Raw genomic sequence first — 55,759 nt, 5'->3', positions numbered from 1 at the left:
CCGAGACGTCGTTGGCCTGGGTTTCGATCACGGGCAGCGCAGTCAGCGAGCCCGCGCCCTTCTCGTCATTGAGCTTGGCGGCGCGCTCGAGCAGGCGCGAATGCAGATAGAACACGTCGCCCGGATAGGCTTCGCGGCCCGGCGGGCGGCGCAGCAAGAGCGACATCTGGCGATAAGCGACGGCCTGCTTTGACAAGTCGTCATAAATGATCACGGCATGCATGCCGTTGTCGCGGAAGTATTCACCCATTGTGCAGCCGGTGAACGGCGCGATGTACTGCATCGGCGCCGGATCGGAGGCGGTGGCCGCAACCACGATGGAATATTCCAGCGCGCCCTGCTCCTCCAGCACCTTCACGAACTGCGCGACGGTGGAGCGCTTCTGGCCGATCGCGACATAGACGCAGTAGAGCTTGATCTTCTCGTCGCCGGTCGCGTTCAGCGGCTTCTGGTTCAGGATGGCGTCGAGCGCGATCGCGGTCTTGCCGGTCTGGCGGTCGCCGATGATCAGCTCGCGCTGGCCGCGGCCGATCGGGATCAGGGCATCGATGGCCTTCAGGCCGGTCGCCATCGGCTCGTGCACCGACTTGCGCGGAATGATGCCGGGCGCCTTGACGTCGACGCGGCGGCGCTCGGTCGCTTGGATCGGCCCCTTGCCGTCGATCGGATTGCCGAGCGCGTCGACGACGCGGCCGAGCAGACCCTTACCGACCGGCGTGTCGACGATAGCGCGGGTGCGCTTCACCGTCTGGCCTTCCTTGATCTCGCGGTCGGCGCCGAAGATCACGATACCGACGTTGTCGTTTTCGAGATTGAGCGCCATGCCGCGAGTGCCGTTCTCAAACTCGACCATCTCGCCGGCCTGGACGTTGTCGAGGCCGTAGACGCGGGCGATACCGTCACCGACGGACAGCACCTGCCCGACTTCGGAAACCTCGGCTTCCTGGCCGAAATTCTTGATCTGATCTTTGAGGATCGCGGAAATTTCCGCGGCGCGGATGTCCATCAGCCTGCCTCTTTCATCGCGTGCTTAATCGAATTGAGTTTGGTGCGAAGCGAACTGTCGATCATGCGGCTGCCGAGCTTGACGACCAGGCCGCCGATGATCGCGGGATCGACTTTCACATTGAGGGCGACGTCCTTGCCGGTCACTGACTTCAGTGCCGATTTGAGCGCGTCGAGATTCTTTTCGCTCAGCGCCTCCGCTACCGTAACCTCGGCGCTGGCCTCACCCTTGAACTTGGCAACCAGCGCGCGGAAGGCGCGGATCACGTCGGCGACCGCGAACAGGCGGCGGTTGGTGGTGAGCACTTTGAGGAAATTGGCGGAGATGCCCGAAATGCCGGCCTGATTGAGCACGGCCGTGAGCGCCGAGAGCTGGACATCGGCCGAAAAGACCGGACTGCGCACGAGCCGCCTAAGGTCAGCACTCTGCTCGAGCATAGAGTTGAATTTGTCGAGATCGAGCAGGACTGTATCAATGGCCTTTTCATCGCGGGCCAATTCGAACAGGGCCGTTGCGTAACGGCCAGACACTCCCGAAACAGTCGGATCTTCAGCAGCCACAGACCTAGCTCTTTTAGCTGTCAAACTCGCAAGGGAAAAACCGTCGCCGCAAAACGCGGCGCCTAGCGATCCAAGCCCTTGGAATTCAAGCGGGACTTCGATTTTTTACCCGGCACGCGAGAGCACCGGGACCGTCAAAAATCGCGGCTTTGCTAACATAGCAGGGGCGCAGGTGCAACATGACTGGGCGGCCGCAAACGCGCTTGCTGCTCGTGCTTTAGCCGCAACTTCGCGGGCGAATTCTCTCACGCGAAATTTGGCAGATGCGCCGCCCTCGTCGGCCGCCCAAAATCAAAATGTCCGGGAGACATGACTCCCGTTTGTTCCTCAGCGCGGCGCATAGCCGCATGAGCTCAGCGCAAGGAACCGCCGCCGACGCTCGTTCGGCTTTAACTCGGCTTTTACTTGCCGCAGCGCGGCGATAACTCGCGACAACTGTATTCTCCAGTATTAGCAAGTATTGAAGAGGTTAATTGTTGGTTAACTGTCTATATTACGGAACCTTTGTTGATGATCTGAATCGGTCACGAGATATTTCAGGCTGAGATAAATCAGGTTTACTGCCCAATTCACGCCTCATTGACCCGTGAAACGGCGCCGTCTCCACAACGAGATGGGGGTACCACTTGCCACACGTGTGGCAATACTTCTGCTAAAGGGACTAATCTGAATGAAAGCACGGAATAAGTGGACGGCGGGGCGCATAACCCGCTCGCGGACGGCGCTTGCTGTCGTCGCTGCAACTCTTCTGGTCGGTGGAACCGCCACCGAGGCTTCGGCCAAATCCAGGCACCACTATCATCCTCGTCACCATCACACCCATCACGCCCTGAACATGTCGGGCAACTCCGCCCAGGAGTCCCGTGAGTCGATGACGCCGTCCTTCGGGGGTGGACGCGTGTTCACCGGCGTCGCGTCCTTCTACGGCAATGAGTCCGGCCGGCAGACCGCTTCCGGCCAGCGTTTTGACCAGAACGCGCTCACCTGTGCGCACCGCTCGCTGCCCTTCGGCACCAAGCTCCGCGTGACCCATGGCGGCCGCAGCGTCGTCGTCACCGTCAACGATCGTGGCCCGTTCGTTCGCGGCCGTATCCTCGACCTCTCGACCGCCGCAGCGCGCGCCGTCGGCCTGACCAGCGCCGGCGTCGGCCGCGTCACGGCCGAGGTCATCGGCTAAAAGCCGCGCAAGCTCCACCTCATTCAGCGCCATTGCGTACTGCGCCCTTAACAGGACGACAGAACTGGTAGCGCGCTGACACACGAAACCCGCCGTCGCCAATGACGGCGGGTTTTTACGTTTGGGTGTCCACACACAGCGTCATTCCGCGGGGCTCAAACGAACCGAATCCGGAATCTCGAGGTTCCCAGATGCACAATTGCGCATCTGAGGTTCGCCCGCTTCGCGCGCGCCCCGGAACGACGGTGCCTATAAGAAGCTCTGCGGATCGACGTCGACTTCGAGCTTGAGGTTGCCTGTGGTCTTGGGCGCGGCGCCCAGCCAATGCCGTAGATAATCCGAGAGATCGACATTGCGCGCCGACTTCAGCAGCAGGCGGAAACGGTAGCGTCCCTTGATCACCGCGAGCGGCGCCTCCGCCGGGCCGAGCAGCAGTACCCGTTCATCGCGCGGCGCGGCGGCCGCCAGTTTGCGCGCAAAGCCCTCGGCGGTCGGGCGATCGCCTCCCGAGATGATCAGGCTCGCAAGCCGGCCGAACGGCGGATAGAGCGTGCGCTCGCGCGCCTCGATTTCGCTGGCATAGAAGGCCTCGCGGTCGCAGGCGATCAGCGCCTTCATCACGGGATGCTCGGGCTGATGCGTCTGCAAGTAGCCGACGCCGCGGCCCTGGTCGCGCCCGGCACGGCCGATCACCTGGTTGAGCAATTGCCAGGTGCGCTCGGCGGCGCGCGGATCGCCATTGCCGAGACCAAGATCCGCATCGACCACGCCGACGAGATTGAGGCGCGGGAAATGATGGCCTTTCGCCACGAGCTGCGTGCCGATGATGATGTCGACGCGTCCTTCCGCGATCGCGTTGAGCTCGCTGCGCATGGTCTCGATCGAGGTGATCAGATCGCTCGACAGCACCATGGTGCGCGCATCGGGAAACAGGGATGCGGCCTCTTCCTGTAGCCGCTCGACACCGGGACCGATGGCAGCCAGCGATTCCTCCGCGGCGCAGTTCGGGCAGACGTGCGGGCGTGGCATCGAGAACCCGCAATGATGGCAGACGAGGCGCTGGCGAAAGCGGTGGTCGACCAGCCAGGCATCGCAGATGGTACAGGCGAAGCGGTGGCCGCAGGCGCGGCACAGCGTCAGCGGCGCATAGCCGCGGCGATTGAGGAACAAGAGCGCCTGTTCGCGCCGATCGATCGCATTCTGCACCTCTTGCGCCAGGCGCGGCGAGATGAAGCGACCGCGCTGCGGCGCTTCGCGTCGCAGGTCGATGGCCTCAATATGAGGCATGTGCGCCCCGCCGAAACGCTGCGGCAGCACCACGCGCTGGTAGCGGCCTTTGCGTGCGTTGACCTCGGTCTCGACCGAAGGCGTCGCCGACGCCAGCACGACCGGGATCTTGGCGATATGGCCACGTACCACCGCCATGTCGCGCGCATGATAATGCACGCCATCGTCCTGCTTGTAGGACTGGTCATGCTCCTCGTCGACCACGATCAGGCCGAGATCGGCATAGGGCAGAAATAGCGCCGAGCGCGCGCCGACCACGGCCGGCGCCTCGCCGCAAGCGATCGCCGCCCAATTGCGCTGCCTGGTGCGCGGGGTGAGCTCCGAATGCCACTCGATTGGCCGCACGCCAAAACGCTGCGCGAAGCGGTCGAGAAACTGGCCCGTGAGCGCGATCTCCGGCATCAGGATCAGCGATTGTTTTTTCCGGCGAATGACCTCGGCGACCGCCTCGAAATAGACTTCGGTCTTGCCAGACCCGGTGACGCCATCGAGCAGCGCGACGTGAAAGCTGCCGCTCGCGGCGAGCGCGCGCATGGTGTCGACCGCGGTGCGCTGCTGGCGCGAGAATTCAGGCTGCGCATGGGACGGATCGGGCGCGGGCGGCGGCGGCGCCGGCGGCAACGGCTCCGTGACCAGCGTGCCCTCATCCACCAGGCCGTCGATCACGCCGGTCGAGACGCCGGCCTCGTGCGCCGCCTCGCTCTTGCCGTGCAACAGGCCATCCGAAAGCACCGCGAGCAACCGCTTGCGCGCCGGCGTCAGCCGCTGTGGCGGCTGACCGACCAGCCGCACGCCGATGCGCACCCGCTCGGGTCCCAAATGCTCGCCCATCCGCAGGCACATGCGCAGCACCATGCCGCGCGAGGACAGCGTATAATTGGCGACCCAATCCACCAGCGAGCGCAGCTCCTGCTTGAGCGGCGGCACATCGAGCCTCTCGGCGACGTCCTTCAGGCGATTGTGCAGCCGCGGATCCGGATTGGCGTTTTCGCCCCAGACCACGGCGAGCACCTCGCGCGGACCGAGCGGCACGCCGACGACATCGCCAGCCTTCAGCTCCATGCCGCGCGGCACACGGTAGGAATAGGTCTGGTTCAAAGCGACCGGAACCAGCACATCGACGATGCGCGTCGATGTCGGGGAGGAAAAGCCGGTGCGGGGAGCGTGGTCCATCGGAAGAGGCAACTTAACGCCGGTTGGTTTTCTTAGCGAAGGCGAAAGGAAAGCGGTGCGATATAATCATGAGAATCACTGCGCCAATAGCCCATGGCCCGAACGCCACCTGCCACTGAGCCGATCGAGCTCGACTGTGCCGACGAGACCATCGCGCTGGAAATGGCGCGCTGGCTGTCGCATCTGCGCGCCGAGCGCAGGTTATCGCCGAAGACGCTGGAAGCCTATGGCCGCGACGTCCGCCAATGCCTCGCGTTTCTCTGTGAACATTGGGGCACGCGGGTGACGCTCACGCGCTTTGCGGTGATCGAGGCGACCGACGTGCGGGCCTTCATGGCGATGCGGCGAGCGGACGACATCGCCAGCCGCTCGCTGATGCGTGCCCTGGCGGGACTGCGCTCGTTCGGCCGTTTTCTCGAGCGCGAAGGCAAGGGCAAGCTCGGCGCATTGTCGGCGATCCGTGCGCCGAAAGTCGGCAAGAGCCTGCCGAAGCCGATCCACATCGCCGGCGCCAAGCGCCTGACCGATGCGGATGAGCGCGCGGGCGAGGAGCGCGAAACCTGGGTCCTGGTGCGCGACGCCGCCGTGATGGCGCTGCTCTACGGATCCGGCTTGCGTATTTCCGAAGCGCTGTCGTTGAAGCGGCGCGACGTGCCGCAGCCCGGCACGGGCGACGTTTTGACAGTCACCGGCAAGGGCAACAAGACGCGCATGGTCCCAGTGCTGCAGAATGTGCTGCAGTTGATCGCGGACTATGTCGCGATCTGCCCGCATGCGCTACCCGCGGAAGGGCCGATCTTCGTCGGCGCGCGCGGCGGGCCGCTCAATCCGCGCATCATTCAGCTCACCATGGCGCGACTGCGGGGCGCGCTCGGCCTACCCGACAGCGCGACCCCGCACGCGCTGCGGCATTCCTTTGCGACGCATCTACTATCACGCGGCGGCGACTTACGCGCGATCCAGGAATTGCTCGGCCATTCCTCGCTCTCGACCACGCAAATTTATACCGGCATCGATAGCGAGCGTTTGCTCGAAGTCTACCGCAGCGCGCATCCCCGTAGCTAAACGGCGCGTTCATCAAGCTGACACGCACCTGTCACGGGCAAGCGCGCCCAGTGCCCTCTTGCGCCGGCAGCGTGGTTCCGGCATTCGTGTTGCTCGTCCTATCCGGAGGGGAATCATGAGCGCGCACGAGAGCATGGAGCACGCCGAACACGCCGAGCACGCAGCCGGCGAAAACAAGAAGATCGCACTGCTGATCGCGATCATTGCGCTGTGCCTTGCACTAGCGGAGACGCTGGGCAAAGGCGCGCAGACAGAAGCCATAAGCAAGAACGTCGAGGCCTCCAATCTGTGGGCGTTTTTCCAGGCCAAGACGATTCGCCGCACCGTGGTTCAGACAGCCGCGGAGCAAACCAAGCTCGGGCTGGGCAGCGTAGCGGATGGCGCCGCCAACGCTGCGGCACAAAAGCAGATCGAGGACTGGCAGAAGACCGCGGCGCGGTACCGCTCCGAGCCGGAGACCGGCGAAGGGACCGAACAGCTATCGGAGCGCGCCAAGCACGCCGAAGAAGAGCGAAATCTCGCGACCGCCAAGTACCACCATTTCGAGCTCGGCTCCGCCGCCTTCCAGATCGCGATCGTGCTGGCATCCGCCACCATCATCACCGGCATCCTAGCGCTGGCCTGGGTCTCGGGTCTCTTGGCCGTCGTGGGAATCGCAATCACGGCGCTCGGCGTGTTCGAGCCGCATCTCTTGCCGCTGCATTGAGCCAAAGACTCGCTGTGTCACAGTCACACCGAGGAGCGCGTCTCGAAGTGCGACGGCCCGACTGCGACAACGGGTCGTTCATTCTTCAAGGCTCGCTTGCGCTTCCAGCGACAAACGGCTGAGCCGTTTGCGCGGGGATAACGGATCCGCTACCGCGCCTCGTGGACGCTCTTTCGGAAGCGCAGAATGAGCCGCAGCATTCGCGCCGTCCAGCGATCGCTATCGCCGCGTAAGACTGCGAGAATCTTCGCCTTCACCGGATCGACCAGCTCCTTACACTTGGCACGCAGCGCCAGCACGAACTGGTAGAGCTTTTCGAACCAGGCCATCTCCAAAAGCTTCGGCCGCGTCACGTCGAATATGAAAGCCGTGATACCGACGCCAAGGAATTTCGCGAACAGAATGGTCGTGAACGCGCTCATCCAATACTGATGCATGAGCAGCCACACCCCGATCATCTTCAGCGGAAACAGTGGGATCACCGGCACGACGAAGACGATCAGCGTCATCGCCGGCGACAGCGTATCGACGCGGTCGGTGAGCCATTGCTTGAAGGCGCTGAGCGGGATGGCGGCGACGATCCGGGCGACGATGGGTTCGAGATGATCCCACAGCCAGGCTTCGATCAAAAAGATGATCGCCAGCAGAATCCAGATGGGTTGCAGAAGGCGGCGCAGCATTCAATTCGTCCCGCCCGCTTCGCATCCGGGGCGTGAGCTACATATGGATGGCCCGTTTGCCGACCGCAAGCGCGGCTTCCTTGATGGCTTCTGAGCGGGTTGGATGCGCATGACAGGTGCGGGCGAGATCTTCTGCAGAGCCACCAAACTCCATCAATACGGCCGCTTCATGGATCATTTCGCCCGCTTCGCGGCCAACAATATGCACACCAAGGACACGATCGGTCTTCGCATCTGCGAGAATCTTTACAAAACCGTCCGTGGTCTGGTTGACTTTGGAGCGGCCATTGGCGGTGAACGGGAATTTACCGACGGTGTAAGCGATGCCGGCCTGCTTCAGCTCTTCCTCGGTCTTGCCAACGGCCGAGACTTCCGGCGTTGTATACACAACCCCGGGTATCACATCGTAATTCACATGACCGGCTTGGCCCGCGATGATTTCGGCAACGGCAACGCCTTCATCTTCGGCCTTGTGCGCGAGCATCGGACCCGCGACCACGTCGCCGATGGCGTAGACGCCTTTCAGCGTGGTTGCAAAATGCGGATCGATCTGCACGCGGCCACGATTGTCTAGGGCAACACCGGCCTCCTTGAGGCCGAGGCCTTGCGTGTAGGGCACACGGCCGATCGCGACCAGCACGACGTCGGCCTCCAGGCTCTCCGCGGGTCCGCCCGCTGCCGGCTCGACCTTCACCGCCAGGGTCTTGCCCGAGGTATCAACGCCCGTGACCTTGGAAGACAGCTTGAACACAAAGCCTTGCTTTTCCAGGATGCGCTGGAATTGCTTACAGATCTCGCCGTCCATCCCTGGCAAGATACGGTCCAGGAATTCAACAACCATGACGTCGGCGCCCAGCCGGCGCCACACCGAGCCGAGCTCAAGTCCGATCACGCCGGCACCGACGACCAGCATTTTCTCCGGCACCTTCGGCAGCGACAGCGCGCCGGTCGAGGAGACGATGCGCTTCTCATCGATCTCAATGCCCTTCAGCGGCGCGACATCAGAGCCGGTGGCGATCACGATGTTCTTGGTCTCGATAGCTTGCGCCTTGCCATCGAGGGAAACTTCGACTTTGCCGCTGCCGAGGATCTTGCCGACACCGCGGATGACGTCGATCTTGTTCTTCTTCATCAGGAACTCGACGCCCTTGACGTTGCCGTCGATGCCCTGCTGCTTGAAATTCATCATCGCGGGCAGATCGAGCTTCGGCGCGGAGACGGCAACGCCCATTTTCGCGAAGGAATGCCCGGCTTCCTCGAACATCTCCGAAGCATGCAGGAGCGCCTTCGACGGCATGCAGCCGATGTTGAGACAGGTGCCGCCCAGCGTCGCATTCTTCTCAACGACGGCGACTTTCATACCGAGCTGTGCCGCGCGGATGGCACACACATATCCGCCAGGACCGGTGCCAATGACAACGAGATCGTAAGTGGGCATGATTGAAGTCCTGTATGCTTAAAGAATGTGACTGCCGTTAACGCCCGCCCGAGACATCAAGGATGGCGCTGGTCACGTAGGAGGCGTCGTCCGACATCAGCCAGAGGATCGCATTGGCGATTTCATCTGCCGTGCCGACGCGCTTCATCGGCACGTGAGCCGCGAGCCGATGGGCACGGTCGGGCTCGCCGCCGGAGGCGTGGATTTCGGTGTCGATCAGACCGGGTCTGATCGCGGCGACGCGAATACCTTCGCCGGCGACTTCGTAACCGAGCCCCAGCGTGAAAGTGTCGATCGCGCCTTTGGAAGCCGCGTAATCGACATAGGTGTTGGGGGAGCCGAGCTTGGCCGCCGCCGACGACAAGTTGACGATGACGCCGCCCTTGCCGCCATGTCGCGTCGACATCCGCTTCACGGCCTCGCGCGCGCACAGGATGCTGCCGGTGACGTTGACCGCCATCATGCGCTGGATGCGCTCCGCCGACATCTCATCGACCCGCGACGTCGGCCCGACGATGCCGGCATTGTTCACCAGCGCCCCGAGCGTGCCGAGCTTGTCGGCCGCCTTGAACAACGCAAGAATGTCGCGCTCCTCGCCGACGTCGCATTTCACCGCGATCGCCTTGCCGTCCTTCGCTTCGATTGCGTCGACCACGCTGGTGGCCGCGGTCTGATTGCTGGCATAGCCGATGCAGACGCGGTAGCCGCGCGTGGCGGCGGCAAGCGCGGTGGCGCGGCCGATGCCGCGGCTGCCGCCAGTGATGATGACGACTTGGTCGGTCAATGTCGTTCCCCTATGATCGGGCGCGCATGGCCTGGATCAGAGATCGAGTACCAGGCGCGCGGGGTCCTCCAGGCTTTCCTTGACGCGCACCAGGAAGGTCACGGCTTCCTTGCCGTCGATGACACGGTGATCATAGGACAGCGCCAGATACATCATCGGGCGAATCTCGATCTTGCCGCCGATCACCATCGGCCGCTCCTGGATCTTGTGCATGCCCAGAATGCCGGATTGCGGCGCGTTCAGGATCGGCGTCGACATCAGCGAGCCGTAGATGCCGCCATTGGTGATGGTGAAAGTGCCGCCCTGCATCTCCTCGATCTTGAGCTGGCCGTCGCGAGCCCTACGACCGTAATCGGCGATTCCCTTCTCGATTTCGGCGATCGACTTCTGGTCGCAATCGTGCACGACAGGCACCACCAGGCCGCGATCGGTGCCGACCGCGATGCCGATGTGGTAGTAGTTCTTGTAGATGAGATCGGTGCCGTCGATCTCGGCGTTGACGGCCGGAATATCCTTCAGCGCCTGCACGCAGGCCTTGGTGAAGAAGCCCATGAAGCCGAGCTTCACGCCGTGCTTCTTCTCGAACACGTCCTTGTACTGCGCGCGCATCGCCATCACGTGGCTCATATCGACCTCGTTGAAGGTCGTCAGCATTGCCGCCGTGTTCTGCACGTCCTTCAGACGCCGCGCGATCGTCTGGCGCAGCCGCGTCATCCGCACGCGTTCCTCGCGCGCCGCATCGTCGGGCGGGGACGGCGCGCGCACCTGCACCGCGGCCGCCGGTTGGCTGATTGGCATCGGCGCCGAGGCCGCGCGCTCGATCGCAGCCAGCATGTCGCCCTTGGTAACGCGACCGTCCTTGCCGGAGCCCGGCACGGTGGACGCATCGACGCCGCTTTCGGCCGAGAGTTTTCGCACCGAAGGCGCAAGCGGAATGTCTGACGGCGCCGCCTTTGGTGCGGCGGCCGGAGCGGGCGCCGCCTGTGGCGCAGGCGCGGCCGGCTTGGCGGCAGCGGGAGCAGTGGCGGCAGGCGCAGCCGCGGGCTTGGCCGCAGCGGCCGCGCCATCATTGATCTGGCCAAGCAACGCGCCGACAGCGACCGTCTCACCGTCCTTGGCGATGATCTCGCCAAGCGTGCCGGCGGAAGGTGCCGGCACCTCGATGGTCACCTTGTCGGTCTCGAGCTCGACCAAGGGCTCGTCAACGGCAACCGGATCGCCGGCCTTCTTGAACCAGCGGCCAATGGTGGCCTCCGTGACGGATTCGCCGAGCGTCGGAACGCGAATTTCGGTCATGATGCTTTTCCTCGAAAAACCTGTGCGTCAAAAGCGTGGCTGTCATCCTCCGCGAAAGCGGAGGATCCAGTAACCCAAGCCGGCGAGACTCAAACGGCGCTGGCGCGGGCTGCTGGATGCCCCGCTTTCGCGGGGCATGACGGGTGGGTGGATTGCGGTTAGTTCAGCGCGTCGTCCAGCAGTGCCTTGAGCTGGGCGAGGTGCTTCGACATCAAACCGGTCGCGGTCGCCGCCGCCGCGGCGCGGCCGGCGTAACGCGGGCGGCGATGCGTGGCGCCAACCTGGTTCAGCACCCACTCCAGATACGGCTCGATGAAGTGCCACGCGCCCATGTTGCGCGGCTCTTCCTGGCACCAGACCATCTCGGCGCCCTTGAAGCGGGCGAGCTCCATCACCAGCGCCTTCAGCGGCACCGGATAGAGCTGCTCGATGCGCATCAGGTAGATGTCGTCGATGCCGCGCTTCTCGCGCTCTTCGTAAAGATCGTAATAGACCTTGCCCGAGCACAGGATCACGCGACGGATCTTGTCATCCGGCACCAGCTTGATCTTCTCATCGGGCTGCATCTGCGCGTCATCGTAGAGGATGCGGTGGAAGGTCGTGCCCTTTGCCAGCTCCTCGAGCCTTGACACCGCACGCTTGTGGCGCAAGAGCGACTTCGGCGTCATCAGGATCAAGGGCTTCCTGATCTCGCGATGCAGCTGCCGCCGCAGCACGTGGAAGTAATTGGCGGGCGTGGTCGGATAGGCCACCTGCATGTTGTCTTCGGCGCACATCTGCAAGTACCGCTCGAGCCGGGCCGACGAGTGTTCCGGTCCCTGGCCCTCATAACCATGCGGCAGCATGCAGACGAGGCCGGACATACGCAGCCATTTGCGTTCGCCAGAGGAGATGAACTGGTCGAACACGACCTGCGCGCCATTGGCGAAATCGCCGAACTGCGCCTCCCATACCGCGAGCGCATTCGGCTCGGCGAGCGAGTAGCCATATTCGAAGCCGAGCACGGCTTCTTCCGACAACAGCGAGTTGATGACCTCGTAATGGCCCTGCTCGCCACCGAGATGATTGAACGGCGTGTAGCGGCTCTCGTCTTCCTGATCGATCAGGACCGAATGGCGCTGCGAGAAGGTGCCGCGTTCGGAATCCTGCCCGGAGAGCCGCACGTGATAGCCTTCCTGCAGGAGCGTGCAGAAAGCCAAAGCCTCGCCGGTTGCCCAGTCGATGCCGACGCCGCTCTCAATCGCCTTGGCACGGTTGTCGAGGAAGCGCTGGATGGTGCGGTGAACCCGGAAGCCATCCGGCACCTTGGTGATCTTGCGGCCGATATCCTTGAGCGTCGCGATCTCGACGCCGGTGACGCCGCGGCGGGCATCCTCTTCCTGGTCGGCGATCTTGAAGCCGGCCCATTTGCCGTCCAGCCAATCGGCTTTGTTCGGCTTATAGCCGGCACCCGCCTCGAACTCGGCATCAAGCCGCGCGCGCCAGTCCGCCTTGGCTTTCTCGACTTCGCCTTCGGTGACCACGCCATCGGCAATCAGGCGCTTGGCATAGATCTCCAGCGTGGAGGGGTGCGAGGCGATCCGCTTGTACATCACCGGCTGGGTGAAGCCCGGCTCGTCGCCCTCGTTGTGACCGTGGCGGCGATAACACCACATGTCGATTACGACAGGCTTGTGGAATTTCTGCCGGAACTCAATCGCGACCTTGGCGGCGAACACCACCGCTTCCGGATCATCGCCATTCACATGGAAGATCGGCGCGTCGATCATCTTCGCCACATCGGACGGATAGGGCGAGGAGCGCGAGTAACGCGGATAGGTGGTGAAGCCGATCTGGTTGTTGACGATGAAATGCAGGGAACCGCCGGTGCGGTAACCCTTCAGGTCCGACAGGCTGAAGCATTCGGCCACCACGCCCTGGCCGGCGAACGCCGCGTCGCCATGCATCAGGAGCGGCAGCACCGAAATGCGCATATCGGGCGGATCGCCATGCTGATCCTGCTTGGCACGCACCTTGCCGAGCACCACGGGATCGACAATTTCAAGATGCGAGGGATTCGCGGTCAGCGACAGATGGATGCGGTTGCCGTCGAACTCGCGATCGGACGAAGCACCGAGGTGGTACTTCACGTCGCCCGAACCTTCGACGTCGTCAGGGTTCGCCGAGCCGCCCTTGAACTCGTGGAACAGCGCGCGGTGCGGCTTGCCCATGACTTGGGTGAGCACGTTGAGACGGCCGCGATGCGGCATGCCCACAACGATCTCCTTCACGCCGAGATTGCCGCCGCGCTTGATGATCTGCTCGAGCGCCGGGATCAGTGATTCGCCGCCGTCCAACCCGAAGCGCTTGGTTCCCGTGAACTTGACGTCGCAGAACTTTTCGAAGCCTTCGGTCTCGATCAGCTTGTTCAGAATGGCCCTGCGGCCCTCGCGGGTGAAACTGATCTCCTTGTCCGGGCCTTCGATGCGCTCCTGGATCCAGGCCTTCTGCGCCGCATTGGAAATGTGCATGAACTCGACGCCGAGCGTCTGGCAGTAGGTGCGCTCGCAGATCGTCACGATCTCGCGCAACGTGCCGTATTCGAGGCCCAGCACATGATCGAGGAAGATCTTGCGATCGAAATCGGCCTCCTCGAAACCGTAGGTGCGCGGGTCGAGCTCTTCACGGCTCGGATGCTGCTCGATCCCGAGCGGATCGAGATTGGCGTGGAAATGACCGCGCATGCGGTAAGCGCGGATGAGCATCAAGGCCCGCACTGAATCGCGCGTCGCCTGGTGCAGCTCGGCGGCGGTGATCTCGGCGCCCTTGGCCTGCGCCTTGGCGGCGATCTTCTGGCCGACCGCCTTCTCGACGGTGGCCCAGTTGCCGTCGAGCGCGCTCGTCAGCTCGTCCTGGGGGGTCAGCGGCCAGTTGTCGCGGCTCCAGGAGGGACCTTCGACGTTCTTGATGACGTCCGCCGGCTGGTCCTTCAGGCTCTTGAAAAACTCCTGCCACTCCCTGTCGACCGAGGCCGGGTCTTTCTCGTAACGGGCGTAGATGTCGTCGATGTAGGTGGCGTTGGTGCCCTGCAGAAATGAAGAGAGGGCAAAGGCGGCGTTCGCGTCTTGGCGAGACATGATCGAGTCCTGGTGATTTACTTCGCGCGACCGAAAAGGCGCGGTCGCCGACCCACGGCAGCGGGTCAGCGCGGCGGTCTTAGGGACCGTTTACCTTATTTAGTGTAAATGTTCAGGCCGAAAAGGACGAAAGACTGAATCAGCGCTTCAATTTTTCGGCAAGCGTGTGTCCGAGCCGGGCTGGCGACGGGGACACTGTAATTCCAGCAGATTCCATGGCCTCCGTCTTGGACCGGGCGTCGCCCTTGCCGCCGGAAATGATGGCGCCGGCATGACCCATGCGCCGGCCGGGGGGCGCCGTGACGCCAGCGATGAACCCGACCATCGGCTTCTTGCGGCCCCGCTTGGCCTCATCCTTGATGAATTGCGCGGCGTCCTCCTCGGCCGAGCCGCCGATCTCGCCGATCATGATGATCGAGGTGGTCTTGGGGTCGGCCAGGAACATTTCCAGCACGTCGATGAACTCGGTGCCCTTGACGGGGTCGCCGCCGATGCCGACCGCGGTGGTCTGGCCGAGGCCCTCCTGCGTGGTCTGGAACACGGCCTCATAGGTCAGCGTGCCCGAGCGGGAGACGATGCCGACATTGCCCGGCTTGAAGATATTGGCCGGCATGATACCGATCTTGCACTCGCCAGCCGTCATCACGCCGGGGCAGTTCGGCCCGATCAGGCGCGACTTCGAGCCCGAGAGCGAGCGCTTCACCCGCACCATGTCCAGCACCGGAATGCCCTCGGTGATGCAGACGATCAGCGGAATCTCAGCATCGATCGCTTCGCAGATCGCATCCGCCGCGCCCGGCGGCGGCACGTAGATCACGGATGCGTCCGCACCGGTCTTTTCGCGCGCTTCCCGCACCGTATCGAACACCGGCAGGCCCAGATGGGTCGCACCGCCTTTGCCCGGCGAGGTGCCGCCGACCATCTTGGTCCCATAGGCGATCGCAGCCTCCGAGTGGAAGGTGCCGTTCTTGCCGGTGAAACCCTGGCAGATGACCTTGGTGTTCTTGTCGATCAGGATGGACATGTCTGTTGCTGCTTCCGCGTGGATGTCGTTTGTCAGTGGATCCGCTTGTAGACGCCGGTGAGCACGTCGCTCCACCCCTCGGCATCCGGCGAGAACTGGATCTTCATCGAATAGCTGTCGTCATCGATGATCTCGTAGATGTGGCGCGCATTGCCGCGCAGCGACCCGCGCACCAGGGTCAGCACCTTACCGACCCAGGAGCCGGAGGCCGGCGAGGGCGGGAAATAGCCCAGCGAGTCGTGCCAGAACAGTTTGTAAAGCCGATCCTCGCGGTCATAGGTGAAGAGCGCATGGGCGGCAAAGCTCTCCCTGCCGTCGCGCGTCTGCCTTGTGTCCTGGATAAGGTAGAAGCCGTTGAGGTCCATGCGGGCGACGACCTGCGAGGTCGCTGGCCCGCCCTCTACCCAGCGCGAGGGATAGACCACCTCCTCGCCGCTCCATTCGCCCGCGAACACGCCCAATCTGCGATGCTCTTCCAGAGGCGCCGGTGCGGCGAGATGGTCCTCGGCCATGGCCGTTAGCTCCCTTTGACGGCCTTCACGATCTTCTGCGCGGCATCATCGAGATTGTCCGCCGGCAACACGTTGAGGCCCGATTCGCGGATGATCTTCTTGCCCTGTTCGACATTGGTGCCTTCGAGCCGCACCACCAGCGGCACCTTCAGGCCCACTTCCTTCACCGCGGCGACAACGCCTTCGGCGATGACGTCGCACTTCATGATGCCGCCGAAGATGTTGACCAGGATGCCCTTCACGTTGGGATCGGCGGTGATGATCTTGAAAGCGGCCGCGACCTTTTCCTTGCTGGCGCCGCCGCCGACATCGAGGAAGTTCGCCGGCGACATGCCATAGAGCTTGATGATGTCCATGGTCGCCATGGCAAGGCCTGCGCCATTGACCATGCAGCCGATATTGCCGTCCAGCGCGACATAGTTGAGGTCGTATTTGGACGCCTCGATCTCCTTGGCGTCCTCCTCGGTTTCGTCGCGCAATGCCACGACTTCGGGATGTCGGAACAACGCGTTGTCGTCGAAGGCAATCTTGGCGTCGAGGACGCGCAAGTTGCCCTGCTTGGTGACGACGAGCGGGTTGATCTCCAGCATCGCCATGTCCTTGGCGACGAAGGCGTTGTAGAGCTGGGTCGTCAGCTTCTCAGCCTGCTTGGCGAGATCGCCTGTGAGGTTCAACGCTTTCGCGACCGCGCGACCGTGGTGCCCCATGATGCCGGTGGCGGGATCGACCGAGAACGAGACGATCTTTTCCGGGGTCGAATGCGCCACATCCTCGATGTTGACGCCGCCTTCGGTCGAGACCACGAAGGACACTTCAGAAGTTTCGCGGTTGACCAGGAGCGAGAGGTAGAACTCCTTCTCGATGTCGGAGCCTTCCTCGATGTAGAGGCGGTTGACCTGCTTGCCGGCGGGGCCAGTCTGCACCGTGACCAAGGTTGCGCCCAGCATCTGCTTGACGAACTCCTTCACTTCATCGGCCGACTTGGCGATGCGCACGCCGCCCTTCTCGCCGGCGGAGGCTTCCTTGAATTTGCCCTTGCCGCGGCCGCCGGCATGGATCTGGCTCTTCACCACCCAGATCGGGCCTGGGACCGACTTGGTGGCGGCACCGGCGTCCTCGGGCCGGAGCACCGGGAAGCCTTTCGACATCGGCACCCCGAACTCGCTGAGCAGTGCCTTGGCCTGGTATTCGTGAATATTCATCAGGGACGCTCCCCAACCCTCATCCGGTGAATTGCAAAAGATCCACGCCGATTTCGCCCTGGTATACCATATACCAATCCAGCTTCAAGGCCCGAAGCCGAGCGATTTTGGCGAGGCAAGGAAATTACCGGCCGAGCAGGTCGGGCGCGATCTTCTTGCAGGCATCGACCAGCCCCTGCACGGCGGCGACCGACTTGTCGAAACCCTCGCGGTCCTTGCCGGCGAGTTCGATCTCGACGATACGCTCGACGCCCTTGCCGCCGATCACGACCGGCACGCCGACATACATGTCCTTCACGCCATACTCGCCGTTGAGGTAAGCGGCGCAGGGCAGCACGCGCTTCTTGTCGCGCAGATAGCTCTCGGCCATCGCGATCGCCGAGGCCGCCGGCGCGTAATAGGCCGAGCCGGTCTTCAGCAGATTGACGATCTCGGCACCGCCATTGCGGGTACGGTCGACGATCTCGTCAATGCGAGCCTGCGAGGTCCACCCCATCTTGACGAGGTCGGGCAGCGGAATGCCTGCTACCGTGGAGTAGCGCGCCAGCGGCACCATGGTGTCGCCATGGCCGCCGAGCACGAAGGCGGTGACGTCCTCGACCGAGACGTTGAACTCATCGGCGAGGAAGTAGCGGAAGCGCGCGGAGTCCAGCACGCCAGCCATGCCGACCACCTTTTTGTGCGGCAGGCCGGAAGCCTTCTGCAGCGCCCAGACCATGGCGTCGAGCGGGTTGGTGATGCAGATGACGAAGGCGTTCGGCGCGTATTTCTTGATGCCGGCGCCGACCTGCTCCATGACCTTGAGATTGATGGAGAGCAGATCATCGCGGCTCATGCCGGGCTTGCGCGGCACGCCCGCGGTGACGATGCAGACGTCGGCGTTGTCGAGCGCCTCGTAGGAATTGGCGCCGGAATACTGGGCGTCGAAACCGTCGACCGGCGAGGATTGCGCAATGTCGAGCGCTTTGCCCTGCGGCACCCCCTCGGCAATATCGAACAGCACCACATCGCCAAGCTCCTTCAAGCCGATGAGGTGAGCCAGCGTTCCGCCGATTTGACCGGAGCCAATCAAAGCAATCTTGTCGCGTGCCATGGAAGCCTGTCCTTTGAACCCGAGCCGGGAGGTTTGAAGTCGAGTGGCTGTTATCGCTTTCGACTGATACGTTCAAGTCGCGCCATGCCCAATTGTCGCACCTGCCCTGAATTCGGTCAGGGCGGCCCCCTGTCCTTCCGGGCGCTACGCCAGCATCGAGCCCGGAATCTCGCGCCACAACCTCCAGATTCCGGATTCGCGCGGAGCCTGTGATCGGGCCGAGCTTCGGTGCGGACCCGTTGCCGCGCCCGAGAATGACAGTGCCAACCGAACGACAGCGCTGCTTACGTCTCCACCAGCCCCGTGGTGGCGCCGCTGGCGGCGGAATCCTTTCGTCCGTGCGGCAGCGCCAGGTAGGAATCCGAGCTCATCTCGATCAGGCGCGAGGAGGTGCGCTTGAACTCGTTGGCCTCGTGGCCTTCGGTCGCAACATAGAGCGACATCGGATCAGCGTCGGCTGAAGCCATCAGCTTCACGGCATTGTCATAGAGCGTGTCGATCAGCGAGATGAAGCGCTTGGCGGCATTGCGCTGCGGATAGTCCATCACCGGAATGCGATCGATCAGGATGGTATGATAGTCGTGCGCGAGCCGCAGATAGTCCGATGCCGCCAGCGGCTTTTCGCAGAGATCGGCAAAGGCAAATCGCGCGACGCCGTGCGAGGAGCACGGCACGTGCAGGATGCGCCCCTTGATCGAAATATCGCGCGGCTTGCACTTGGCGTGGCCGGTCAGTTTCGCCCAGGCCGTGTCGAGTGCGCGACCCGCTTCCGCATCGGCCGGCACCAGCCACATCTTGACGCCGGCGAGCTTCTCCAGCCGGAAATCGGTTCTGGCGTCCAACCGCAGCACGTCCATATGCGCCTCGATCTGCGCGATGAAGGGCAGGAACAGCGCGCGGTTGAGGCCGCCTTTGTAAAGATCCTCCGGAGCGACGTTTGAGGTCGCCGCAACCACGGTGCCGAGCTCGAAGAGCTTTGCGAACAATCGCCCGAGGATCATCGCGTCGGCGATGTCGGTGACGTGGAACTCGTCAAAGCAAAGCAGCCACGCCTCGTCGAAAATCGCGCCCGCGGTGAGCGCGATGACGTCGGTGTCGGCGATCTCGCCGCGGGCGATGTTTTGCCGGTAGCCATAGATGCGCTCATGCACCTCGGCCATGAATTCGTTGAAATGGGCCCTGCGCTTGTGCGTGACGGGGCTCGCCTGAAAGAACAGGTCCATCAGCATGGTCTTGCCGCGGCCGACCTCGCCATGAACGTAGAGGCCGCGCGGCGGTGTGTCGCTCTTGTCGCCGAACAGACGGCCGAACAGGCTCTGCTTGCGCGACGGCTTATAGCCCGCAAGGCGACGTTCCAGGCTCGCGAAGGCTTCCACGACCTCGGCCTGGGCCGCATCGGCCTCGATGGCGCCAGACGAGATCAGAGCCTGGTATTGGGCTTGGAACGAAGAGGAAGGTGGCGTGAGCATGGATCTCTTTCGGCCTCAGCCGGCCGAAAATTGCAAGTCGACATTTGCAGCGGGGGTATGTCGAATCCGCTACCGTCATTCCGGGGCGATGCGCAGCATCGAACCCGGAATCCGGAGATTCCGGGTCTGGTCCTTCGGACCATCCCGGAATGACGGCGAAAGGAGCGTCGATGCCCGGGACAAGCCCGGCCATGACGACGGCGGATCTTAGAGAGCACGATCACGCGCTCAGCGCGTAGGAATCCTCGACGACATAGGGGCCGCCTCCGGTGGAGGCGCGCGAGGAAAACAGCACGAAGCGCTCGGCGGTGAAGACCTTGCTTGGGAAATAACCGCGTAGCGAGAGATAATCGGCAACGTCCTGGCTCGAAGCATCGTAGAGCCGCGCCAGCGTGACGTGCGGAATGAATTTGCGTCCCTCCGGATCAAGCCCGATGCGCTGCATCAGCCGTTCCAGTTCCGCCTGCAGCTCGATCAGCGGCCGGCTCGGCACGATGGTAGCGACCACCGCGCGCGGCTTGCGTCCGCCGAAGCTGGAGAGACCCCGCACCGTCACCTCGAACGGCTTGCGATCGACCCGCTCCAGCATCGAGGCGATCTCGTGGGCGGAGGCGCCGTCGATATCGCCGATGAAGCGCAATGTGACGTGGTAATTTTCGGGATCGATCCAACGGGCGCCGGGGAGACCACCTCGCAAGCTGGAAAGCGTCTGGCAGACATCTGGCGGGATTTCCAGACCAGTAAACAAGCGCGGCATCGTCAGGACTCCCGATGCTTGCGGCCCGATCCAGGCAGATCGGACCTGACCACAAATCCCGGCGGCGAATCACCGATGCAGAATTTGTACCGTAGTTATGTGACTCTGCGAAGCATCCTGCGTTAACGAAGCGGAAAGCCCCGTAGAAGCACGTACAGGGTTAAGCGTCACCTTGCCCGTTTTTCAACTAGGCTGACCTTTTATCGTGCCTAAAAATGCCTCCACCGTGGGCAAGACATTCTTCACGATAATGTCGACGCCTTCTGCGGTGGGATGAATCCCATCCGCCTGGTTGAGCTTCGCGTCGGCCGCGACGCCGTTCAGGAAGAACGGGTAGAGCGGCACGTCGAAGGCTTTCGCAAGGTCCGGGTAGATCGCGTCGAAGCGCGCCGCATAGTCGCTGCCGTAGTTCGGCGGCGCCAGCATGCCGCACAGCATCACCGCGATTCCGCGCTTCTTCAGCCGGCCGATGATGTCGGAGAGCGCCTCGCGCGTGATCTTGGGATCGATGCCACGCAAGGCGTCGTTGGCGCCGAGTTCGACGATCACCGCCTGGGTTCCCTCCGGCACCGACCAATCGAGCCGGTCGCGGCCGGCGGAGGCGGTGTCGCCCGACACCCCGGCGTTGGTTATCTCCACCTCTATGCCTTTGTCCTTCAAAGCTTTTTGTAGCCTGGCCGGAAATGCCGCAGGTCCCGGCAGCCCAAGGCCCGCACTCAATGAATCGCCCAGGACCACCATCTTGACGGGCTTGGCTTCGCCTGCCGCGGAGGTTTGCGCGAAAGAGAGCTGCACCGTCATGATGGCGACCATCAACACGACTATGTGCATGAACAATCGTCCACGCCTCTCGACCGCGCCGGACGAAGTGCCATATGACCGAGCCATGGACAGTCGCATCGAACCCTCGCAATTCTCCGGCCTTGCCCCGGACACCATTTCCATCAAAGACGTCAACCTCTCGCTCGGCACCGGCGCTGCGCGCGTTCACATTCTCAAGGATATCAGCCTGCGCGTGGCCTCAGGGGAGGCGCTCGGCCTGATCGGACCGTCGGGCTCGGGAAAATCGACGCTGCTGATGGTGATGGCGGGATTGGAACGTCCAGACAGTGGAGAGGTGGTGGTCAACGGCACCGCTTTCAATGCCCTCAACGAGGATGCGCTGGCGCGTTTTCGCGGCCGGCAGGTCGGCATCGTCTTCCAATCGTTTCACCTGATCCCGACCATGACAGCGCTGGAGAACGTCGCAGTGCCGCTGGAACTCGCGGGCGTGGCTGACGCGGACGTGCGCGCCGAACAGGAGCTGATCTCGGTCGGGCTCGGTCACCGCCTGCATCATTATCCAACCCAGCTTTCCGGCGGCGAGCAGCAGCGCGTCGCGCTCGCCCGCGCACTCGCGCCGGATCCCGCGATCCTGGTGGCCGACGAGCCGACGGGCAACCTCGACGAAGCCACCGGCAAGCAGATTGTCGACCTCATCTTCACCAAGCACGCCGAACGCGGCATGACGCTCGTGCTGGTCACCCACGATCATTCGCTGGCCGAGCGTTGCGACCGTGTGGTGCGCTTACGATCGGGCCGTATCGACGATACCAGCGCGGACCGCAAGCCCGCGCCATGACCATCGCAGTCGAACATCTCGGCGGTGGTCGCGATGCGGCGCTTGCCCTGCGTTATGCCTTGCGTGAATTGCGCGGCGGCCTGCGCGGATTCTACGTTTTCATCGCCTGCATCGCGCTTGGCGTGATGGCGATCGCAGGCGTCGGCTCGGTCGCGGCCAGCCTCTCGGACGGACTTGCGCGCGAGGGCCGCACCCTGCTCGGCGGCGACGTCGCCTTCGTGCTGTTTCAGCGCGAGGCAAAGCCCGCCGAGGTCGGCTTCCTGCGCTCGCGCGGTGAGCTCTCGGTCGCGGCGACCCTGCGCGCCATGGCAAAGACCGCCGACGGCAAGCTCGCGCTGGTCGAGATGAAGGCGGTCGACGACAACTATCCGAGGCTGGGCGCGCTGTCGCTCACGCCCGACAGGCCGACCGTAGACCTGCTTGCGCAGCGCGATGGCGCTTACGGCGCGGCGGCCGATCCGGCGCTGCTTGCCCGGCTCGATCTCAAGATCGGCGACAAGGTCTCGATCGGCGACGCCACCTTTCAGATCCGCAGCGCCGTCGATGCCGAGCCCGACAAGCTTGCCGGCGGCCTCGGCTTCGGGCCGCGCTTTCTGGTCAGCATCGACGGCTTGCGCGCGACCGGGCTGTTACAGCCAGGCAGCCTGGTGCGCTGGATGTATCGCGTCAGGCTGCCGGACAATGCCTCCGATGACCGCGCGGTGGCGACGCTCCTCGATGATGCGCGGCGGGCCGCGCCCGAAGCCGGCTGGGAGGTGCGCAGCCGCGGCAATGCGTCGCCGCAGCTCGAGCGCACCATCGATCGCTTTACGCAGTTTCTCACCCTGGTGGGCCTCGCCGCGCTTCTGGTCGGCGGCGTCGGCGTCGCCAATGCCGTCAAGAGCCATATCGATCGCCGGCTGGAGGTGATCGCGGCGCTGAAGGCACTCGGCGCGACCGGCCGTGACGTGTTCGCGATCTATCTTGCGCAAGTGATCGTGCTCGCGAGTTTGGGCGCGGTGATCGGGCTGGCCGCGGGCGCCGCCCTGCCCTTCGTCATCGTCGGCCTGTTCGGCAAGCTCCTGCCGCTGCCGGTGGTGCCGGCGCTGCACGGGAGCGAGCTCGCACTGTCCTTCGTTTACGGCCTTCTGACGGCGCTCGCCTTCGGCCTGTGGCCGCTCGGCCGCGTCCACGACGTGCCTGTCGCTGCGCTGTTCCGCGAAGCGGTCGTCGCCGAATGGCATCGGCCGCGCTGGCGCTACCTGGCGCTGATGGCGTTCGTGATCGCGCTGCTTGTCACGGTGGTGATTGGACTGGCCTACGACAAGCGCATCGCCGCCGTGTTCGTCGTCGCTTCGGTGATTGTCTTTGCGGTGCTGCGCGGCATTGCGGCCGGCGTGATGGCGGCGGCCGCGCGTCTCCCGCGCACGCGCTTTCCTATGCTGCGGCTAGCGATCTCCAACATCTACCGGCCGGGCGCGCTGACGCCGTCCGTGGTGCTGTCGCTTGGTCTGGGGCTTGCGGTTCTGGTCACCATCACGCAGATCGACGGCAATCTGCGCCAGCAGTTTCTGGCCTCGCTGCCGGACCGCGCGCCGTCCTTCTTCTTCATCGACATTCCTTCATCGGATGCCGACCGCTTCAACGCCTTCCTCAAACAGGTCGAACCGGAGTCGACGGTGGAGGACGTGCCGATGCTGCGCGGGCGCATCGTCGCCGCGCGCGGTGTGAGGGCGGAGGACCTTTCCCCCTCATCCGACTCCGAATGGGTGCTGCAGAGCGACCGCGGCCTGACCTATACCGGCGACATTCCGAAAGGCTCCAAGATCGTCGAGGGGCAGTGGTGGGGCAAAGACTACGACGGGCCACCGCTGGTCTCGATCGAGAAGAAGATCGCCGATGGACTGAAGCTCAAGCTTGGCGACGAGATCGTGGTCAATGTGCTCGGCCGCGACATCCCGGCGCGGATCGGCAATATGCGCAAGATCGACTGGCAGGGGCTCGGCATCAATTTCGTGCTGGTGTTCTCGCCCAACGCCTTCAAGGGCGCGCCGCACACCCACATCGCCACCCTGACGGAAGCCTATCCGGATCCCTCCGGCGACGGACGCATCATCAAGCAGGTGGCGAACGCATTTCCGATGGTGACGAGCGTGCGGGTGCGCGAGGTGATGGAAACCATCGGCTCGGTGGTCTCCAATCTCGCGCTGGCGATCCGCGGCGCCAGCGCTGTAACGCTGATTTCGGCGATCCTGGTGCTGGGCGGGGCCCTGGCCGCCGGCCACCGCCATCGCGTTTACGACGCCGTCATTCTGAAGACCCTCGGTGCAACCCGGGTCCGGCTGCTCGGCGCCTATGCCCTGGAATATCTGCTGATCGGCCTGGCCACGGCCGTGTTTGGCGTGATTGCCGGCTCGATTGCGGCCTATCTGATCGTGACCCGCCTGATGACCTTGAGTTTCGTCTGGCAGGCCGGCAGCGCCGCAGCCGTGGTCCTGGCGGCACTGCTGGTGACGGTCGGGCTGGGGCTTGCCGGCACGCTGCTGGCACTGAACCAGAAACCCGCCTCGGTGCTGCGCAACCTGTAAAAAGGGCTATAAAGGCCTAACGGTCGGGAGACGGCCGTTTTCGGCCTTTTTGTCGCGGGATTTGGGCCTTGGAGCGACATTCGGCCGCGCGTGGAAGCTTGCGACGGATATGCTAGTTTCCCATTTAACCCTTGGGTCAGATGCAAGGCTTGGTGACACAAAATTAATGTCGGCAAGCACGACCATCTGAGATAGGTTTTTTGGCGGCGACCGCAGCCCTTGCGCTTCACCGCACCAACATACGGGAATTCGACCATGTCGGACCTAGACCGCAACTACGCTTCTCCTTTCGGCCGGGCCGCAGGGCGCGTTGATACCGCGACCGTCGACGCCGGTCTGCGCGCCTACATGCTGCGCATCTACAACTACATGAGCATCGGCCTGGCCATCACCGGTCTCGCCGCGCTCGGCATCTACATGGCGGCGGTGACGAGCGACCCCTCGGGCGCCGCGGCCAAGATCGGCAACGCGTTCCTGACGCCGTTCGGCTATGCGATGTTCGTAAGCCCGCTGAAGTGGCTGTTCATCCTGGCGCCGCTCGGCATGGTGTTCGCGCTTTCGGCCGGCATCAACCGCCTGGCGCCTTCGACCGCCCAGCTCCTGTTCTGGGTCTTTTCGGCGCTAATGGGCGTGTCGCTGTCGTCGATCTTCCTGGTGTATACCCACACCTCGATCGTGCGCGTGTTCTTCATCACCGCGGCGACATTCGGAGCGCTGAGCCTTTATGGCTACACCACGCGGCGTGACCTCACCGGCTTCGGCTCGTTCCTGTTCATGGGCCTGATCGGCGTCGTGATCGCGAGCCTGGTGAACCTGTTCCTGGTCAGCTCCGCGCTGCAGTTCGTGGTGTCGGTGGTCGGCGTGCTGGTGTTCGCGGGCCTCACCGCCTGGGACACCCAGCGGCTGAAGAATGACTACATCTACGGCTACGCCTCGGCCGGCGGCGATATGGCGGAACGTGCCTCGATCATCGGCGCCCTGTCGCTGTATTTGAACTTCATCAACCTGTTCACGCTGCTCCTGCAGTTGCTCGGTCAGCGCGACAACTGATCCGTCGAGCAAGACGCGATACGGAGCCCCGGTCTCAGCGCCGGGGCTTTTCTTTTGGCCGACCATCTCTTCACCGTCATGGCCGGGCGTGTCCCGGCCATGACGGAAAACCGGGCAAGAAGGACGTGGATGCCCGGGCCTTCGCCTTGCCGAAGGGGCTTCGGCCCCGCAGGCGGGACAAGCAGGGGTGTGACGAGCTACATTGAAGCGGTTTATTCCGCTGATATCTTCGCACCCATGTCCTCACCCGAAATCCGACCGGCCAAAGAGGCCGACCTTCCCTTCATCACAGCGATCTATGAGCACGCTGTACTCCACGGCACCGCGACGTTCGAATTGGCGCCGCCGGACCTCGCCGAGATGACGCGGCGCTACAACGCGCTGATGGACGGCGGCTTCCCTTATTTCGCCGCGACGCTGGACGGCCGCGTGGTCGGCTACGCCTATGCCGGCGCCTACCGGCCGCGGCCCGCCTATCGCTTCACGGTCGAGAACTCGATCTATCTCGAGCCCGCCACGCATCGCCGCGGCATCGGCCGGCAGCTCCTGCAGCGACTGATCCTGGAATGCGAGGCGCGCGGCTACCGCCAGATGATCGCGGTGATCGGCGATTCCGCCAATGCCGGATCGATCGGCGTGCACACCAGATGCGGTTTCAAGCTGATCGGCACTCACCCGAATGTCGGCCTCAAATTCGGCCGATGGCTCGACACCGTGATGATGCAGCGCGCGCTCGGCGAGGGCGCGACCACGGTGCCGGCGGAATAATTGTCGGCCGTCATTCCGGGGCGGGCGTGAAACGCGCGAGCCCGGAAGCTCGGGCCGCGAGTTGATAATCTCCAGCCCCCGGATCAAGCGCTGCGCGCTTGTCCGCAATGACGGTGCGTGGGATTACGCCGATGTCCGGGATGTCGGAGTGCGACGTCAGACCAGTGCCAGCTTGCGGTCGATGACCAGCAGCACGCGGTCGAGGTCGTGGCCGCGGCGCAGGATCAGGCCAGTGGCCGAGATCACGCTGTACATGCCCTGCTTGCGCGCGAGCCGCGGATCCTTCTCGATCCGATAGATCGGCACTTCGGACGCGCGGCGGAACACCGAGAACACCGCGCGGTCTTTCAGAAAATCGATGGCGTAGTCGCGCCACTCACCATCGGCGACCATGCGCCCGTACAGATTCAAGATGCGATTGAGTTCGAAACGATTGAATGTCACCCGGTGCGGCACAGCATTCGCAACGGCATTACGCGCCGCTGCGTAACTTGCGCTTGGATCGGCATCCTCCGACATCAGATTCATGCAGCGCCTCCTGTCATCTCGTTGACATGATCGCCCCAACCGGTGGAGGCCGCAAGGGGCTTTGCGAATCACGAATCGCGGCAAGACGAACGCGACGAATTGTCCTGCCCCTTCCGGGAAGCGCCGGCCGGATCGGATGACCGCGCCATCATCTTCTGTCAAGCTTCTGATTAGGCATGATCTTTTCGGCGCTTTCCGGCGTGCCGCGCTCCGAGCCGGAAGCCCCCTAGCGTCACGGCAACGTTAGCGGAATCACAATGCCGCCCCACTTCCGCCCACCGCCTGCCGCCCTAAATAGCGATAACATCGTTACTGCGTTGGCCCGGTCCTTTCGGTTCCGGATTCCTCAGCCCCCAGCCCCCCGGGATTGTCGGGATCGGGCCTGACGCAGGAAATTAAGAGGACCAACGAAAGTTGGTCCTTTTTTGTTTTGGGCCCAGCCTACGATTCGCCCCCGCTGGTTCGGCAACGAGCCGCAAAGCCTTCCCTCAAATCCGGAGATCAACCCTCAAATCCGGAGATCAACGCCTCGGCGTCCGGGTCCGCGCATTTGCGCGCCCGCGAATGACGCAACGAATTTCAGCAGCACTCAGCGCAGCGAACCGTAGACGGAGCCCAAGGAGGTATAGGCCGCGCCCAGCATCGGGCCCGGCCGGTCGCTACGGCCATCCTGCAGATAGACTACCGCGCCATCGACACCCTCGCGCACCACATTTTCTAGCGGCACGGTCCAACTCGCGGGACTGCCGTTCCAGTCGCCGACCTTCAAAAGGTTACGCACGACGTTGTGGTAGGTGATTTCCCGGCCGCGGTTTTCGCCGCGACCGATCGAAATCGGCACGGCCTTGGAGATCGAGCAGATCCATACTTCGCCATGCGTGACCAAGGGAACCTTGCTCGCAGCAACCGAAACGTTGATCTGCTTGCCGGACAGACTCATCGTCACCGGCACCGACATCACGCCGTTCTTCCCGGTCGCATTGATCGCGTTCTCTATGCCGGCGCGATCGCTGCCGATCACCTGTGCCGATCCGTTGACGATGGCCTGCGGTGTGTAGACGTCACGGTCGCCGCGCACTCTCGAATAGGCGCGCTGCCGTGCGGAGAAGCGGGCATCGGCGAGCGTGTCCTTCCAGCCGAGATAGTCCCAATAATCGATCGGCATGCTCATCGCGATCACGTCCGGATCTTTCGCGAGTTCGCCGATGATCTTGTCGGCCGGCGGGCAGGACGAGCAGCCTTGCGAGGTGAAGAGCTCCACCACCGCGCGCGGATCAGCCTGGGCGGGTCTTATGATGGCGATGATCGCACAGAGGCCGAGTGCGCCTGACCAGCGCGACAAAGAAGTGTAGGCCATCATCGCTGTCATAGCTAACCACGCACCCGCATCACCACACTACCGTTTCTCGGCGCGATCGCACGCCGGTTCTATCTCGTGTTTGAGCATGATCGCCTAGCAAACGCCTCGCGTTTGTTAGCTGGGAAACCGGTACCCGCTTTGCGCTAACGCGAGCTTCGTGTCCCAATCACGCTCGAATGCCAAGGAGGCGGCCCTTGTCTTAGGCCGCCTCCGAATTGCTCGCCACTCACTTCACAGTGAGCCATGGACCGGAGCTTCGATCAAGCTGCGAGTTTGCGCAGCACATAATGCAGAATGCCGCCGTTGCGGTAGTAATCGAGCTCGTCCAGCGTATCGATCCGGCACAGCAGCGGCACGCGCTGCAGCGTGCCATCGCTTCCGACGATCTCCGCCGTCAGCTTCTGGCGCGGCTTCAGATCGCCCTGCAGCCCACGAATCGTCACCTTCTCGTCGCCCTTCAGCCCAATCGACTGCCACGACGTGCCTTCCTCAAAGGTTAACGGCAGCACGCCCATGCCGACGAGATTGGAGCGGTGGATGCGCTCGAAGCTCTGGCAAATCACCGCACGCACACCGAGCAGGCGCGTACCTTTCGCGGCCCAGTCGCGCGAGGAGCCGTTGCCGTACTCGGCGCCGGCGAATACCACCAGCGGCACGCCTTCGGCCTGGTACTTCATCGCAGCATCGTAGATCGACATCTGCTCGCCGTCCGGCCAATGCTTGGTGTTGCCGCCTTCCGGGATGTTACCGTCGGCGCCCTTGAGCATGAAGTTCTTGATGCGAATGTTGGCGAAGGTACCGCGCATCATCACTTCGTGATTGCCGCGCCGCGTGCCGTATTGGTTGAAGTCGGCAGGCCGCACCTGATGCTCGCTCAGGAATTTTCCGGCCGGCGAGGTCAGCTTGATCGAGCCTGCCGGCGAGATGTGGTCGGTGGTGATCTTGTCGCCGAACATCGCAAGAATCCGCGCATCGACGATGTCCGTGGTCGGCTCCGGCTCCTTCTTCATGCCTTCGAAGTAAGGCGGGTTCTGCACATAGGTCGAACTCATGTTCCAGCGATAGGTCTCGCTGTCGACGGTCTTGATCTTGCGCCAGTTGGTGTCGCCCTTGAACACGTCGGCATATTTCTTCTTGAAGATCGGCGCGGTGACGAACTTCTTCACGAAGGCGTTGATCTCCTTCGCGGTCGGCCAGATGTCCTTCAGATAAACGGGCTTGCCGTCCTTGCCCTCGCCGATCGGCTCGACCGCGAGGTTCTTGGTCACCGATCCCGCCAGCGCATAAGCGACGACGAGCGGCGGCGAGGCGAGGTAATTCGCCTGCACATCCGGGCTGACGCGGCCTTCGAAGTTGCGGTTGCCGGAGAGCACCGCGGCGGCGACGATGCCGTTGTCGTTGATCGACTTCGAGATCTCCTCCGGCAGCGGGCCGGAATTGCCGATGCAGGTGGTGCAACCAAAGCCGACCAGGTTGAAACCCACCTTGTCCAGATCGGTCTGCAGGCCGGAATTGGCGAGGTATTCCGCGACCACCTGGCTGCCGGGCGCGAGCGAGGTCTTCACCCAGGGCTTCGCCTTCAACCCTTTCGCGGCCGCCTTGCGCGCGAGCAGGCCTGCGCCGATCAGAACGCTCGGATTGGATGTGTTGGTGCAGGAGGTGATCGCCGCGATCACCACGTCGCCATGGCCGAGATCGAAATTGCGCCCCTCGACCGGATAGCGTTTTTCCGCATCGTCGGCCTTCTTGTATTCGCTCGCCAGCGCGCCGGCAAAGCCCTCCGAAACCGCCGGCAGCGCAACGCGCCCCTCCGGCCGCTTCGGGCCAGCCATCGACGGCACGACGTCGCCGAGGTCGAGCGTGATGGTCTCGGTGAACACCGGGTCCGGCGTCTTGGCGGTGCGGAACAGGCCTTGCGCCTTGGCATAGGCCTGGACCAGCGCGACGCGCGACGGCGAGCGGCCCGAGGTCTTCAGATAGTCGATGGTCGCGGCGTCGACCGGGAAGAAGCCGCAGGTCGCGCCATATTCAGGCGCCATGTTGCCGATGGTCGCCTTGTCAGCAACCGAGAGAGTGTCCAGGCCGGGGCCGTAGAACTCGACGAACTTGCCCACCACGCCAAGCTTGCGCAGCATCTGCGTGACCGTGAGCACGAGATCGGTCGCGGTGACGCCTTCCTTCAATTGGCCCTTGAGCTTGAAACCGACGACGTCGGGCAGCAGCATCGATAGTGGCTGGCCGAGCATGCAGGCTTCCGCCTCGATGCCGCCGACACCCCAGCCGAGCACGGCGAGGCCGTTGACCATCGTGGTGTGCGAATCGGTCCCAACAAGCGAATCCGGATAGGCGACCTCGAAGGTGCCGGTCTTCTTGCCGACCGTCATCTTCTCCTTCTTGCTCCACACCGTCTGCGCGAGATATTCGAGATTGACCTGGTGGCAGATGCCGGTGCCGGGTGGCACCACCGAGAAATTCGAGAACGCTTTCTGACCCCATTTCAGGAATTCGTAGCGTTCCTGGTTCTGCTTGTATTCCTCGGTCACGTTCTTGGCGAAGGCCTTGTTGTCGCCGAAGAAGTTCACGATCACGGAATGGTCGATGACGAGATCGACCGGCACCAGCGGATTGATCTTCTCCGCATTGCCTCCGAGCTTCTGCATCGCATTGCGCATGGCCGCAAGATCGACCACGGCCGGCACGCCGGTGAAATCCTGCATCAACACGCGCGCCGGGCGGAACGCGATTTCATGCTCGAGCTTGCGCTTGCGCAGCCACTTCGCGACCGCCTGGATGTCCTCCTTCTTGACACTGCGACCGTCTTCGTTGCGCAGGAGATTCTCCAAGAGCACCTTCATCGAATAGGGCAGCTTGGAAATTCCCTTCAGACCGTTTTTCTCGGCGGCGGCCAGGCTGTAATACACGTAGGTCTTGCCGCCGACCTTGAGGGTCTTCTGGCATTTGAAGCTGTCGAGAGAGGTCATGCGAGGAAATCCCAATTGTCAGTTATACCCTGTATTTGGGTACTATAACACCGTCAGTAAGGGCCTGATGGTTTGCAGCGAGGATGGTATGCCGCATTAAGTTCCGGCTTATAGAAGCTTTCTATTATCACCGCCACAGCGACAATCGTCCCGCAGCAGGATGCCACCCATAAATTCTGCTGCCCTACCCCAAAGATTTAGAGGGCACGCAAAGAGGCACAATGCGGCTTTTGGCAAGCAGCCTGACTTGCGTGCGTGGCGGGCGCGAGGTGTTTTCCGGACTCTCTTTCGAGCTCGCCGCGGGCCAGCTACTTGCGGTCACGGGGCGCAACGGCTCGGGCAAGACATCACTGCTGCGGCTGATCGCGGGTCTCCTGCCGCAGGCCGCTGGTTCGCTCGCCCTCGAAGGGGGCGATGCCGAGCTGACTTTGGGCGAGCAGGCCCATTATCTCGGCCATCGCGACGCGCTGAAGCCGGCACTGAGCGTGCTGGAAAACCTCACCTTCTGGCGGGATTTCTTAGGGGGCGAAGCGTTCGACGCGCCCGAGAGCCTGGCTGCGGTCGGCCTTACGCATGCCGCGCATCTGCCGGCGGCCTATCTCTCCGCCGGCCAACGGCGACGCCTCTCGCTCGCCCGCCTGCTGACGGTGCGGCGGCCGGTCTGGCTGCTCGACGAGCCCACCAACGCGCTCGATACCAGCGGCCAGGACATGGTGGCCGGCCTCATGCGCGAACACCTGGCCAGGGGCGGCCTGATCGTGGCGGCCACCCATGCACCGCTAGGGCTCGCGGCGAGGGAACTGCGAATTGGGGGCGCGCCGTGACCGCGCTCGCCGCCCTGATTCGCCGCGACATCCGGATCGCCCTGCGCGTCGGCGGCGGCGCGCTGATCGGCGTCTTGTTCTTCCTGACCGTGGTGGTGCTGATGCCGTTCGCCGTCGGTCCCGACCTTGCGCTTCTGACGCGGCTGGGCCCGGCGATCCTCTGGCTGGGCGCGCTGCTGGCGAGCCTTTTGACGCTGGACCGGCTGTTCATGGCCGATCATGAGGACGGCTCGCTCGACCTGATCGTGATGGGCCGCGTGCCCCTGGAACTCGCCTGCGCCGGCAAGGCGCTGGCGCATTGGCTGGCTGCGGGACTGCCCCTGGTCGTCGCAACCCCCGTTCTCGGGCTCCTGCTCAATCTCGACCTGCTGGCGACGGCCGCAGTGGCGCTGACGCTGCTTGCCGGCACGCCTGCGCTGACCTTCACGGGGATGATCGGCGCCGCGCTCGCGGTGACGCTGCATCGCGGCGGCCTGTTACTGGCCGTTCTGGTGCTGCCGCTCTCGATCCCGGTGCTGATCTTCGGCGTTGCGGCCTCTGAGGCCGCGATCGCCGGGCCATTGTCGTTTGGCGCGCCGTTTTCAATTCTCTGCGCGTTATCGCTGGTGAGTTTCGTGGTCGGGCCTTTTGCCGCCGCCGCGAGCCTGCGGCACGGACTGGATTGATACCGATCAACTCTTGCCGAGCGACCATATGCTGATTGCCTGCAAAGGCCTGCGCCATTAACAGGATGCCATGAAGCTCAGCGATCTCGCCAATCCGACCCGGTTCCTGTCTCTGACGGGGCGGCTGCTGCCGTACCTCGCCGCGGCAACCGCGATCGTGCTGCTGATCGGGCTTTATCTTTCGGCCACGGCGCCGGACGATTATCAGCAGGGCGCGACGGTGAAGATCATGTTCATCCATGTGCCGAACGCGTGGCTGTCCATGTTCGTCTGGGCGGTGATGAGCGCGGCCGCGCTCGGCACGCTGGTGTGGCGGCATCCGCTGGCCGATGTCGCCGCCAAGGCCGCCGCCCCGATCGGCGCCAGCTTCACCTTTCTCGCGCTGGTGACAGGCTCGCTGTGGGGCCGGCCCATGTGGGGCACCTATTGGGAATGGGACGCGCGGCTGACCTCGGTCCTGATCCTGTTCCTGATGTATCTCGGACTGATGGCGCTATGGCGGGCGGTGGAAGATCCCTCGCGCGCGGCGCGTGCCGCCGCGGTGCTCACGCTCGTCGGCGCCCTCAATCTGCCGATCATCAAATTTTCAGTCGACTGGTGGAACACGCTGCATCAGCCGGCATCGGTGTTCCGGATGGGCGGGTCGACGCTCGACCGTGCCTTTCTGATTCCGCTGCTGGTCATGGCCGTCGGCTTCACGCTGCTGTTTGTCACGCTGCACCTGGCCGCGATGCGCAACGAAATCCTGCGCCGGCGCGTACGCGCTTTGCAGATGATGCAGGCGCGCGCCTCCGCAAGCGAACTCGGGCCGGCTTCCCCGGCCTCGCAACCGGCGTAACGCCATGTCCTTCGGCCCCTATGCCTCTTTCATCGTGACCTCCTACCTCGCCGCGGCGCTGGTGGTGGTGCTGCTCATTGCATGGATCGCGCTCGACTACCGCAGCCAGAAGCGGCGCTTGCGCGAGCTTGAAGACAGCGGCGTTTCCAGGCGCTCGGGGCGCAGCGCAACGGACATCAAATGACCGAGCAGGTGACATCCGAAGCCACACCGCAACGCCGCTCATGGCTGATGGCGCTGCCGCTGATCGTCTTTCTCGCGCTGGCCGCGCTGTTCTGGTTGCGGCTGGGCGACGGCGATCCCTCGCGAATTCCCTCCGCCCTGATCGGGCGGCCGGCGCCGCAAACGCTGCTGCCGCCGCTGCAGGGCCTGACGAACGAGGGCGCCCAGGTGCCGGGCCTCGATCCGGCGGCGTTCAGGGGCAAGGTCAGCGTCGTCAATGTCTGGGCATCATGGTGCGTCCCCTGTCACGACGAGGCGCCGCTCCTGACCGAGCTGGCCAAGGATCCACGCTTCCAGGTGATCGGCATCAACTACAAGGACGCCCCCGACAATGCGAGGCGCTTCCTCGGCCGCTACGGCAACCCGTTTGCCGCGGTCGGCGTCGACGCCAACGGCCGCGCCGCAATCGAATGGGGCGTCTATGGCGTGCCCGAAACGTTCGTCGTCGGCCGCGACGGCAAGATCGCCTACAAGCTGGTCGGTCCGATCACGCCCGACAACGTCACGAGTGTGCTGCTGGCGCAGATCGACAAGGCGGTGAAGGCGGGAAGCTAGTTAGTTGGCACGTCATTCGGGGGCGACGCGTGAGCGTCGAATCGAGGTTCCGGGTTCGGTGCTTTGCACCGCCCCGGAACGACAGCAAGAAATCAGCTCACCCCTTACTCACGTCTCCCGCTTCGGCTTCGCTGGCCTCGAGCGAGGCCGGCTCCAGATGGTAGCGCTTGATCAGCGGCATCTGCGTGATCGCGAACAACATGGTCAGCGGGATCACGCCGAAGGCCTTGAACGCGACCCAAAAGTCGGTGCTCTGGGTACGCCAGATCGCCTCGTTCAGGATCGCCATCCCCAGAAAGAACAGCGCCCAGCGCGCGGTGAGCAGGCGCCAGCCCTTCGGCGTCAGATTGAACATTTGGTCGAACATGACAGCGATGAAGGAGCGGCCGAACAAAAGTCCGCCGCCGAGCACGGCAGCGAACAGGCCGTAGATGATGGTCGGCTTCACCTTGATGAAGGTCTCGTCGTGCAGCACCAACGTTAGCGTGCCGAACACCAGCACAATGACGCCGGTGACCAGGGCCATGATCGGCACATGCCTCGTGACCACATAGGATGCAGCCATGGCCGCGACGATCGCGACCATGAAGGCGCCGGTCGCGACGAAGAGATGGAACTTGGCGTTGACGGCGAAGAACACCAGCAGCGGACCGAGCTCGGTCGCGAGTTTGAACAGCGGGTGCGGCTGAGTCTTGTCCATACGATGCCTTCTGTTGCCGTCATCACTCGCGGAGGCGGGTGATCCAGTATTCCGAGATGATTGTGGTGCCACTGATAGCGCGGCGTATTCGATGCCCCGCCGGAAGCCTGCCCTGGGGCAGCGATCCGGGGCAGGGTATGACCAATTAGGTTTCGATCCCCGCAATCGCTTTGGCAAAATCCTTTGCGGTGAACGGCGCAAGGTCTTCGACACCTTCGCCGACCCCAATGAAATGCACCGGCAATTTGTGTTTTTCCGCAAGCGCAACCAGAATGCCGCCGCGGGCGGTGCCGTCGAGCTTGGTCATGGCAAGCCCGGTAACGCCGGCGGTGCGATGAAAAGCCTCGACCTGCGACAGCGCGTTTTGTCCCACGGTCGCATCCAGCACCAAGAGCACGGCATGCGGCGCCGATGCGTCGACCTTCCTGATCACGCGAACGACCTTTTCCAATTCGTTCATCAGCTCCGCCTTGTTCTGCAGCCGGCCGGCGGTATCGATCAGCAGCACGTCGCGCCCCTGCTCTTTCGCGGCCGTCAGCGCGTTGAAGGCGAGGCTTGCCGAGTCCGAGCCTTGGGCTCCTGCGATCACAGGCGATTTGGTGCGCTCGCCCCAGACTTTGAGCTGCTCGATGGCCGCGGCACGGAAGGTATCGCCGGCCGCCAACATCACGCTGCGGCCATCGGCGGAAAATTTCGCGGCAAGCTTGCCGATGGTCGTCGTCTTGCCCGAGCCGTTCACGCCGACGACGAGGATGACGAACGGCTTTTTGGCCGCGTCGACGACGAGCGGCTTTGCCACCGGCGCCAGCACTTTTTCGACCTCCGCCGCGACCACGTTCTTGACCTCGTCGGCGCTGATCGCCTTGTCGTAGCGTCCCGCACCGACCGCCTCGGCAATCCGCGCGGCGACATCGGTTCCCAAATCGGCGCGCAACAGCACGTCCTCGATGTCGTCGAGCATCGCGCGATCAAGCTTGCGCTTGACGACAAGGTCGGCGACCGCCGATCCCAGCGAAGCTGAGGTCCGCTTCAGTCCGCTGGACAGCCGCCGCCACCAGCTCAATTTGGGTGCGTCTTGGGTGGTGTCATTCATGGGCTGGTGCCGCCGATTTGAAGTTCCTGCAGTGGTGCCGCTCGTCCCGATCAGGAACTTCAAATCGACAAGCGGCACCAGGCAATTTAATCGTTTGCTGATGTGGTGGATTTGACATTCGCTTGAGCACTCGCCGAGACCACGGGCGAATGTCAAATCCGCCATGTCAGCCCTGTTAGCCGTTCCTCGCTACAAACAAAAGTCTTGCACTTGTGATGGATGTTCCCGAACTGAGCGCCGAAGAGATCCTCGCCCGCGTGCTTCATCGCGACGGGCTGATGCTGGTCATCGACAAGCCGGCCGGCCTGCCGGTGCATCGCGGACCCAAGGGCGGCGCCAATCTGGAAGCCTGCTTCGACGCGCTGCGCTTCGGCCTGCCACGCCCGCCGGTTTTGGCCCATCGACTCGATAAGGACACCTCGGGCTGCCTGATCCTGGGCCGGCATCGCAAGGCAACGGCCTCACTCGGACTTTTGTTCAAGCATGGCCGGATCGCCAAGACCTATTGGGCCGTGGTGGAAGGCGGACCTGGCGAGGACGAGGGCGTTATCGAACTCTCGCTCGGCCGGCAGAACGCCGAACGCGGCTGGTGGCAGAAACCGGATCCGGAAGGTCAACCGGCGGTGACGAAATGGAAGGTATTGGGACGCGCTGACGGCCTCGCCTGGCTCGCGATGGAACCGATCACCGGACGCACCCACCAGCTCCGCGTGCATGCGGCAGCCCAGGGCTGGCCGATTGTCGGCGACAATGTCTACGGCAATGGCCCCCGCTTCGGCGAGCCCCGCCTGCATCTGCATTCGCGTGAATTGGTAGTTCCGATTTCGAAGAACAAGGACCCGGTGCGCGTAACCGCGCCCGCGCCCGAGCACATGCGTGAGCGGCTGCGGGCGTGCGGGTGGAAGGGGGAATAGTGCCACCCCTCCGCTGTCATCATCCGCGCAGGCGGATGATCCAGTATTCCAGCGACGGGGAGCTTAAGGTGATAGGCCGCGGCGTACTGGGTCGCGGGCGACGACAGCGGAGCTAAACGGACAGCCGCGCGCTATCGTGGCCGGCGATCGCAACACGGCGCACCGTGCCGGGCATCTCGCCGGCTATCGCGACCGGCAGATAATGCTCGGTTCGTCCCAGCTTGTCGCTCTCAATCAGCACCTCGCGCGATTTACCGACTTCGGCTGCCAACCGCCGCCGCAACGCCGCTTCACCGGCCGCGCGCAGGCGCCGCGCGCGCTCCTTGACCACGCCGTTTGCAACCTGCGGCATGCGCACCGCCGGCGTGCCCGGGCGCGGTGAATAGGGAAAGACGTGCAGGAATGTCAGCCCGCATTCCTCCACCAAAGCTTCCGACCGCGCGAAGGCCTCTTCCGTTTCGGTCGGAAAGCCCGCGATGATGTCGGCGCCCAGCGCGATGTCCGGCCGCAAACGCCTGACCTGCGCGCAGAAGTCGATCGCGTCCTTGCGCGAATGCCGCCGCTTCATTCGCTTTAGGATCAGGTCGTCGCCCGATTGCAGCGATAGATGCAGATGCGGCATCAAGCGCTCGTTGGTCGCGATCGCATCGAGCAGATCGGCATCCGCCTCGACCGAATCGATCGACGAAATCCGCAGGCGGAGCAATTGTGGCACGTGCCGTAGGATCTGCTTGGTGAGCTGGCCAAGCCTGGGCGCACCCGGCAGGTCCGCGCCATAGCTGGTGAGATCGACGCCCGTCAGGACGATCTCGGCGTGCCCACGTTCAGCCAGCGCCCGAACCTGCTCCACCACGGCGCCCATCGGCACCGAGCGCGAATTGCCGCGCCCGAACGGGATGATGCAGAAAGTGCAGCGGTGATCGCAGCCGTTCTGCACCTGCACGAAGACGCGCGGCAGGCCGCGCTGAAAACCATCGAGGAGATGCGGCGCCATCTCCTTCACCGCCATGATGTCGCTGACGGCGACTTTCTCGCTTTTCTCGAGGGCAAAGGCGGCCCACGCCTCGTGCCAGGCCTCACCACGCATCTTATCGTCGTTGCCGATGACGCGATCGACCTCGCTCATCTCGGCGAACATCCGCGCCTGGATCTGGGCCGCGCAGCCGGTGACGACGATGCGCGCGCCCGGCCGCTGGCGTTTCAGCCGCCGGATCGATTGCCGCGCCTGCGCCACGGCCTCGTTGGTCACAGCGCAGCTATTGATGACGATGGTATCGGCAAGCCCGGCACTTTCGGCCTCGCGCGCAATCACCTCGGACTCGAAGGCGTTGAGGCGGCAGCCGAACGTGATGACCTCGATGCTCATCGCAGCTCACGCGACGCTGGCAAACAGCGAAGGATCGAACCGCCCCTCATATTCGAAGCTCGCAGGTCCGGTCATCAGCACATGATCGTCGCGCTCGCGCCACTCGATCGCGAGCTTGCCGCCGGGCAGCGTGATCTCCACGCTCCGGTTGGCGCGCTTGAGCCGCGCTGCCGCGACCGCGGTGGCGCAAGCCGCAGAGCCGCAGGCCTTGGTCAGTCCCGCGCCGCGCTCCCAGGTGCGGATGGTGATGTGGTCGCGGTCGACGATATGGGCGAGCGTGATATTGGCGCGTTCGGGGAAGATCGGGTGGTTTTCCAACAGCGGCCCGAAGCGGCCGAGATCATACGCGCTGACGTCGTCCACCCAGAAGATCGCATGCGGGTTGCCCATGCTGACGGCGGACGGCGAATGCAGGACCGGCGCATCGATGGGCCCGATCTGCAGTTCGATATAGCGGGTGTCGCGAAACTCCTCGGCGAGCGGAATGTCCTGCCAGCCGAACTTCGGCGCGCCCATGTCGACGGTGTAAAGCCCTGCCGAAGGGCCCTGCCAACAGTTCAGAAGGCCCGCCCTGGTCTCGAAGGTGGCCGCGGTCTCTCCGGTCGCCTCGAAGATGCGGCTCACCACGCAACGCATGCCGTTGCCGCAGGCGCCGGCTTCGGAGCCGTCATTGTTGTAGATGCGGATGAAAGCCTCGGTGCCGGCAAGCCGCGGCTTCTCAAGCACCATGAGCTGGTCGTAGGGGACATGGGCGGCCACGGCGCGCGCTTCCGCGGGCGTCACGGTGCCCTTGGCGTCGCGCAGGTCGACGACGACGATCTCGTTGCCGATCCCGTTCATCTTGGCAAAGGTGTGGTTGGCGAGCGCGCTCATGAAAATATCCAATTTGTCACCGCCTTATATGGCCAATGATGAGGCGCTGACCAGACCGCGGGAAGGCGGGATGACTCATCTGTTATGGGACGAAACGACGGCCAGCGTGTTAGACAGCGATGCTTCGCCGGCTTTCTTGCCGGTTTTGGAGAATACCTGATGAATTTCCGCTTGTTCCGCCTCGCCTTTGCCGCGCTGGCCCCCGCAGCCGCGCTTTTCCTGGTAGCGCACGAGGCCCCGGCGCAGTCACTCCCGGCAACGCCCGCGCCGGCCGTTTCCGCAAGTCCCTCGCCCGCTCCGGGCGCCAGTCCCGCTCCGGTTGCAAGCCCCGCCCCCGCTGCAAGTCCGCCCGCAAGCCCCTCGCCTGCGCCCGCCGCACAGGCGCCTGCGCCGGTGCAGACCGCCGATCCCTTCGGCGAGCCGATCAACCTCGAGGGGAAAAAGGTCGTGGTCGCCAAGGGCAGCGCCAACTGGGACACGGCCTTCGATACGCTCATCGATTCGCTCAAGGCCCTGAGCACGATGCTGGATAAGCAGGGCATCAAGCCTGCCGGCAACCCCATGATCGTCTACACCTCGACCGATGACACCGGTTTCACCTATCTCGCGGAAATCCCGGTGGAGCAGGAGCCGAAGAACCTGCCCAAGGGCATGAGCATGGGTCAGTCCCCCGACGGCAAGGCGCTGAAATTCGTCCATCGCGGCTCCTACGACAACATGGACAACACCTATGAGGCGATCACCAATCATCTGGACGAGAAGAAGCTGGAAGCCAAGGACATGTTCATCGAGGAATACATCACCGATCCGCTGAAGACCGCGGAGGACAAATTGGTGATCAACGTCTACGTGCCGCTGAAGTGAGTATGCTGAAGTGATGATGTCCCGCTTTACCCTCGTCGCCGCTGTCGCCGCGGCCTCACTGATCGGCGCGCCGGCCCTGGCCGATACGGACTTCCCGCCCGCGATCTCCGTGACCGGCGAAGCCACGGTTTCGGTACTGCCCGATCTCGCGCAACTCGATGCCGGCGTTGCTTCCGACGGCAAGACGGCGCGCGAGGCCTCGGAAGCCAACAATGCCGCGATGGCGAAGGTGCTGGCGGCGCTGAAGGGCGCCGGCATTGACGACAAGGATGTTCAGACCTCGCGCCTGTCGCTGCAGCCGCAATATGCCGCGAACCGCTCGGGTCCCTCGCCGATCGTTGGCTATCGCGCCAGCAACCGCGTCACCATCAAACTGCACGAGGTGAACAAGGTGGCGAGCGTGATCGACGCCCTCGTCGGCGCCGGCGCCAACGACATCGGCAACGTCAACTTCACCGTCGAGCATCCGTCCAAACTGCTGGACCAGGCGCGCGAACAGGCGCTGGCCGATGCCAAGCGCAAGGCGGAGACCTATGCCAAGGCCGCGGGCGTCACGCTCGGCGCGCCGCTCTCAATTGCCGAGGCAGGCGCACCGACCCCGATGTTTCGGGCCAAGATGACCGCCGCGCCAATGGCAATGGCAGCCCCGACGCCGATCGCGCAAGGAGAGGAGACGCTGTCCGTGACGGTGAGCGTCACCTGGGCGATCAAAGCAGCAGCGCAATAACGAAGCCCGTCGTCCCGGCTCGCGCTTCGCTTGGCCGCGACGACGGAAGGGTTAAATCTCCCACACCTGGCCGGGTTTCAGCACCGCAAACCGCTCGCGCGGAATGCTCGCTTCGTCCAGCGCCTCCGCCAGAGCCAGAACCGGCGCATCGATCGCTTCATCGGTGAGCTGGAAGGTGCCGTGGTGATGGGCGAGCGCCTGCTCGGCACCGCAATCGCAAAGCGCCTTCACGGCGTCGGATGGATTCATATGCTGGTCGCGCATGAACCAGCGCGGCTCATAGGCGCCAATGGGCAGGATCGCGAGCCGCAGCGGACCGTGAGCCTGCCGCACACGACGGAAATGCCTGCCCTCGCCATAGCCGGAGTCGCAGACGATGTAGATCTTGCCCCCTGGCGTCTCCAGCACGAAGCTCGCCCACAGCGCGCAGTTACGATCGAACAGGCTGCGCGCCGACCAATGGTGAGTCGGCACCAGCGTCACCGCAATTCCGCCGCCCAGTTCGACGCGATCATGCCAATCAAAACCTTCCGCCTTGATGGCAGCATTGGCCGCCTGCATGGTGAGGTCGTTGCCGAGCGGCGTGATCACCCGCGGGGCGAATTTCCGGGTGAGTTTTGATACCGTGGCGATGTCGAGATGGTCATAATGACCATGCGAGACCAGCACGACATCAATCTGCGGCAACGCCTCGAACGCAATGCCGGGATCATTGTGCCGCCGCGGCCCCGCCCAGGCGAATGGGGATACCCGCGTCGACCAGACCGGATCGACGAGAATGTTGAGGCCCGACGTCTGGATCAGCCAGCTCACATGGCCGACAAAGGACAGCCGCACCTTGCCGCCATCGACCCGCGGCGGCGGCTTGTCCGTGAAGGGACTCGGCGCCCATTTCGGCCATTTCGCCCGGTTTCGGTCACGGTCGAATTGCCAGCGCAGCACGTCGCGAAGGGCTTTCGGCGGCGCGCCATCGGGATCGAAGAAGCGCTCTCCGTCAAAATGATCGGATTTGGGTCCGGAATAGATGTTGCGGCGGCGACTCATTTCGATCCCGATTGAGCCAGAAAATGCCGTTTGGGCAAGAGGTCAGCCAATGGCCGATGGGTGTGCTACCATCACATTTGCCCGAGTTTCCTTGACTTTTGACCAGCGTGGGCGTTTAAGGCAGCCCGTTCATCGGAAAGTGTCATCTTTTCGAGCCACCGCCCGGCCCTGGAGGCCGGAGGTCAACGCCCGACAGCGCTATGCGCCCTCGGGCGCGAACGTGTTTGGATTAACGGTGATTGCTGCCCGTGGCAAAGGCGTGCGGCGAGACACAAATAAGGTCGTCATCACCCGCGAAGGCGGGTGATCCAGTATTCCAGAGGTGTTTCGGCTTGAACCGACAGCCGTGGCGTACTGGATGCCCCGCCGGGGCATGACGGCGGTGAATGAGGCAACCCTGCGCGAGCAGGACAAAGGACAACGGCATTGTTCGACAATCTGTCGGAAAGGCTTGGCGGTATCCTCGATCGTCTGACGGGGCGCGGTGCGCTGACCGAAAAGGACGTCGACGCCGCGATGCGCGAGGTGCGCCGTGCGCTCCTGGAGGCCGACGTTGCGCTGGAAGTGGTGCGCGGCTTCACCGAGAAAGTGCGGGAACAGGCGGTCGGCGCTACCGTGGTCAAGTCGGTCACCCCCGGCCAGATGGTGGTGAAGATCGTCCATGACGAGCTCGTCGCCACGCTCGGTTCCGACGGCCAGACCATCGATCTCAACACGGTGCCGCCGGTGCCGATCATGATGGTCGGCCTGCAGGGCTCCGGTAAGACCACCACCACGGCAAAACTCGCCCGCCGCATGACCCAGCGCGACAAGCGCAAGGTGCTGATGGCCTCGCTCGACGTCTATCGCCCGGCCGCCATGGAGCAACTCGCGGTGCTCGGGCGCGATCTCGACATCGCGACACTGCCGATCGTGCCGGGACAACAGCCGACGCAGATCGCAAAGCGCGCCATGGACGCCGGCAAGCTTGGCGGGTACGACGTCGTGCTGCTCGATACCGCCGGTCGCACCACGCTGGACGAGGAGATGATGGCGGAGGCTGCCGCCATCAAAGCCACCGCCAATCCGCATGAGGTGCTGCTGGTTGCCGACGCGCTGACCGGCCAGGACGCGGTCAATCTCGCCCGCTCCTTCGACCAGCGCGTGGGGCTCACCGGCATCGTGCTGACCCGCGTCGACGGCGATGGCCGCGGCGGCGCCGCGCTGTCGATGCGCGCGGTCACCGGCAAGCCGATCAAGCTGATCGGCACCGGCGAAAAGACCGACGCGCTGGAGGATTTTTACCCCAGCCGCATTGCCGGCCGCATTCTGGGCATGGGCGACGTGGTGTCGCTGGTGGAGAAGGCGGCGGCTTCGATCGACGCCGAGAAGGCCGCGCGCACCGCCGAGCGGATGCGCAAGGGCCAGTTCGACCTCAACGACATGCGCGAGCAGCTCTCGCAGATGGCGAACATGGGCGGCATCTCCGGCCTGATGGGCATGATGCCCGGCATCGCCAAGATGAAGAACCAGATCGCGGCCGCCGGCCTCGACGACAAGATTCTCAAGCGCCAGATCGCGATCATCGATTCCATGACGCGCGAGGAACGGCGCCACCCGGACCTTCTCAAGGCCAGCCGTAAGAAGCGCATCGCCGCCGGCTCCGGACAGAGCGTCGAGCACGTCAACAAGCTGCTCAAGATGCACCGGAACATGGCCGACGTCATGAAGGCCATGGGCTCAGGCAAGCGCGGCCCGCTCGCCGGCATCGCGCAGGCCATGGGCTTTGGCGGCGGCGCTATGCCCTCGCCCGAGCAGATGAAGGCGATGGCCGAGAAAGTGAAGAGCGGCGGCGGGCTGCCGACAGACTTGCCCAATCTTCCCAAGGATCTTCCGCCCGGCCTGCGCTCAGGCCTGCCGAACCTGCCGGGGCTCACCGGCATCAGCAACAAGCCGACCCTGCCCGGGCTGCTGCCGGGGCTGGGGAAGAAGAAATGACTTCGCCCATCATTGCGAGGAGCGAAGCGACGAAGCAATCCAGACTGTCACCGCGGAGGCATTCTGGATTGCTTCGCTTCGCTCGCGATGACGAGAAAAGCAGAACAGGCAAAACAGTAGTTTAAACGATCAACAGGAGAACCAAATGTCAGTCGTCATCCGCCTCGCTCGCGCGGGCACCAAGAAGCGCCCCGTGTATCACGTCGTCGCCGCCGACTCGCGCTTTCCGCGCGACGGCCGCTTCATCGAGCGTCTGGGCTATTTCAATCCGCTGCTGCCGAAGGACAATGAGGGCCGACTGAAGCTCGACCTGGAGAAGGTCAAGGCCTGGCTCGCCAAGGGCGCGCAGCCGTCGGATCGCGTCATGCGCTTCCTCGATGCGGCCGGCGTTGCCAAGCGCACGCCCCGCAAGAACCCGGAGAAGGCCGTGCCGCGCAAGGAGCGCAAGGCGCAGGCCGAGGCCGCTGCCAAGTCGGCTTAAATCTTTCGCGCTTGAACGGTGGCCACGCAGCTCATCTGCGTCGCCCGGATCGGCGCTGCGCACGGCGTGCGCGGCGCCGTCAGGCTTTGGACCTTCACCGAAGACCCCTTCGCCGTGAAGCGCTACGGCCCGCTGTCGACCAAGGACGGCACGCGCCAGTTCGAACTGGCGAGCGCACGCGAGGCTAAGGGCCATCTGATCGCGCAATTCAAGGGCATTGCCACGCGCGAGGAGGCCGAGCGCCTCAACGGTCTCGAGCTCTATGTCCCCCGCAAAAAACTGCCGGCGACGGATGACGGCGAATACTACCACGCCGATCTGATCGGGCTTGCCGCCGTCACCACCGCGGGCGAGCCGCTCGGCCGCGTGATCGCCATTCACAATTTCGGCGCCGGCGACATTCTGGAAATCGCGCCGCCTGCAGGCGCAACCATGCTGCTGCCCTTCTCCAACGCCGTAGTACCAACGGTCGATATTGCCGGGGGTCGCGTGATCATCGAATTGCCCAAGGAAGTTGAAGGCGATAGCCCCGACCCCGCCTGACTGGCCAAACGTGGGTGTAGCGGCGTAATCTCTCCCTCGTCCTGGCGAAAGCCAGAACCCATAATCTCGGGCCGATGTTGTTGCGATGATTCGTCGTCGCAGCGTGCTCAACCAGCAGCGCCAGTGGTTATGGGTCCCGGATCGCGCTCGCGTTCGCTCACTTGTCCGGGACAACAATGAATTGGATCGATAGTCATGCCCAACACGCACAAAGCCTGGCGGCTTCACACCCATAACGATCTCCGCTTCGACACGGTGGAAACCCCAAGCCCCGCACCTGACGGCGTGCTGGTGCGCATCGAGGCCGGCATGGTGCTATCCTATATGGGCCGGGTGCTGTCGGGCGCCGTGCCCTACAGCCTGCCGCCGATGCCATTCGTGCCCGGCACCAACGCGATCGGCCGCGTGATCGCCACCGGCGACAACGTCACCCACGTGCAAGGCGGCGACCGGATTTTCCTGAGCCCGCATTTGCGCGGCGATGTGCCGGACCGCGAGCCGCCCCAGATCCTGATCGGGCTCACCGCCACCGTGACCACCGATGCCGCGCTCGCGCTGCAGGCGCGCTGGCGCGACGGCGTGTTCACCGAGATTGCGCATTGGCCGGCGGCTTGCGTCACGGCGCTGTCCGGCCTCGATGACCGGCCGGTGACCGAACTCATTGGGCTCGCAAAGCTGATCGTGCCGTTCGGCGGGTTGCAGCGCAGCGGCTTGCGCGGCGGACAGACGATTATTATCAACGGCGCGACCGGCTATTTCGGCTCGGGCGCGGTGATGCTGGCGGTCGCCATGGGCGCCGGCCGCGTCGTGGCGGTCGGGCGCAAGCAGGCGGCGCTCGAACAATTGCGCGAAGCCTTTGGCCCGCGCGTGATCCCGGCCGTCGTGAGCGGCGATGCGGCCGCCGATCTCGCCATCATCCGCCGCGCCGCTGCCGGCGGCGGCGATGTCGCGCTTGACCTTTTGGGCAGCGCCAAGAGCACCTCGACCACGCTCTCGACCTTGCGCGCGCTCAAGCGCGGCGGGCGGCTGGTGCTGATGGGCAGTGCCGAGGTGCCGCTGGAACTGTCGTTCCGCGAGATGCTGGCCAATGATTGGGAAGTCGTCGGGCAGTTCATGTACGACCGCACCGCGCCCGGCCAACTCGCCGCGTTAGCCACTGAGGGCCTGCTCGATCTCAGCAAGATCGTAGTGACCAGTTTCCCGCTCGCGGATTTCCCGCGTGCCGTTGAGGCCGCCGCCTTGATGCAGGGCCTCGACCTCACGGCGGTGATTCCGTGAGATCCCCGAATCAGCCCGTGCGGCGGCCCTGCTGTTCGAGCCAGTCGCAGAACACGGCACCATGCGGATCGTTGCGGCGGCCTTCCGGGAAGTAGGCGAAGTAACTGCGGGCCGGCAGGCTGATTCTCGGAAACGGCGCCACCAGGCGCCCGGCCGCGAGGTCGTCGGCAATCAGGGCGGTAGGCCCCATAGCGACGCCGAGACCGTCAAGCGCAGCCTGAATGGTCAGGTAGAAATGATCGAAGGTCAGCGAAGCCGCGGGCTGCAGCGCCGGCTGCCCCGCTTCGGTCAGCCAGTCGCGCCATAGTCGCGGCATCGAGGTCACATGTAGCAATGTGTGCCGGGATAGGTCCGCGACATCCGCAAGCGGCCTGTCGGCGAGCAGCGCCGGACTGCAGACCGGCAGTCGGCGCTCGGACAGCAGGAAACGCGATGCAAAGCCATGGAAGCTGTCCGGGCCACCGCGGATCACCACGTCAAAGGTCTCAGACAGCGCATCCAGCGGATCGTTGGACGTGGTCAGGCGCACCTCGATCTCGGGATGCTCGGCGCGAAACCGGTTCATCCGGGGCAACAGCCAGCGCAGGCTGAACGTCGCCAGCGCATTGACCCGCAACACGGCCGCTGGCGGATCGCCGCGGCGCTCGCGATGCTGCTGCACGGCAGCCGAGATCCGATCAAGAGCCGGACCAAACTCCGCGAGCAGCGCCGCGCCGGCCGGCGTGAGCACCACGCGCCGGACCGATCGCCGGAACAGCGACGGCGCACCCAGCCACGCTTCCAGCAGGCGGACCTGCTGGCTGACCGCGCCATGGGTCACGCCAAGCTCGGCGGCCGCCTCCTTGAAGCTGCCGAGACGAGCGGACGCTTCAAAAGCGCGGACGGCATTCAAGGGCGGCAGGCTGCGGCGCGGAACGAACATGGCAGATTTTCTAACACATAATCCAATTATTACTGATTTGTGACAGAGGCGAAAGCATCTCATACTCGGTCACAACTTGCTCATATGGCTATTCTTTCTTCAACTCAGGTCTGCGATCGTGGCAACCCAGTCATCAGATTTTCTATCAACGTCAGACTCGCGGTCGGCGCAAGAGCCCGGCCAGGCGGCGCGCACGCTGACGGTGACCGGCCTCAACCACGCGCTCCACGACGGCTATACCGACCTGATCTACGTGCTGCTGCCGGTCTGGCAGACCGAGTTCGCCTTGAGCTACGGACTGCTGGCCTTGATGCGCGGCCTCTATGCCGGGGCCATGGCCGGGCTGCAAATCCCGGCCGGCCGCATCGCCGAGCGGATCGACGGAAAGATCATCCTGATGCTCGGCACGGCGCTGTCGGCGCTCGGCTATGTTTTCGCCGGGCTGTCCGGCGGAGTCCTGGGACTGGGACTGGCGCTCACACTGTCCGGCGCGGGTTCGAGCACCCAACACCCGATTGCCTCAGGCGCGGTATCCCGCGCCTATGGCAGGGCGGCGAGGGGGCCGCTCGGTGTCTACAATTTCACCGGCGATCTGGGGAAGGCCGCCATCCCTGCTCTGACGTCGCTGCTGCTGGTCGTCATGTCATGGCGACACACATTACTGCTGCTGGCATGCGCAGGCCTGCTGGTGGCTGGCTGCATAGCGTTGCTGATGCCCGCAGTCGGCAGGGCCCACACGAGCAAAGCGACGGCCTCCTCTCGCGCCGGCAGTGGACGCGGCGGCTTCCAGTGGCTGCTCTGGATCGGAATTCTCGACACCGCCGTGCGAATGGGTTTTCTGACATTTCTGCCGTTCCTGCTGCGCGACAAGGGCGCATCACTGCCGACGAGCGGCTTTGCGCTCGCCATGGTTTTCATCGGCGGTGCTTGCGGCAAGTTCACCTGCGGCTGGCTGGGCGAACGGGTCGGCACGCTGCGTACCGTGCTCCTCACCGAGGGCGGCACGGCGGCCTGCATTTTGGCCGTCCTCGCCTTGCCGCTCACGCCCGCGATCGTGCTGCTGCCGCTCTTGGGCGTGATGCTCAACGGCACCTCTTCCGTGCTCTATGGGACGGTTCCCGAGCTTACGCCGTCCCACCGCACTGAACGGGCCTTCGCCCTGTTCTATACCGGGACCATTGGATCGGGCGCGATCGCGCCGGTGCTCTATGGCCTTTTGGGCGATGCGCTTGGCGCGACCATGGCAACGGTTGCGACCGCGGCCACGGCACTGGCGATATGCCCGCTAGCACTCGCCCTCGCCCCGTATCTGTCCGACCGGGTCCACTCGCCGCGCTCAAACGCCTAAAGATGGCGGCATGCCCAATTTGAGGCCGGTTTGACGGCCGGCGCGCGGCAGGCCAGTTTGCCGCCATGACGGTTTCACTCTCATCGCAGAACGACCGCCCCTGGCGGGCGACGGTCCTCACGCTATTTCCGGACATGTTTCCGGGACCGCTTGGCGTCAGCCTGGCAGGCAAGGCGTTGGCCACCGGCCTGTGGGCCTTGGAGGCGCGCGACATCCGCGACTCCGCCACCGACCGGCACCGCAGCGTCGACGATACGCCGGCCGGCGGCGGCCCGGGCATGGTGCTGCGCGCCGACGTGCTGGCGGCCGCGATCGATGCGGCCGACGTCGCCCCCGACCGCCCGCGACTGCTCATGAGCCCGCGCGGTCGGCCATTGACCCAGTCTTTCGTGCGGGAACTCGCGGCCGGCCCGGGCCCTCTGATCGTCTGCGGCCGGTTCGAAGGCGTCGACCAGCGGGTGATCGAGGCACGCAATCTGGAGGAAATCTCGATCGGCGATTTCGTGCTGTCGGGGGGCGAAATCGCCGCCATGACGCTGATCGATGCCTGCGTCCGGCTGCTGCCGGGGGTGATGGGCAAGGCCGAATCGGCCGCTGAGGAAAGCTTCTCCGCCTCCCTACTCGAATACCCCCAATATACCCGTCCGCAGCTCTTCGAGGGCCGCACGATCCCGGAAATCCTGACCTCCGGCGACCATGCCAGGGTTGCGGCCTGGCGGCGGGCCGAAGCAGAGGCCCTGACCCGGGCCCGCCGGCCGGATCTCTGGGCCGCCCGCGGCGAGGGGGTGGCCGGCAGAAAAAACAAGACAGACGGGTGACAAACGCCCACCTTTGCCGTATAGGAGCGCCCAATCCGAGAAGTCGCAGGATAAAGGACGACCGCGCAGGCCCGCGCTTTCCTTAAAGCCGCCGGGCGCGCCGCCGATGGAGATTTAGCCGTGAATCTGATTCAACAGCTCGAAAAAGAGCAGTACGAGAAACTCGCTGCCAAAAAAGAAATCCCGGATTTCGGGCCCGGCGACACCGTGATCGTCAACGTCAAGGTGGTTGAAGGCGATCGCACCCGCGTGCAGGCCTATGAGGGCGTCTGTATCGGTCGCTCCGGCCATGGCATCAACGAGAGCTTCACCGTGCGCAAGATTTCGTATGGCGAGGGCGTGGAACGCGTGTTCCCGGTGCTGTCGCCGATGATCGACTCGATCAAGGTAGTGCGCCGCGGCAAGGTGCGCCGCGCCAAGCTCTATTACCTGCGCAACCTGCGCGGCAAGTCGGCCCGCATCGTCGAGAAGCAGGACAAACAGGACCGCGCCGCCGCGGTCGGCGAGTAGGCGGCACAGTCCTTCAAGATTTGATCAAAGCGCGGGGTCAGTCCCGCGCTTTTTTTGCGGCTGATCGCGGCTTCCACGATGGGCGTCATTCCGGGGCGCTCGCAAAGCGAGCGAACCCGGAATCCAGAGGTTGCGGCGCGAGATTCCGGGTTCTCATCCAAGTCGGCAATGACGGCGCTCGCAGACGCATATCGCGCTTTCAAAATCGCGTGCTATATAAGTCTGAAATGGTTCTAAACCCTACCAGCGTGGCCTGCCGGCGCGTCGTGATCGACGATCGCTCGCGCCTGCCTGGGCGCTTCTTCGGCCGGTTCGCGACCTCCGCCACGTCGGAACTTACGCGCACGTTTTGACGCTAGCCGCCTTGCTTTGACCGGCGCGCTGTCGCGCTTCAATCATTCACAACAAGTCCCGCCTGGAGCTGATGCTCATGTCCAAACCGACTACGCTGTACGACAAGATCTGGAACGACCATCTGGTGCACGAGGCCGAAGACGGCACCTGCCTGATCTACATCGATCGTCATCTCGTGCATGAGGTGACTTCGCCGCAGGCTTTTGAGGGCTTGCGCGTTGCGGGCCGCAAGGTGCACGCGCCGGGGAAGACGCTGGCCGTCGTCGACCACAATGTGCCGACCACCGATCGCAGCAAGCCGAATCCCGATCCTGAAAGCATTGAGCAGATCAAGGCGCTCGCGCAAAACGCCAAGGACTTCGGCATAGAATATTACGACGAGTTCGACAGGCGCCAGGGCATCGTCCATGTGATCGGCCCTGAGCAGGGCTTCACGCTGCCCGGCACCACCATCGTCTGCGGCGACAGTCACACCTCGACCCATGGCGCGTTCGGCGCGCTGGCGCATGGCATCGGCACCTCCGAGGTCGAGCACGTGCTCGCCACGCAGACGCTGATCCAGAAAAAGGCCAAGAACATGCGCTTGACCGTCGACGGCAAATTGCCCGAGGGCGTGACCGCGAAGGACATCATCCTCGCCATCATCGGCGAGATCGGCACAGCGGGCGGCACCGGTTACGTCTTGGAATATGCCGGCGAGGCGATCCGGTCGTTATCGATGGAAGGCCGCATGACGGTCTGCAACATGTCGATCGAAGGCGGCGCGCGCGCCGGCCTCGTTGCGCCCGATGAGAAAGCGTTCGATTTCCTGCGCGGCCGCCCAAAGGCGCCGCAGGGTGCGGCGTGGGACGCGGCGATGCGCTACTGGGAAACGCTGCGCTCCGATGACAACGCTCATTTCGATCACGAGATCAGGCTGGACGCGGCGCGCCTGCCGCCGATCGTCACCTGGGGTACCTCGCCCGAGGATGTCGTCTCGGTCAACGGCGTCGTCCCCGATCCCGACAAGATCGAGGACGAGGCCAAGCGGTTCTCCAAGCATCGCGCCCTGAAATATATGGGGCTGACGGCGGGGACGAAGATCACCGACATCAAGCTCGACCGCGTCTTCATCGGCTCCTGCACCAACGGCCGCATCGAGGATCTGCGCGCGGCGGCCAAGATCGCCGAAGGCAAGACGGTGAATGCCAACGTCAATGCGATGATCGTGCCCGGCTCGGGCATTGTGAAGGAGCAGGCGGAGGCCGAGGGTCTGGACAAGATCTTCATCAAGGCCGGATTCGAATGGCGCGAGCCCGGCTGCTCCATGTGCCTTGCGATGAACCCGGACAAGCTGAGGCCGGAAGAACGCTGCGCTTCGACTTCGAACCGCAATTTCGAGGGCCGCCAGGGCTTCAAGGGCCGCACCCATCTGGTGTCGCCGGCGATGGCCGCGGCCGCGGCAATTGCGGGGCATTTCGTCGATGTGAGGGATTGGCGCTAACCATCTTTTCAAGTCGACAGGCTTTCGCAACAACTCCTTAAACAAGCGCCCGCAGGCTTGAGGCCTGGGACGCGAGGCGCTTCGGCGCAAGGAGTGACGATGGCGAGCAAGCCTGAATATGTCGATTTGATCAGGGATGCGACGCGGCAGAACCGGCGCCGCGTCGAGGCCCGCGTCGTCAAGCGCGTGATCGAAGAACCCGAGGAGCCGCCGCAACCAGAGCGGCGGCTCAGCAATTGGCCGCCCGGCCGTTTCGCGCAGTGGCGGCTGGAAAACCTGACGCCCTGGAAGATGAAGCTGAAGGGCTGGAAGTTCAAAGACTGGGTTTAGCGGCGCGTCGCATGATTCCCTGGGCGATGCTTTCGCATCGCTGCGGAATGGCGTTCGCGACCACAGCCAACGCAAAAAGGCCCGCCGCTGGCGGGCCCATTATTTCGCAGACGAGAAAGCAAGGACCGGGGCGATCGTCAGCGCCAGTGGTGGTGCCAGTGGCGGCGATGCCAGCCACGATGCCAACCGCGATGCCAGTGAGGGCGATGCCAATGGCGGTGATAACGCCAGTGCACCTCAGTGGTCAGCCTCGTTCCGTCCTGCACGGCCGACACCGCCGCTGGGTTGCTCAGCGACAACGCCTGCGCGCGCTCAACCGGAGCGCTCAACACCAGCAATGCGCCGAGACCGGCAAGCCCCAAGATCTTTGACACGTTCATTCCTGTTCTCCACCCAATGCCGTGACGCGACACGTGATTGCACGCCGCGATCACGATTCGGATTTTTGGGGTTTGCGAATTGAACGGTGAATGAACGCCCGCGCCGCAAAGATGCCAGTTTCGTCACTGACATTTTCGCGACGTGCAGCCAGTGGGTGTCGCGGCGTTAATCCTTGAGACGCTAGCCGGGACGCCAGTAGCAGCTCATGCGCGGCACAATCACGGTGCCGCTCGGCCGATATTCCTGCACATAGGTCGCGTTGCATTCGCGCACCGCATTCGGCCCCGGAAAATAGCGCGGAGCGACCTCCGGCGGTCCCTGGTAATTTGGGTAAACGCGCAGCCGCGCCGTCGGCCGGCGCACGCGCCGCGGCGCGGGCTCATCCGGCGGAGCCGCTTGCGCCACGCGGAGGTCAGTCGTCGCGCTTTGCGCATGGGTCTGCGCCGCGGGGAGCACAAGCGCTCCCGCCAGAACCATCAACACCGTCGCCCCGATTGCCTTCATCGCGTCCACCCAGACTCGCCTCTGGCGCAAGCTTCTAGCATCCGCGTCCCCTCCCAGCCAGCCCCGTCAAAAAAGCGAGGTGCGAAGTTGCGGGAGGCGCGCTAAACAGAGCGGCCATGTGGACCGATTTGAAAGCCCCCTCGCTCACCGACATGGAAACCATGGCGCACGAGCTGTTCGAGCGCCTGCCTGCGCGTTTTCGCGACCTTTGCGAAGGCGTGATCATCCGCGTCGACGATTTTCCGACCGACGAGGTGCTGGACGAGCTGAAATGCGAGAGCGAATTCGACCTGCTCGGGCTGTTCCAGGGCGTAGGCCTGCCGCATCAGAGCCATGACGACATCGCGCGGCTGCCCAATATGGTCTGGCTCTATCGCCGCCCGATCCTGGACTATTGGGCCGAACATGAGGAGCGGCTCGGCGATATCGTCCGCCACGTGCTGGTTCACGAGATCGGCCACCATTTCGGGCTGTCGGACGACGACATGGCCGAGATCGAGGCCGCGGCAGATTAGCCTTTATTGTTGGGCGTATTCACGATAAATCATCGGCCTGTCCCAGAACTCACCCGGGAAGTGCAACGATGGAAAAGTTTACCACGCTGGAAGGCGTCGCGGCGCCGCTGAAGATTATCAATGTCGACACCGACATGATCATTCCCAAGCAGTACCTCAAGACCATCAAGCGCACCGGGCTCGGCAAGGGGCTTTTCTCCGAACAGCGCTACAAGGACGACGGCAGCGAGAACCCGGACTTCGTCCTCAACAAGCCGGCCTATCGCAATGCCAAGGTCCTGGTCGCCGGCGACAATTTCGGCTGTGGGTCGAGCCGCGAGCACGCGCCCTGGGCGCTACTCGATTTCGGCATCCGCTGCGTGATCTCGACCTCGTTCGGCGACATTTTCTACAACAACTGCTTCAAGAACGGCATTCTGCCGATCCGCGTCAGCCAGGAAGATCTCGACAAGCTGTTCGACGACGCCGAGCGCGGCTCGAACGCCACGCTGACGATCGACCTGCCCAACCAGGAGATCCGCGGTCCTGACGGCGGCAAGGTGAAGTTCGAGATCGATCCGTTCCGCAAGCATTGCCTGATTAACGGGCTGGACGACATCGGGCTCACCCTGGAGAAGAAGTCCTCCATCGACACCTATGAGGCCAAGCTCCAGCGCGAACGCGCCTGGGCGTGATCCTTTTGTTGGCTTCGCCTGCGGGAGCGCGATGACGATTCAGCTTCATCTCATCGCACCCTAGCTGACGCATGTTGCCCGACATTGTCACCTTCTGGCACGGTCCGCTGGATCCGATGCGGCAGACCTGCCTGCGGTCGCAGATCGCCGCCGGCCACAAAGTCACGGTCTATAGCTTCGACACCATTCCGGGCCTCCCGGAAGGCGTCGGCAATGCCGAGGCCGAGGCGATCCTGCCGCACGCCTTTTCGGAGAAATTGCGCCCCGCCCAGCCCGACGGGAGCTGGCGCGACTGGACGACCCTGCAGTTCAGCGATTTCTTCCGCATGCGCCTGATGACGGCCCGCGCGGGGCTCTGGCTCGATGCCGACGTGCTGCTGCTGAAACCCGTCGAGATCGATCCCGCAAAGCCCTATTTCGCCTGGGAACGGGTACACCTGATCGGCAACTCGGTGCTCTATTTGCCGCCGAACGATCCGATCGTCGGCGCGTTCGAAAGGCTGATGGCCCAGGACGAGCTTGAGCCGGACTGGCTCGCGCTCCGCCATCGCCTCACCTTCGCATGGCATCGGCTGACCCGCCGATCCAAGCGGGTCTCCGATATCCGCCTTGCGCTCTACGGCCCCGCCGCGCTCACCGCGCTGGTGCGCCGCTATGGCGAGCTGCGCTATGCTCTGCCGCGAAAATCGTTCTATGCGGTGCACGACAAGCCGAAGCGCTTTTTCGAGCCGTCCGACTTTTCCGCTCTCGTCAACGATCCCGATATCATCGGGTTTCACTTGTCCGCTAAGGGCCGCGCCAAATTGCCACCGGTAGCGGGAAGCCTCTATGCCTGGGCGGTGGACCGCTTCGGCACTGGTGCCTGCAAATCGGCGGTTTGATCCAGCGCAACAGGGCGGCGATCCGGTCGTGGCTTATTGCGATCATGATTGGAGGCGATCATGACTGCGCACAGCAAGCCATATCCCAGAATCGAGCAGTTGCTGAGCACATTCGCCGATTGGCTCAAGCATCGCCGCGAGCTCAACGAAATCCGCCGGCTCGACCGCAACGAGTTCGAGCGCATCGCCAGCGATCTAAGAGTTACCCCCGACGACCTCGACGAGTTGGTTCGCCAGGGACCACATGCCGCGGACGAGCTGCCGCAGCTCCTCCAAGCGCTCGGCATCGACGAAGGGGATCTCGCCAGCAGCGAGTCGCTGCTCTTGCGCGACATGGAGCGCGTCTGCTCGCTATGCCGGCACAAGCGGGAGTGCGACCATGATCTCGCCGCCGGCACATCGCCCGAGCACTATCGGGACTACTGCCTCAACGGGCCGACGATCGAGCAACTCGGCGAGGGCGCGAAGACTGCCTAAAGCGCGATGAGATCGAGTTGAAGCGTCATCGCGCGTTAGCTCTTTGATTGAGGATGATCTTTTCGGAAAACCGCTACACACTTTTCCGGATCATGCTCTAATTCTACTGCGTCACAAATTGCTGCGCCGTTTGGATTTCGTGATCGGGGCAGTACAGCATGGGCATCGCGGCAGCGTCTGAACAAGAGCTGTGATAAGCCGCCGGCGAAGAGTCGCGATCGAGTTCGGAATGTGCCGTTCCGGCCTCAGAGGCGGAGCCTCTGGGTCGGTAACCGCTGGATACGGCAAGCTTCGGGCGTATCCTGGTGGAACCAACTGTTGAGGGGGGAATCGTCGTCCGCTCGCAAATCAGGAATCCGTAGGCCGCAATGCACAGCG

The 55,759-nt window shown here is 63.9% G+C and carries 55 protein-coding genes and 1 pseudogene (1 of these 56 cut by a window edge); 29 read left to right on the top strand and 27 right to left on the bottom strand.

The genetic code is table 11. The features are described from left to right. Both atpA and F758_RS0130400 read right to left on the bottom strand, forming a co-directional pair. Positions 1–1,006, bottom strand: partial view of a F0F1 ATP synthase subunit alpha gene (atpA, locus tag F758_RS0130405; protein WP_024511440.1) — the 5' portion only. The gene continues 524 nt to the left of window position 1, outside the view; the window shows 1,006 of its 1,530 coding nt (coding positions 1–1,006); the start codon lies at positions 1,004–1,006; the stop codon falls past the left edge of the window. Then, positions 1,006–1,566: a F0F1 ATP synthase subunit delta gene (locus F758_RS0130400; RefSeq protein WP_024511439.1), complete on the bottom strand. Its 561-nt coding sequence runs from the start codon at positions 1,564–1,566 to the stop codon at positions 1,006–1,008. Before F758_RS0130400 ends, atpA begins: the two co-directional genes overlap by 1 nt. Before the next feature lie 670 nt (positions 1,567–2,236). Between F758_RS0130400 and F758_RS44755 the strand changes: the two genes are divergently transcribed. Then, positions 2,237–2,743, top strand: coding sequence for a septal ring lytic transglycosylase RlpA family protein (locus tag F758_RS44755; RefSeq protein WP_035723539.1), 507 nt, complete (start codon positions 2,237–2,239; stop codon positions 2,741–2,743). A 249-nt stretch (positions 2,744–2,992) separates the two neighbouring features. On the opposite strand, the gene F758_RS0130390 is transcribed toward F758_RS44755, so the two are convergent. Next, the gene (locus F758_RS0130390; RefSeq protein WP_024511438.1) at positions 2,993–5,203 is read right to left on the bottom strand and encodes a primosomal protein N'; all 2,211 of its coding nucleotides are present in this window, start codon (positions 5,201–5,203) and stop codon (positions 2,993–2,995) included. Between the two features lie 93 nt (positions 5,204–5,296). Between F758_RS0130390 and F758_RS0130385 the strand changes: the two genes are divergently transcribed. Continuing rightward, positions 5,297–6,268, top strand: a complete 972-nt coding sequence (locus F758_RS0130385) for a tyrosine recombinase XerC (RefSeq protein WP_024511437.1) — start codon at positions 5,297–5,299, stop codon at positions 6,266–6,268. A gap of 115 nt (positions 6,269–6,383) precedes the next feature. Beyond that, a complete protein-coding gene (locus F758_RS0130380) occupies positions 6,384–6,974 on the top strand; it encodes a DUF4337 domain-containing protein (RefSeq protein ID WP_024511436.1) in 591 nt (196 codons plus the stop codon). A gap of 149 nt (positions 6,975–7,123) precedes the next feature. Here F758_RS0130380 and F758_RS0130375 read toward each other — a convergent pair whose 3' ends face one another. From F758_RS0130375 to F758_RS0130320, 12 genes are all read right to left on the bottom strand, one after another. Next, positions 7,124–7,654 carry a hypothetical protein gene (locus tag F758_RS0130375; protein WP_024511435.1) on the bottom strand — a complete coding sequence of 177 codons (531 nt, stop codon included), beginning with the start codon at positions 7,652–7,654 and terminating at the stop codon, positions 7,124–7,126. Between the two features lie 37 nt (positions 7,655–7,691). Further along, complete coding sequence (gene lpdA, locus F758_RS0130370) at positions 7,692–9,092, bottom strand: dihydrolipoyl dehydrogenase (RefSeq protein WP_024511434.1); 1,401 nt, start codon at positions 9,090–9,092, stop codon at positions 7,692–7,694. Between the two features lie 37 nt (positions 9,093–9,129). After that, a complete protein-coding gene (locus F758_RS0130365; RefSeq protein ID WP_024511433.1) occupies positions 9,130–9,876 on the bottom strand; it encodes an SDR family oxidoreductase in 747 nt (248 codons plus the stop codon). A 36-nt stretch (positions 9,877–9,912) separates the two neighbouring features. Further along, positions 9,913–11,172, bottom strand: a complete 1,260-nt coding sequence (gene odhB, locus F758_RS0130360) for a 2-oxoglutarate dehydrogenase complex dihydrolipoyllysine-residue succinyltransferase (protein ID WP_024511432.1) — start codon at positions 11,170–11,172, stop codon at positions 9,913–9,915. Between the two features lie 158 nt (positions 11,173–11,330). Continuing rightward, positions 11,331–14,288, bottom strand: a complete 2,958-nt coding sequence (locus F758_RS0130355) for a 2-oxoglutarate dehydrogenase E1 component (RefSeq protein ID WP_024511431.1) — start codon at positions 14,286–14,288, stop codon at positions 11,331–11,333. 139 nt (positions 14,289–14,427) lie between these two features. Beyond that, on the bottom strand, positions 14,428–15,312 hold the full coding sequence (gene sucD / locus F758_RS0130350; RefSeq protein WP_024511430.1) for a succinate--CoA ligase subunit alpha: 885 nt from the start codon (positions 15,310–15,312) through the stop codon (positions 14,428–14,430). A 32-nt stretch (positions 15,313–15,344) separates the two neighbouring features. After that, positions 15,345–15,824 (bottom strand): DUF1579 family protein, encoded by a 480-nt coding sequence (locus F758_RS0130345; RefSeq protein ID WP_024511429.1) that lies wholly within the window; start codon positions 15,822–15,824, stop codon positions 15,345–15,347. A gap of 5 nt (positions 15,825–15,829) precedes the next feature. Next, on the bottom strand, positions 15,830–17,026 hold the full coding sequence (gene sucC / locus F758_RS0130340; RefSeq protein WP_024511428.1) for an ADP-forming succinate--CoA ligase subunit beta: 1,197 nt from the start codon (positions 17,024–17,026) through the stop codon (positions 15,830–15,832). A gap of 124 nt (positions 17,027–17,150) precedes the next feature. Then, on the bottom strand, positions 17,151–18,119 hold the full coding sequence (gene mdh / locus F758_RS0130335; protein ID WP_024511427.1) for a malate dehydrogenase: 969 nt from the start codon (positions 18,117–18,119) through the stop codon (positions 17,151–17,153). 284 nt (positions 18,120–18,403) lie between these two features. Next, a complete protein-coding gene (zapE, locus tag F758_RS0130330; RefSeq protein ID WP_024511426.1) occupies positions 18,404–19,588 on the bottom strand; it encodes a cell division protein ZapE in 1,185 nt (394 codons plus the stop codon). Between the two features lie 220 nt (positions 19,589–19,808). Further along, entirely contained in the window at positions 19,809–20,345 is a 537-nt protein-coding gene (thpR, locus tag F758_RS0130325; RefSeq protein WP_024511425.1) for an RNA 2',3'-cyclic phosphodiesterase, read from the bottom strand. 183 nt (positions 20,346–20,528) lie between these two features. Continuing rightward, complete coding sequence (locus tag F758_RS0130320) at positions 20,529–21,176, bottom strand: arylesterase (protein ID WP_024511424.1); 648 nt, start codon at positions 21,174–21,176, stop codon at positions 20,529–20,531. 55 nt (positions 21,177–21,231) lie between these two features. On the opposite strand from F758_RS0130320, the gene F758_RS0130315 reads away from it, so the two are divergent. The 4 genes from F758_RS0130315 to F758_RS0130300 all read left to right on the top strand — a co-directional run bounded on the left by F758_RS0130315 (position 21,232) and on the right by F758_RS0130300 (position 26,351). Further along, positions 21,232–21,966 carry an ABC transporter ATP-binding protein gene (locus tag F758_RS0130315; RefSeq protein WP_024511423.1) on the top strand — a complete coding sequence of 245 codons (735 nt, stop codon included), beginning with the start codon at positions 21,232–21,234 and terminating at the stop codon, positions 21,964–21,966. Next, complete coding sequence (locus F758_RS0130310) at positions 21,963–24,533, top strand: ABC transporter permease (protein WP_024511422.1); 2,571 nt, start codon at positions 21,963–21,965, stop codon at positions 24,531–24,533. Before F758_RS0130315 ends, F758_RS0130310 begins: the two co-directional genes overlap by 4 nt. 255 nt (positions 24,534–24,788) lie before the next feature. After that, the gene (locus tag F758_RS0130305) at positions 24,789–25,583 is read left to right on the top strand and encodes a Bax inhibitor-1/YccA family protein (protein ID WP_024511421.1); all 795 of its coding nucleotides are present in this window, start codon (positions 24,789–24,791) and stop codon (positions 25,581–25,583) included. Positions 25,584–25,820: 237 nt separating this feature from the next. Further along, on the top strand, positions 25,821–26,351 hold the full coding sequence (locus F758_RS0130300; RefSeq protein ID WP_024511420.1) for a GNAT family N-acetyltransferase: 531 nt from the start codon (positions 25,821–25,823) through the stop codon (positions 26,349–26,351). Between the two features lie 156 nt (positions 26,352–26,507). Here the strand turns inward: F758_RS0130300 and F758_RS0130295 are convergent, their stop codons facing one another. From F758_RS0130295 to acnA, 3 genes are all read right to left on the bottom strand, one after another. Further along, the gene (locus F758_RS0130295; RefSeq protein WP_024511419.1) at positions 26,508–26,879 is read right to left on the bottom strand and encodes a DUF2794 domain-containing protein; all 372 of its coding nucleotides are present in this window, start codon (positions 26,877–26,879) and stop codon (positions 26,508–26,510) included. A gap of 589 nt (positions 26,880–27,468) precedes the next feature. Further along, positions 27,469–28,248 (bottom strand): DUF1223 domain-containing protein, encoded by a 780-nt coding sequence (locus tag F758_RS0130290; RefSeq protein WP_024511418.1) that lies wholly within the window; start codon positions 28,246–28,248, stop codon positions 27,469–27,471. A gap of 251 nt (positions 28,249–28,499) precedes the next feature. Further along, positions 28,500–31,220 carry an aconitate hydratase AcnA gene (acnA, locus tag F758_RS0130285; RefSeq protein WP_024511417.1) on the bottom strand — a complete coding sequence of 907 codons (2,721 nt, stop codon included), beginning with the start codon at positions 31,218–31,220 and terminating at the stop codon, positions 28,500–28,502. 221 nt (positions 31,221–31,441) lie between these two features. On the opposite strand from acnA, the gene ccmA reads away from it, so the two are divergent. The 5 genes from ccmA (at position 31,442) to F758_RS0130260 (ending at position 34,324) form a co-directional block, all read left to right on the top strand. Beyond that, positions 31,442–32,044: a heme ABC exporter ATP-binding protein CcmA gene (gene ccmA / locus F758_RS0130280; RefSeq protein ID WP_024511416.1), complete on the top strand. Its 603-nt coding sequence runs from the start codon at positions 31,442–31,444 to the stop codon at positions 32,042–32,044. Next, positions 32,041–32,709: a heme exporter protein CcmB gene (ccmB, locus tag F758_RS0130275; protein ID WP_024511415.1), complete on the top strand. Its 669-nt coding sequence runs from the start codon at positions 32,041–32,043 to the stop codon at positions 32,707–32,709. Before ccmA ends, ccmB begins: the two co-directional genes overlap by 4 nt. Before the next feature lie 70 nt (positions 32,710–32,779). Continuing rightward, entirely contained in the window at positions 32,780–33,547 is a 768-nt protein-coding gene (locus tag F758_RS0130270; protein ID WP_024511414.1) for a heme ABC transporter permease, read from the top strand. A 4-nt stretch (positions 33,548–33,551) separates the two neighbouring features. Further along, complete coding sequence (gene ccmD / locus F758_RS0130265; protein WP_024511413.1) at positions 33,552–33,731, top strand: heme exporter protein CcmD; 180 nt, start codon at positions 33,552–33,554, stop codon at positions 33,729–33,731. Next, the gene (locus F758_RS0130260; protein WP_024511412.1) at positions 33,728–34,324 is read left to right on the top strand and encodes a DsbE family thiol:disulfide interchange protein; all 597 of its coding nucleotides are present in this window, start codon (positions 33,728–33,730) and stop codon (positions 34,322–34,324) included. Before ccmD ends, F758_RS0130260 begins: the two co-directional genes overlap by 4 nt. 97 nt (positions 34,325–34,421) lie before the next feature. Here the strand turns inward: F758_RS0130260 and F758_RS0130255 are convergent, their stop codons facing one another. Together F758_RS0130255 and ftsY are read right to left on the bottom strand one after the other, a co-directional pair. Beyond that, a complete protein-coding gene (locus F758_RS0130255) occupies positions 34,422–35,024 on the bottom strand; it encodes a septation protein A (RefSeq protein ID WP_024511411.1) in 603 nt (200 codons plus the stop codon). Positions 35,025–35,169: 145 nt separating this feature from the next. Further along, positions 35,170–36,117 carry a signal recognition particle-docking protein FtsY gene (gene ftsY, locus F758_RS0130250; RefSeq protein ID WP_024511410.1) on the bottom strand — a complete coding sequence of 316 codons (948 nt, stop codon included), beginning with the start codon at positions 36,115–36,117 and terminating at the stop codon, positions 35,170–35,172. 215 nt (positions 36,118–36,332) lie between these two features. Here ftsY and F758_RS0130245 point away from each other — a divergent pair, with 215 nt between their 5' ends. Further along, on the top strand, positions 36,333–37,031 hold the full coding sequence (locus tag F758_RS0130245; protein WP_198026593.1) for an RluA family pseudouridine synthase: 699 nt from the start codon (positions 36,333–36,335) through the stop codon (positions 37,029–37,031). A gap of 112 nt (positions 37,032–37,143) precedes the next feature. Here the strand turns inward: F758_RS0130245 and mtaB are convergent, their stop codons facing one another. Beyond that, complete coding sequence (gene mtaB / locus F758_RS0130240) at positions 37,144–38,397, bottom strand: tRNA (N(6)-L-threonylcarbamoyladenosine(37)-C(2))-methylthiotransferase MtaB (protein WP_024511408.1); 1,254 nt, start codon at positions 38,395–38,397, stop codon at positions 37,144–37,146. Between the two features lie 6 nt (positions 38,398–38,403). Continuing rightward, on the bottom strand, positions 38,404–39,270 hold the full coding sequence (dapF, locus tag F758_RS0130235; RefSeq protein ID WP_024511407.1) for a diaminopimelate epimerase: 867 nt from the start codon (positions 39,268–39,270) through the stop codon (positions 38,404–38,406). On the opposite strand from dapF, the gene F758_RS51015 reads away from it, so the two are divergent. From F758_RS51015 to F758_RS0130220, 3 genes are read left to right on the top strand one after another with little or no spacing between them, the layout of a single operon-like run. Then, positions 39,269–39,430 (top strand): hypothetical protein, encoded by a 162-nt coding sequence (locus tag F758_RS51015; RefSeq protein ID WP_198026592.1) that lies wholly within the window; start codon positions 39,269–39,271, stop codon positions 39,428–39,430. The two genes, dapF and F758_RS51015, sit on opposite strands and share 2 nt — an antisense overlap. After that, positions 39,430–40,134: a GyrI-like domain-containing protein gene (locus F758_RS0130225; protein WP_024511406.1), complete on the top strand. Its 705-nt coding sequence runs from the start codon at positions 39,430–39,432 to the stop codon at positions 40,132–40,134. Before F758_RS51015 ends, F758_RS0130225 begins: the two co-directional genes overlap by 1 nt. A gap of 13 nt (positions 40,135–40,147) precedes the next feature. Continuing rightward, positions 40,148–40,861, top strand: a complete 714-nt coding sequence (locus F758_RS0130220; protein ID WP_024511405.1) for an SIMPL domain-containing protein — start codon at positions 40,148–40,150, stop codon at positions 40,859–40,861. A gap of 51 nt (positions 40,862–40,912) precedes the next feature. Here F758_RS0130220 and F758_RS0130215 read toward each other — a convergent pair whose 3' ends face one another. Next, positions 40,913–41,905 carry an MBL fold metallo-hydrolase gene (locus tag F758_RS0130215; protein WP_024511404.1) on the bottom strand — a complete coding sequence of 331 codons (993 nt, stop codon included), beginning with the start codon at positions 41,903–41,905 and terminating at the stop codon, positions 40,913–40,915. 426 nt (positions 41,906–42,331) lie between these two features. On the opposite strand from F758_RS0130215, the gene ffh reads away from it, so the two are divergent. From ffh to F758_RS0130195, 4 genes are all read left to right on the top strand, one after another. After that, positions 42,332–43,882: a signal recognition particle protein gene (ffh, locus tag F758_RS0130210; protein ID WP_024511403.1), complete on the top strand. Its 1,551-nt coding sequence runs from the start codon at positions 42,332–42,334 to the stop codon at positions 43,880–43,882. A gap of 145 nt (positions 43,883–44,027) precedes the next feature. After that, positions 44,028–44,363: a 30S ribosomal protein S16 gene (gene rpsP / locus F758_RS0130205; RefSeq protein ID WP_024511402.1), complete on the top strand. Its 336-nt coding sequence runs from the start codon at positions 44,028–44,030 to the stop codon at positions 44,361–44,363. 18 nt (positions 44,364–44,381) lie between these two features. Further along, entirely contained in the window at positions 44,382–44,906 is a 525-nt protein-coding gene (gene rimM / locus F758_RS0130200) for a ribosome maturation factor RimM (RefSeq protein WP_024511401.1), read from the top strand. A 195-nt stretch (positions 44,907–45,101) separates the two neighbouring features. Next, complete coding sequence (locus F758_RS0130195) at positions 45,102–46,184, top strand: zinc-binding dehydrogenase (RefSeq protein ID WP_024511400.1); 1,083 nt, start codon at positions 45,102–45,104, stop codon at positions 46,182–46,184. Positions 46,185–46,194: 10 nt separating this feature from the next. On the opposite strand, the gene F758_RS0130190 is transcribed toward F758_RS0130195, so the two are convergent. Then, a complete protein-coding gene (locus tag F758_RS0130190) occupies positions 46,195–47,106 on the bottom strand; it encodes a LysR substrate-binding domain-containing protein (protein ID WP_024511399.1) in 912 nt (303 codons plus the stop codon). Between the two features lie 118 nt (positions 47,107–47,224). Between F758_RS0130190 and F758_RS0130185 the strand changes: the two genes are divergently transcribed. The 5 genes from F758_RS0130185 (at position 47,225) to F758_RS0130160 (ending at position 51,949) form a co-directional block, all read left to right on the top strand. Continuing rightward, entirely contained in the window at positions 47,225–48,454 is a 1,230-nt protein-coding gene (locus tag F758_RS0130185; protein ID WP_035723549.1) for an MFS transporter, read from the top strand. Positions 48,455–48,519: 65 nt separating this feature from the next. Next, a complete protein-coding gene (gene trmD / locus F758_RS0130180; protein WP_024511397.1) occupies positions 48,520–49,272 on the top strand; it encodes a tRNA (guanosine(37)-N1)-methyltransferase TrmD in 753 nt (250 codons plus the stop codon). A 120-nt stretch (positions 49,273–49,392) separates the two neighbouring features. Beyond that, positions 49,393–49,782, top strand: a complete 390-nt coding sequence (gene rplS / locus F758_RS0130175) for a 50S ribosomal protein L19 (RefSeq protein WP_024511396.1) — start codon at positions 49,393–49,395, stop codon at positions 49,780–49,782. A gap of 430 nt (positions 49,783–50,212) precedes the next feature. Next, on the top strand, positions 50,213–51,619 hold the full coding sequence (gene leuC / locus F758_RS0130165) for a 3-isopropylmalate dehydratase large subunit (protein WP_024511395.1): 1,407 nt from the start codon (positions 50,213–50,215) through the stop codon (positions 51,617–51,619). Positions 51,620–51,718: 99 nt separating this feature from the next. Further along, positions 51,719–51,949 (top strand): hypothetical protein, encoded by a 231-nt coding sequence (locus F758_RS0130160; RefSeq protein ID WP_024511394.1) that lies wholly within the window; start codon positions 51,719–51,721, stop codon positions 51,947–51,949. 137 nt (positions 51,950–52,086) lie between these two features. On the opposite strand, the gene F758_RS0130155 is transcribed toward F758_RS0130160, so the two are convergent. After that, positions 52,087–52,329 carry a hypothetical protein gene (locus F758_RS0130155; RefSeq protein WP_024511393.1) on the bottom strand — a complete coding sequence of 81 codons (243 nt, stop codon included), beginning with the start codon at positions 52,327–52,329 and terminating at the stop codon, positions 52,087–52,089. 181 nt (positions 52,330–52,510) lie between these two features. Further along, positions 52,511–52,807, bottom strand: coding sequence for a hypothetical protein (locus F758_RS0130150; protein WP_051387072.1), 297 nt, complete (start codon positions 52,805–52,807; stop codon positions 52,511–52,513). 143 nt (positions 52,808–52,950) lie between these two features. Here F758_RS0130150 and F758_RS0130145 point away from each other — a divergent pair, with 143 nt between their 5' ends. The 4 genes from F758_RS0130145 (at position 52,951) to F758_RS0130130 (ending at position 55,381) form a co-directional block, all read left to right on the top strand. Next, on the top strand, positions 52,951–53,349 hold the full coding sequence (locus F758_RS0130145; RefSeq protein ID WP_024511391.1) for a metallopeptidase family protein: 399 nt from the start codon (positions 52,951–52,953) through the stop codon (positions 53,347–53,349). Between the two features lie 68 nt (positions 53,350–53,417). Next, positions 53,418–54,023, top strand: coding sequence for a 3-isopropylmalate dehydratase small subunit (gene leuD / locus F758_RS0130140; RefSeq protein WP_024511390.1), 606 nt, complete (start codon positions 53,418–53,420; stop codon positions 54,021–54,023). A gap of 71 nt (positions 54,024–54,094) precedes the next feature. Continuing rightward, positions 54,095–54,904: a hypothetical protein gene (locus F758_RS0130135; RefSeq protein WP_024511389.1), complete on the top strand. Its 810-nt coding sequence runs from the start codon at positions 54,095–54,097 to the stop codon at positions 54,902–54,904. Positions 54,905–54,964: 60 nt separating this feature from the next. Further along, on the top strand, positions 54,965–55,381 hold the full coding sequence (locus tag F758_RS0130130; RefSeq protein ID WP_024511388.1) for a hypothetical protein: 417 nt from the start codon (positions 54,965–54,967) through the stop codon (positions 55,379–55,381). A gap of 241 nt (positions 55,382–55,622) precedes the next feature. Here the strand turns inward: F758_RS0130130 and F758_RS52095 are convergent. Then, positions 55,623–55,759, bottom strand: a pseudogene (locus tag F758_RS52095) (IS701 family transposase); the annotation flags it as partial.

Origin of the sequence: Bradyrhizobium sp. ARR65, from assembly GCF_000472385.1 — a bacterium.
Classification (GTDB): Bacteria; Pseudomonadota; Alphaproteobacteria; order Rhizobiales; family Xanthobacteraceae; genus Bradyrhizobium.
Note: the sequence above shows the minus strand (reverse complement) of the source record. Positions and strands in the feature narration are given on the sequence as shown.

Excerpts from the sequence above, each read along its gene's own strand:
- F758_RS44755 (WP_035723539.1), top strand. The coding sequence starts at position 2,237 with ATGAAAGCACGGAATAAGTGGACGGCGGGGCGCATAACCCGCTCGCGG.
- F758_RS0130390 (WP_024511438.1), bottom strand. The coding sequence starts at position 5,203 with ATGGACCACGCTCCCCGCACCGGCTTTTCCTCCCCGACATCGACGCGC.
- F758_RS0130385 (WP_024511437.1), top strand. The coding sequence starts at position 5,297 with ATGGCCCGAACGCCACCTGCCACTGAGCCGATCGAGCTCGACTGTGCC.
- F758_RS0130380 (WP_024511436.1), top strand. The coding sequence starts at position 6,384 with ATGAGCGCGCACGAGAGCATGGAGCACGCCGAACACGCCGAGCACGCA.
- F758_RS0130375 (WP_024511435.1), bottom strand. The coding sequence starts at position 7,654 with ATGCTGCGCCGCCTTCTGCAACCCATCTGGATTCTGCTGGCGATCATC.
- lpdA (WP_024511434.1), bottom strand. The coding sequence starts at position 9,092 with ATGCCCACTTACGATCTCGTTGTCATTGGCACCGGTCCTGGCGGATAT.
- odhB (WP_024511432.1), bottom strand. The coding sequence starts at position 11,172 with ATGACCGAAATTCGCGTTCCGACGCTCGGCGAATCCGTCACGGAGGCC.
- F758_RS0130355 (WP_024511431.1), bottom strand. The coding sequence starts at position 14,288 with ATGTCTCGCCAAGACGCGAACGCCGCCTTTGCCCTCTCTTCATTTCTG.
- sucD (WP_024511430.1), bottom strand. The coding sequence starts at position 15,312 with ATGTCCATCCTGATCGACAAGAACACCAAGGTCATCTGCCAGGGTTTC.
- F758_RS0130345 (WP_024511429.1), bottom strand. The coding sequence starts at position 15,824 with ATGGCCGAGGACCATCTCGCCGCACCGGCGCCTCTGGAAGAGCATCGC.
- sucC (WP_024511428.1), bottom strand. The coding sequence starts at position 17,026 with ATGAATATTCACGAATACCAGGCCAAGGCACTGCTCAGCGAGTTCGGG.
- mdh (WP_024511427.1), bottom strand. The coding sequence starts at position 18,119 with ATGGCACGCGACAAGATTGCTTTGATTGGCTCCGGTCAAATCGGCGGA.
- zapE (WP_024511426.1), bottom strand. The coding sequence starts at position 19,588 with ATGCTCACGCCACCTTCCTCTTCGTTCCAAGCCCAATACCAGGCTCTG.
- thpR (WP_024511425.1), bottom strand. The coding sequence starts at position 20,345 with ATGCCGCGCTTGTTTACTGGTCTGGAAATCCCGCCAGATGTCTGCCAG.
- F758_RS0130320 (WP_024511424.1), bottom strand. The coding sequence starts at position 21,176 with ATGCACATAGTCGTGTTGATGGTCGCCATCATGACGGTGCAGCTCTCT.
- F758_RS0130315 (WP_024511423.1), top strand. The coding sequence starts at position 21,232 with ATGGACAGTCGCATCGAACCCTCGCAATTCTCCGGCCTTGCCCCGGAC.
- F758_RS0130310 (WP_024511422.1), top strand. The coding sequence starts at position 21,963 with ATGACCATCGCAGTCGAACATCTCGGCGGTGGTCGCGATGCGGCGCTT.
- F758_RS0130305 (WP_024511421.1), top strand. The coding sequence starts at position 24,789 with ATGTCGGACCTAGACCGCAACTACGCTTCTCCTTTCGGCCGGGCCGCA.
- F758_RS0130300 (WP_024511420.1), top strand. The coding sequence starts at position 25,821 with ATGTCCTCACCCGAAATCCGACCGGCCAAAGAGGCCGACCTTCCCTTC.
- F758_RS0130295 (WP_024511419.1), bottom strand. The coding sequence starts at position 26,879 with ATGAATCTGATGTCGGAGGATGCCGATCCAAGCGCAAGTTACGCAGCG.
- F758_RS0130290 (WP_024511418.1), bottom strand. The coding sequence starts at position 28,248 with ATGACAGCGATGATGGCCTACACTTCTTTGTCGCGCTGGTCAGGCGCA.
- acnA (WP_024511417.1), bottom strand. The coding sequence starts at position 31,220 with ATGACCTCTCTCGACAGCTTCAAATGCCAGAAGACCCTCAAGGTCGGC.
- ccmA (WP_024511416.1), top strand. The coding sequence starts at position 31,442 with ATGCGGCTTTTGGCAAGCAGCCTGACTTGCGTGCGTGGCGGGCGCGAG.
- F758_RS0130270 (WP_024511414.1), top strand. The coding sequence starts at position 32,780 with ATGAAGCTCAGCGATCTCGCCAATCCGACCCGGTTCCTGTCTCTGACG.
- ccmD (WP_024511413.1), top strand. The coding sequence starts at position 33,552 with ATGTCCTTCGGCCCCTATGCCTCTTTCATCGTGACCTCCTACCTCGCC.
- F758_RS0130260 (WP_024511412.1), top strand. The coding sequence starts at position 33,728 with ATGACCGAGCAGGTGACATCCGAAGCCACACCGCAACGCCGCTCATGG.
- F758_RS0130255 (WP_024511411.1), bottom strand. The coding sequence starts at position 35,024 with ATGGACAAGACTCAGCCGCACCCGCTGTTCAAACTCGCGACCGAGCTC.
- ftsY (WP_024511410.1), bottom strand. The coding sequence starts at position 36,117 with ATGAATGACACCACCCAAGACGCACCCAAATTGAGCTGGTGGCGGCGG.
- F758_RS0130245 (WP_198026593.1), top strand. The coding sequence starts at position 36,333 with ATGGATGTTCCCGAACTGAGCGCCGAAGAGATCCTCGCCCGCGTGCTT.
- mtaB (WP_024511408.1), bottom strand. The coding sequence starts at position 38,397 with ATGAGCATCGAGGTCATCACGTTCGGCTGCCGCCTCAACGCCTTCGAG.
- F758_RS51015 (WP_198026592.1), top strand. The coding sequence starts at position 39,269 with ATGAAAATATCCAATTTGTCACCGCCTTATATGGCCAATGATGAGGCG.
- dapF (WP_024511407.1), bottom strand. The coding sequence starts at position 39,270 with ATGAGCGCGCTCGCCAACCACACCTTTGCCAAGATGAACGGGATCGGC.
- F758_RS0130225 (WP_024511406.1), top strand. The coding sequence starts at position 39,430 with ATGAATTTCCGCTTGTTCCGCCTCGCCTTTGCCGCGCTGGCCCCCGCA.
- F758_RS0130220 (WP_024511405.1), top strand. The coding sequence starts at position 40,148 with ATGATGTCCCGCTTTACCCTCGTCGCCGCTGTCGCCGCGGCCTCACTG.
- F758_RS0130215 (WP_024511404.1), bottom strand. The coding sequence starts at position 41,905 with ATGAGTCGCCGCCGCAACATCTATTCCGGACCCAAATCCGATCATTTT.
- rpsP (WP_024511402.1), top strand. The coding sequence starts at position 44,028 with ATGTCAGTCGTCATCCGCCTCGCTCGCGCGGGCACCAAGAAGCGCCCC.
- F758_RS0130195 (WP_024511400.1), top strand. The coding sequence starts at position 45,102 with ATGCCCAACACGCACAAAGCCTGGCGGCTTCACACCCATAACGATCTC.
- F758_RS0130190 (WP_024511399.1), bottom strand. The coding sequence starts at position 47,106 with ATGTTCGTTCCGCGCCGCAGCCTGCCGCCCTTGAATGCCGTCCGCGCT.
- trmD (WP_024511397.1), top strand. The coding sequence starts at position 48,520 with ATGACGGTTTCACTCTCATCGCAGAACGACCGCCCCTGGCGGGCGACG.
- leuC (WP_024511395.1), top strand. The coding sequence starts at position 50,213 with ATGTCCAAACCGACTACGCTGTACGACAAGATCTGGAACGACCATCTG.
- F758_RS0130160 (WP_024511394.1), top strand. The coding sequence starts at position 51,719 with ATGGCGAGCAAGCCTGAATATGTCGATTTGATCAGGGATGCGACGCGG.
- F758_RS0130155 (WP_024511393.1), bottom strand. The coding sequence starts at position 52,329 with ATGAACGTGTCAAAGATCTTGGGGCTTGCCGGTCTCGGCGCATTGCTG.
- F758_RS0130150 (WP_051387072.1), bottom strand. The coding sequence starts at position 52,807 with ATGGTTCTGGCGGGAGCGCTTGTGCTCCCCGCGGCGCAGACCCATGCG.
- F758_RS0130145 (WP_024511391.1), top strand. The coding sequence starts at position 52,951 with ATGTGGACCGATTTGAAAGCCCCCTCGCTCACCGACATGGAAACCATG.
- leuD (WP_024511390.1), top strand. The coding sequence starts at position 53,418 with ATGGAAAAGTTTACCACGCTGGAAGGCGTCGCGGCGCCGCTGAAGATT.
- F758_RS0130135 (WP_024511389.1), top strand. The coding sequence starts at position 54,095 with ATGTTGCCCGACATTGTCACCTTCTGGCACGGTCCGCTGGATCCGATG.
- F758_RS0130130 (WP_024511388.1), top strand. The coding sequence starts at position 54,965 with ATGACTGCGCACAGCAAGCCATATCCCAGAATCGAGCAGTTGCTGAGC.